Raw genomic sequence first — 45,038 nt, 5'->3', positions numbered from 1 at the left:
GAAAATCCATATCCAATAAACCAACGATAAGCCACATTGGTTTCAATTTCTTTAATGGTTTGACGCATAGAGCGAATACCAAATAGATATTGGATTAAGACCATCTTAATGAGAACAACAGGATCAACACTTGGTCTGCCATTGTCGGAACTATAATGATCTTTGACAAGATCATAAATGAAGTCAAAATCGATTGCTTGATCTATTTTTCGTACAAGATGATCTTGAGGCACTAATTCATCTAAAGCCACTACTTCTAATTGATTTCTTCTTTCTTCTTCACGTTTCGATAACATGTTCATCCCCCACAGAATTGTGTTATTACCCTTATTATACAAAAAAGCTTGTAGACTTTGTCTACAAGCTGAAAACCCCGCAGATGCGGGGTTTTTTGTTTTCTGATGTAAGAATTGCATACCTTCTTTCTCCTTCAGCTTCCATCAACCCCAATCTCTCACTCTCCAACTTTTCCAATTTTCAAGGCAAGTTTATGGGCGACCATGCATACACTGAAACAGAAATGAATTTAATTGAACATGAGACTCAAAATCGTGACACACTAGACGAATGCCCAGCATAAGATAAAACGATCAAGAACAAGGAGGCATGCCGGAATGTCTGAATACAGAGAAATTATTACAAAAGCGGTGGTTGCAAAAGGGAGGAAATTTACCCAAAGCACACACACCATTTCTCCATCGCAAAAACCAACCAGCATCCTAGGCGGTTGGATCATTAATCATAAGTATGATGCCGAAAAGGTCGGTAAAACAGTTGAGATTGAAGGTACATTTGATATTAACGTGTGGTATTCTTACGCAGACAACACGAAAACCGAAGTGGTCACAGAACGTGTAAAATATGTAGATATCATCAAACTGAGATATAAAGATAAAAACTTCCTTGATGATGAGCACGAAGTGATTGCGAAAGTCTTACAGCAGCCCAACTGCTTAGAAGTCACCATTTCTCCAAATGGCAATAAAATTGTCGTTCAAGCAGAGCGTGAATTCATTGCTGAAGTAGTAGGGGAAACCAAAATTGTTGTAGAAGTCAATTCAAGCTGGAAAGAAAAAGATGATCACGAATGGGAAGAAGAAGTGGATGAGGAATTAGAAGATATTCATCCAGAATTCCTCGCGGGTGATCCAGAAGAGTAATTGATGACTAGGGCGCATATCCCCCTAGTTTTTTTGTGCCTTGATCTAGGGAAAAAAGGTGAATTTTTATGCTATAATGAAAGATGGTATGAATTCGAAAGTAATATAGTGAGGGATTAGAAATATGGCAAGTTATACGCCCATGATACAGCAATATTTAAAGATCAAGGCAGATTACCAAGATGCCTTTTTATTTTTTCGCTTAGGCGATTTTTATGAAATGTTTTTTGATGATGCAAAAGAAGCAGCACAAGAATTAGAAATTACGTTAACAAGCAGGGATGGCGGCACGATTCCAATGTGTGGTGTTCCATATCATTCTGCGTCTGCATACATAGAACAACTGATAGAAAAAGGCTATAAAGTCGCCATTTGTGAGCAGGTGGAAGACCCTAAAACAGCAAAAGGTGTGGTCAAAAGAGAGGTCGTTCAACTGATTACACCAGGTACGGTCATGGATGGCAAAGGACTGAATGAAAACGAAAATAACTTTATCGCGTCTGTTTCCAGCTTTCAAAATGGCTACGGTCTTGCGCTTTCCGATTTATCAACAGGTGAAAACATGGCGGCTTTCATTGAACGGTTAGATGAAGTTGTGTCTGAAATTTATTCTGTCGGTGCAAAAGAGATTGTGGTATCAAAGCAGCTCGATGAAGAAACGGTGAAAACCCTGAAGGAACGCTGCCAAGCGACCATTTCATACGAAGATAGCGATGAATTAATAGATGAAGCTGAACGACTCGTTGCTCATCTTGACGAACATCTGAAAATGGCATTTTTAACACTCTATGCATACTTAAGAAGAACGCAAAAAAGGAGTCTTGATCATCTTCAGCAAGTTCAAGTATTTGAGCTTGAACAAACGATGAAAATTGATCTTTACTCAAAAAGAAACCTTGAATTAACAGAAACCATCCGTTCAAAAAGCAAGAAGGGTTCTTTATTATGGCTCTTAGATGAAACAAAAACGGCAATGGGCGGAAGATTGCTGAAGCAATGGGTCGATCGTCCGCTCATCCGCCTTTCACAAATCAAAGAACGCCAGGAAATGGTGCAAATTTTGATGGAACATTTCTTTGAGCGAGAGGATCTGCGAGAACGTTTAAAGCAAGTGTATGATCTTGAACGTCTAGCAGGCCGTGTGGCATTTGGAAATGTGAATGCCCGTGATCTTATTCAATTGAAAGAATCTCTCAAGCAAGTGCCGGCTATTAAAGAGCTTGTCCATTCTCTCCCGGAGGGTATGGCGAAATCTAGAGCAAATGACATTGATCCATGCGTTGATTTACTTGATTTATTAGAAGATGCTCTTTATGAGAATCCGCCGATGACGTTAAAAGAAGGCAATTTGATTAAAGATGGCTACAATGCAAAATTAGATGAATATCGTGATGCGAGCCGAAACGGGAAAGATTGGATCGCTCGTCTTGAACAGCAAGAAAGAGAATATACAGGCATTCGATCGTTGAAAGTCGGCTTTAATAAAGTGTTTGGCTACTATATCGAAGTGACCCGTGCAAATACGCATTTATTAGAAGAAGGCCGTTATGAAAGAAAACAAACCCTTGCCAATGCAGAGCGGTATATTACACCTGAATTGAAAGAAAAAGAAGCCCTTATTCTTGAGGCGGAATCAAATATTAGTGAATTGGAATATGAACTATTTTCTGCGCTTCGGGAACAAGTAAAAGCCTATATTCCTAGATTACAGTTGCTTGCAAAACAAATGAGTGAGCTTGATGCGCTGCAATGCTTTGCCACTGTGAGTGAAAAACGGCGTTATGTTCGCCCTGAATTTTCATCAGATGAAGTGGAAGTCATTGATGGTCGTCATCCTGTTGTTGAAAAAGTGATGGATCATCAAGAGTATGTGCCGAATGACTGCCAAATGGGCAAAGGGAGACAAACCTTGCTCATTACTGGTCCGAATATGTCAGGGAAAAGCACATATATGAGACAAATGGCATTGATCTCGATTCTTGCGCAAATCGGCTGTTTTGTGCCAGCATCAAAGGCAACCCTTCCGATTTTTGATCAAATCTTTACACGCATTGGGGCGGCAGATGATTTGATTTCTGGTCAAAGTACTTTTATGGTAGAGATGCTTGAAGCAAAAAATGCGATGGTACATGCGACAAAGAACAGTTTGATTTTATTTGATGAAATTGGACGCGGGACAAGCACTTATGATGGAATGGCTCTTGCACAGGCAATCATTGAATTTGTGCATGATCATATTGGTGCCAAAACCCTTTTCTCCACTCATTATCATGAACTGACGGTACTTGAATCCCAATTAAGCGAACTGAAAAATGTACACGTACGAGCTGAAGAGCATGAAGGGACAGTTGTTTTCTTACATCAAATCAAAGAAGGAGCAGCGGATAAAAGCTACGGCATCCATGTAGCGCAGCTTGCTGAACTGCCTGATGCGATCATTGATCGAGCTCAGACCATCTTAACGGAGCTTGAGAGCGGATCACATGAAGTGATTCCGCGCGTCTCTAAAGCCCCGAAAAAAGAACTGGCTGAGGAAAAACAGCAGCTTTCTTTCTTTGAAGTGGAAGAAAAACCGCAAACAAAACCTTTGCTGAAAAACAAAGATCAAGCAGTGATCGAAGAATTGAAGTCATTTAATTTAATGGATATGACACCGCTTGAAGCGATGACAAAGCTATATGAATTGCAAAAGAAATTATAATGTAAGGTGAGGTGAGCAAGAAATGGCAAAGATTATTCAGTTATCCGATGACCTATCAAATAAAATTGCAGCTGGTGAAGTGGTCGAACGTCCGGCTTCTGTTGTGAAGGAGCTCGTGGAAAATGCGATCGATGCTAGTAGTACTGTCATTGAAATCGATGTAGAAGAAGCAGGACTTTCTTCTATTAGAATTATTGATAATGGGGTGGGAATCGATGCTGAAGATTGTAAGCTCGCCTTTCAGCGTCATGCGACGAGTAAAATCAAAGATGAAAATGATCTGTTTCGTGTCAGGACGCTCGGTTTCAGGGGGGAGGCGCTGCCAAGTATTGCCTCTGTCTCTCACTTAGAAATGAAGACAAGTACCGGTGAAGGTGCTGGAACACACTTAGCTCTCCAAGGCGGGAAGATCATTTCGGAGAAAAAAACCTCTGGCCGTCGCGGCACCGAAATTGTGGTCACCAACTTATTTTATAATACGCCAGCCCGTCTAAAATACATGAAAACTGTTCATACGGAGCTTGGCAACATTTCTGATGTTGTGAACCGAATTGCACTTGCTCATCCAGAAGTGTCGATTCGTTTGCGACATCAAGGAAAAGTGCTGCTTCAAACAAATGGAAACGGAGATGTGCGGCATGTGCTTGCGTCCATTTATGGAACGGCAGTGGCCAAAAAAATGCTGCCACTACATGTACAATCACTTGATTTTGAAGTAAAAGGCTATATTTCCTTACCAGAAGTGACAAGGGCATCACGTAATTATATGTCTTCTGTTGTCAACGGCAGATATGTCAAGCATTTCCCGCTGGTGAAAGCCATTCATGAAGGATACCATACACTGCTCCCGATCGGACGCCATCCGATTACATTTATTGAGATGAAGATGGACCCAATTTTAGTCGATGTGAACGTACATCCTTCTAAACTTGAAGTAAGACTAAGTAAAGAGCAGGAACTTCATGAGTTGATCAAACAAGGGATTAAGGACGTCTTTCAAAAGCAGCAGCTCATTCCAAGTGCTTCAGTGCCAAAAAAAGCACCAATGCCAGCAGTGAAAAATGAGCAGCAGTCTTTATCTTTTGATTCTAAACAAGCAATGAAAAGCCGAATGGAAACACCGGTTTCCTATGAGCCGGACTCGCTCGAATCGGCTGTATACGAGACCAGTCAGAACGACACATACGGGATGCGTGAACCGGAAAGTACGGAAGCGACTTTACCAGCATCGTCTGAAGAAACGTTTGACCATGTATATGTAGAGGAATCTGCAGCTTCGCATGAACAACATGACGAAGTGATACTGGAAGACAGTGCAGCCCAGCATCAGGCTGAAAGTGAACGTGTCCCTGTGATGTATCCGATTGGACAAATGCACGGAACGTATATTTTGGCTCAAAATGAACGCGGTCTTTATATCATCGATCAGCACGCTGCCCAAGAGCGAATCAAGTATGAGTACTTTCGTGAAAAGGTAGGAGACATTGAACAGGAAGTGCAAGAAATGCTTGTTCCATTAACCTTTCACTACTCAAAAAACGATATGTTGATTATTGAAGAGCATATCGATATTTTAGCAAAAGTAGGGGTCTTCTTAGAGCCATTCGGATCAGGCAGCTATATCGTTCGATCGCATCCGCAGTGGTTTCCTAAAGGAGAAGAGGCTGAACTCATCGAAGAAATCATTCAGCAAGTACTTGATGAAAAGCGTGTGGATATCAAGAAACTGAGAGAAGAAGCGGCGATCATGATGAGCTGTAAAGGCTCGATTAAAGCAAATCGTCATTTGCGTCACGATGAAATCAAAGCCTTATTAGATGAACTTCGCCAAACACAAGACCCATTTACATGTCCGCATGGCCGGCCGATTATGATTCATCATTCCACTTACGAAATGGAAAAAATGTTTAAACGGGTGATGTAGCAGGATTTTAGCTGGTGGGTGAATCGGTTTGCCCACCAATTAATTTTTCAATCCGATAGTTTGGTTCGTGTTTTTGTGATGTGAAGATAAACATCTGCTGTCATGTTGTAAGGATAACCCCTTTCCTCAAATGGATAGGGGTTTTTGTTATTTGGTTATACGATTAGGTGTAGCGTGATATGATTGTAAAAAGGAGGGAATATGATGACATTCAAAAAAGCGTTCAATATAGGTTACTTTGTTTTGCTCTTATCTTTTTTTGTCGTATATTTTTTGCTTCCAGTCGACCAACTATTTACCGCAATGATGATTCTAACCTTACTATTTGGCGTATATCAATTTGTGATTTTTAAAAAACTAAAAGAGCAAAAATAATAATAAAAAACGCCATATATGAGTTTGCCAACTAAATGATGACAGACCATAATGAGATATGGTGTAACAATTATATAAAATGCAGTAAGCACAGCGGCAAGGGTTGTGATGAATGAGAAAAAGCGCTCTAAGAGCGCTTTTTCGTTTAGCATCCGCAAGGATTTGGCGGTGTGACGACAACTGGTCGTTTATTAATATCAATCGTATCCTCTGCATAAAATGTGGAACCAATGCTGATCGCACGATTTTCTGCGCGGAACGTATATGTACCTGCAGCAGGAAGTACTTTATGAGAAAGTTGTAATGTATATTGGGAACTTCCGAATAAATCGAAACGAGCTGGAATGCGGACAGTTTTTCCGTTGTTCAAAATGTAACTGTCTTTTAATGCTTTTCCGTTGATAATATCCTTTGTTGTGGCTTGAAAACCTGCTGGTAAAGTAAATTCAACTGCACCAATACTAAGAACAGAATTTGGACGGTAAGTCAGGTCAATGTCAGAAAAAGACCATTCCTGTTTACTTGCTCCTGTGATTTTTGCATAAAGTGCAGCTGGTCGTGCATTTGTTGAAGCTTTGCCTTCCTCTGTTTTAGCCCCTTCAGCTGATGCGGCTAGCGGTACTGAGAGTGCCATGACCAATGTAAGCATCCCCATCATAATGATTGTCCATGTTTTCTTCATTTCTTCCTTCCCCCTTGGTTGATTATAGGTAAATAATAGATGATTACATCCATTATTTACCTATAAGGTTACCATATTCCTATATGTCATTAAATGGTATTTTATACCCTTATTTTGCTTGTTTTTTAGTAATAACGGGGTAGGAATGCATTTGGTTGGTTCATTCCGTAAGCATTTCCTGTCATATGATGATTTGCCGGCATCATCATCTGCATATCATGATAGCCATATGGCTGGTAGGGAGCCATACCATAACCGCCGTAGTGACCGAAGTGATGGTGATCGTTCATCTGTACATTTGAATAGGGTTCATACTGCTTCATAAAAGGGGAATAGGCTGAATGATGATGCGGATGGTGTCCGCTATAAGCATCTTTTTTACCGGTATGATAATGATTTGGCATATTCATAGGGTCATGCATGTTTGGTGCGATCATATGCTCATGATTGGCTGTATACACATTTTCAAACGTGTGATAGGGATTTCCTTGATGGTAATGGTTGGTTTGGTTATTCATATTGTTCATTTTGTATCTCATCCTTTTTTTCAGGTTGCCATATCTTATGAACTGCACCTGTTTCATGAGCCTATCCATATGAAAGAAAAGAACAACATGCAACAAAAAAACCGGCTTTTCAGCCGGGAAAACAAAAGCAGGTGCAGCGTCAAGCACTAAAATGAGAAGCTATGTCTTTTTCTGCGACGCTTCTTACATCTGCTACAGACACTTTTAGGAAAATAATGGGGATCGTAGCTTCTTGACGTATCCCAAAAATCGCTCTCAAACCAATCATCTTTTTTATGATAAGACATCTTTTTTTCACACGGCTCAATATGGTGATGATCGTCATGCTTTTTATAGCATTTTGAGTGGGAATGTTTGCTCTTGCATTTGCACATTGTCATCCCTCCTAAATGTGACTCAATGCTAGTATATGCAAGAAAGGTGTACGAGGACTGGATGGTGGCGCTCCTTTTGTAAAAAAAGGCTAATTCTTTAAAAACTCAAATAAAAAGAATTGACTAGTGCTAAATTAACATGATAAAATATAAATTTTTATCCTCTGCTGAAATGTGTTATAATGATATTGTGAATACTTTCGGAGGTGGCGGATTTGTTTCAAATAGGTGATAAAATTGTTTATCCAATGCATGGAGCCGGTGTGATTGAAGGAATGGAAGAAAAAGAGATTTTAGGTAAGACGCAGGAATATTTTCTGATTCAAATGCCGAATATGCAGATGATGGTCCCAAAAGGCAGAATCAATCAACTAGGTATACGTCCGGTAGCTGATCAAGCTACGCTGAAAGTTGTGATGAACAATTTTGCAGAAGAAACAAACGACGACACGCTTACTTGGAAGCAAAGATATGATGAAAATCTGAAAAAGCTAAAAACGGGTTCGATTGAAGATGGCGCAGACGTTGTCAAAGATCTGATGAGACGTAATCAGAAAAAAGCCTTAAATTCTAGTGAAAAGAAGATGCTTGAAGATGCACGGGGCATGTTAGTGAGCGAAATTTCACTTGCACAAGGCATGTCGCAAGATGAAGTGCTGACAGCATTAGAGAATGAATTAAGAGTTTGATGCTGGATATACAGAGACTGGCTGTAAACAGAAGGAGATATTCCTTTTGTTTACAGCTTTTTTATTTGAAAAAAGATGAAAATTCCCAATTTTGTAGGTGTTTTTGACTAAAACTAAAATGAGGTCATAGGATTTAGTTTTTACTTACACATGAACCGTTTTAAAGAAGCCGAAAATACCTAGGGCAACATAAAAAAACAGGTAACTTCTCCTGATTCATGAAAAGGAGCCGGACATTCTTTGAATTCTTTTAGCGATTGATAGTAAAATAATGCGATAAGATGACATCGAAGAGAATGAAAAGGAGCGGTGAAATGAAAAGACTACTCATAAGTGGATTCATCTTTCTCATCCTGTGTGCTCTTTTAATGGTGAAATGCAGCCATTCTATCCAAGAAAATAAAGAGCAAAAACAACATCATGAAGAAGTAGAAAAGTATAAGAAAGAGCGAAAAAAAGGGGATCAATATGAAAGTTTTAAACAGCTTATACGGCATGAAAGAGACGGCTATGAGATAGAGTTTCATGAAAAAGGGGGAAGTGAATTACTTGTCTTTTCTCCTCACGGCGGCGAAATTGAACCAGGAACAAGTGAAATTGTAGAAGCATTTGAAAAGAAGTACTCTACGTATTTATTTGAAGGAACAAAACAAGATAACAATCGTGACTTGCATATCACTAGTACAAAATTCGATGAACCGATTTTGGTTCAAATGATTAAAACATATCCCTTTTCTATATCAATCCACGGCTATAAAAGTGATAGAAGACATACACTTGTGGGCGGGACAAACGAAAAAATGCAAGAAGCGGTTGTGCGAGAACTAAAAGACCGGGGCTTCTCCGCAGAGCTCGTGCAAAAAGGCGAGCGCCTCTCTGGAACGGATCCAAACAACATTAATAATCAAAATGCCAGTGGCGAAAGTGTCCAGTTAGAAATTAGTACGGCGCAGAGAAAAGCCTTTTTTGACAACTTTGATACGAGAAAAGGAAAGAAAAAAGCATTTAGTCGCTATGTCAGTGGTTTAAAAGAAGTGCTTAGAGAATTCGACCCTTCTTCGTAGAAAAAAGGTTTTGATGGGCAAAAGTACTCTCTTTAAACTTGGTAAAAAAGATAGAAATGTGCAAAATCAACATAAAATATGAAATAAATGACAATTTGCCTTAAAATCATAAATTATGTAAAATAATAGTTATCAGTTTGATATGATAGAATGGGGCTGAAGTGGATGGCACACAAAATACCATCTTCCGAAGTAGGTGTAAAAATCAATCAATGGTACACACATATTTGCAAATTTGAAGTTGATCAGGCAAACGATATGAAGCGCCTTGTTGAAGAAGACATTCATGAGATGGAAGAAGATCAAGATTTATTACTCTATTATTCTCTCATGGATTTTCGCCATCAAATGATGCTTCAGCACTTAACGCCAGTCCATGCAGGGAATGAATCGCTTCAAGCGGTTTCTTTTCCAAAAGAAATTGAAGAGGCAGAAGATGAGATGACGGGTTTATTGGGTTATTACTTTCATTTTTTTCATGGAATGTATGCATTTACCCAGCACCGGTATATCGAAGCCATTTCCTATTATAAGCATGCGGAACATCAGCTGATCTTAGTGACAGATGAGATCGAAAAAGCGGAATTTTATTATAAAATTGCTGAAGTATACTATCATATGAAACAAACCTATTTTTCTATGCATTATGCGAAAAAAGCGAGAGACATCTATAAGAAACATCAGCTTTATGGAAAAAGAAGCATTCAATGCGATTTTGTGATGGCAGGTAATTGGATTGATGTAAGTCAGCATCAAAAAGCGCTCCCTTATTTAGAAAAAGCTTTAAAAGTGTGTGAAGCAATGGAAAGAAAAGAATGCACATCTTATTTTAAGGCGATGGCCCTCAATAACTTAGGAACTTGTCATTATAGTATGGGAACCTACCATACAGCGACTGTCTTCTTTGAACAAGCCATTTCACTTTATCAAAAAGATCAAGCTGCAACGATGATCAAATCATTGTTTTCACTGGCTCTTACTTGTTTTAAACTCGAAGATATGGAGCGAGCGAGTGAGGCTATAAAGGAAGGCATGAATCAGGCCTCTATATTGGGAGATGAAATTTATCAATTGAAATTCCAATTTTTACAGGCACTCTATATAGAAACAGACAGCTGGGAACAATTGAGGTCAGCCCTTTTGGGACTACGAAACAAAAAAATGTTTGCTGATTTAGAGGAATTGGCACTTGATGCGGCTAATTATTATAAGGAACGCGACATGTACAAGGAATCTTCCACTTTTTTTGAAATTGTGATCGAAGCGCGTACGCACATTCAAAAAGGAGATGAGATGTATGAGAACGAAGCATAACATGTCAGCTGCTCAAGTAGAAGAAAGACTTCACACATAAAAACAGATAAAACAACACCCTTTACGAAAAACGTAAAGGGCTTTTTTATTTATTCTTGGATTGCTTTTTCTGCGTCGATGGCACCTGCTCCGTAAATCATTGGATCCTCTCCAGACCACTTGCTTGTATTTTCTTTTAATAAAGTTTTGACTTCATCAGGAGTTAAATCTGATGAATGCTCTAATAATAGTGCGCAGATACCGGCACAAATGGGTGTCGCCATCGAAGTGCCAGATAATGTCGTATAAACATCATCGACTCTGCTTGATTTATCTAGTTTATCTAGGAATGATCTTGGTGATCTAAGAGAGACGATATTGACTCCTGGTGCGAGGAGGTCGGGCTTTGTTTCACCATAGACCGTTGGACCTCTGCTCGAAAATGGTGCCACGACATCGTCACTTGATTCGGGCGTATTTCGATCATCGTATGCTCCGACTGTAATGACTTTTTGACTCACGGCAGGGCTGGCGATCGTTTGACTGTTAGGGCCGGAGTTCCCAGCAGCAACGCATACGACAATCCCTTGATCCCAAGCCGCATTGACAGCGCGCACCATCGGATCGTCTTGTTCGTCATCATAACGCTGCGCATCGCCGCCAAGTGACATACTGATAATGTGAATTGGGTCGTCAGGATGGTCTTCGTTGAACTGTATGCACCATTCAACACCTTCTATAATAGTAGAAAGTGATCCAGCTCCTTGTTTATTTAACACTTTTACCCCAATGATATTGGCTTTTGGAGCAGGACCTTTGTATAAGCCACCTGAAGCAGCTCCGTCTCCAGCCACATCCCCAGCGCAATGCGTTCCATGACCGTTATCATCATAAGGTTTCGTTTTTTGTTTGACTAAATCTACAAAGTCGCGAATTCTTCCATCTAAGTCCTCATGTGGGTATACGCCTGTGTCAACGACCGCAACCGTAATGCCTTCGCCAGTTAAGGTCGTGCCATTTCGAACGACTTCATCCGCATGACTTGATTGTGTCGCCACATCCAGCAGTGCATGTACCTGTCTGTCTAAATATATTTTGCGAATATGCTCCCCATTCGCTAAGAGTTCCTCTAAAGCAGCAGGGGTAAGATCAGCTGCGCAGCAGTCAATGTGTGAAAAATGTTTTTTGATGTTTGTTTTTCTGCTTTTTTTCAATAGCTGCTTTGTGCTTTGAATACCTGCTTCGACTGCATCTTCTTTAAATTCAATGATGACCCGAAGCTTCTTGCTCTTCTTTAACCTACCTTCAAAAAAACGATGAAGAAAACAAGGTGTCCACTTAAAAGGTTTATAGAGGTGAAGGACGGTCTCTCTTAAAGGTTGATCCAATTTACTAGCATGTGTTCTGACCATTTGTACCATGGAAAATCCAAACATGTGATGCCCTCCATTCTAGCTATCAATTCTCGTACACTCTTACGTTATGAACATGACAGCATCTTCGTTCGGATTCTTGTCCCTTCTTTTGTTCATATTGGCGTCTGACTCATTTCATCCAAAAAGAAAAAGCGTTTACATTTTGTAAAATAATAGAAAAAGGTGGAAATCATATCAAAACTGCCGATGATAGGTGGGAGAGTTCTTCTTAGAGAACCAGTAAAACAGAGGATTCTGCAGAAAAAAGGGGGTTCTAGACAGGGTCAATGCTCATACAAATGTGATTCATTCCAGATGAAAAAAACCAAATCAGCATAAAAAAAAGACGAATTAAAGAAAACAGACTGGGTAGGACTAGGTCATTTTAAACATAACTTCATTTGTTTGTCATACTATTCTAACTCTGTTTTCAATCAGGAGAGGCGTTTCTGTGTATATAAATGCAATTATCTTATTTTTGAGGAATCTCATGATCTAGAGTGTTATGATCAAATTTGAAGAGAAAATGTGGAAAAAATGAAAAGAAATGATGATTCAATATTAATCATAGAAACGGCTTAGAAATCTGTTAAAGGAGAACGGGAATGAAGAAGTTTTTTGCTTTGCTTCTCCTGCTTGTCATCGGATGGGGCGTCTATTATACCATGCAAGCACAGGAACATGATGAGCCAGTGTCATCAGGTGGAGAAGACGAAAGCGGTTCAAATGATATGTATCGCAATTTTAAAGAACTGGAAGAGAATGAATCAACAGATCATTATCAAATCACATCCAATCCAGTGCCCGGCAGCCGTCTTCTAGTGATGTCGCCTCATGGCGGGAGAATCGAAGGCGGCGTTAGTGAGATTGTCCATTTTTTTGATAACGATTTTTCTACGTACTTATTTGAAGGTTTTAGAGAAAATGCATCAGAACTTCATATTACAAGTACAAACTTCGATGAACCAATCGGAGTCGCACAGGCAAAAGCACATGATTATGTATTAGCTGTTCATGGATATAAAGGGGAGCCGGGAATTGACCACACCCTTGTTGGCGGAACAGACTATGACCGTGCTGAAAAAATTGTGAACTCATTAGAGCGCAACGGTTTTTCTGCTGAACTTGCAGTTGCACACGCAACCCTAAGCGGAACGAGCAATCATAATATTAATAATCTTACAAAAACAGGGCAAAGTGTACAGCTTGAGATTAGTAGAAGTCAACGGGAAGCGTTATTTGACAGTTTCGATTTTCGGTATCGATCGAGTACAAAAAACGAGACGTTCTACCGGTATGTCAGGGCGATTCGCACGGTGCTGGATGAAGAATATACGTAAGGATGGTGCACATCTTAAGACAGCAAGGTGAATTCTTGTTACACTATAAAAAGTGATAACAAAAGGAGAGACAGATATGGCGCGTCATCATTTTCATCTTCAGGCAAGCTGGCCTGGTCTGCGTAACGATGTGGGGACAATCGAATGTGCACAGTTAAAGACGGAGATTTCCATTCCAAAAGAAATGGATGGACCGGGTATTGGAACAAATCCAGATGAGATGCTCCTAGGTGCAGCGGCCACATGTTATATCATTACACTTGCAGCCATGATGGAGCGGAGTCAATTAGAGAAAGAGGATCTATCGATGAGCTCTGAGGCAGTTGTCGATGTGACAAACGGTGTGTTTACATATGAGAAAATCATTCACCGTCCTGTCATCATTCTCAAAGAGTCTGCTACTGCACAGGACATAGAACGAGCTCGTAAGCTTGCACATAAAGCTGAAAGCTCATGTATGATCTCTAGAGCTGTGCAAGGGAATGTCCATATTTCCTTAGAAGAAACCATCAAAGCTGGTTATTAAGATAAAAAAGTCATTTTCTCTTGATTAATGGAGAAAATGACTTTTTTTATGACGTCCATTCGGTTTGATCGAAGGGTTCTTTCTTTTGTTTTTTGGATTGATTTAAGACAATGACGCCGCATATGACAAGTGCAAGACCAATGAATCCTTTCATATGAATGGTTTCGTTAAATAGTACGAGGCCCACAAGAGCAGTAAGTGCTGTACCGACCCCAGACCATGTGGCATATGCAGATGACAGCTCAATTGTTTTGAGTGCCAAACTGAGAAAGGTAAAGGCGCACCCAAATCCGATCAGCACCCCCATACTCGGCAGCACCTGTGTAAAACCTTGCGAAAGCTTCAGCATCGTACTGCCAAACACCTCTGTCAAAATGGCTCCTGTTAAATAAAGCATTCCTTTCATATCACTTCACATCCTTTAAGACATATTTAATAGTACGACCCCTGAAACAAGCATTGCCATTCCAATAAGTGCTTGACGGTTCAAGGTTTCTTTGAAAAAGAGCACGCCAAAAAAAGCCGTGAGGACGGTACCTACCCCAGACCATGTGGCGTAAGACATGCTAAGTGGAATGATATTTAGGGTCAATGACAGCATGTAAAAAGCAAGTGTATAGCCAGCGACAACGACAGCGCTAGGTTTAAAGCGTGTGAAACCATTTGATAGTTTCAGCATCGCTGCCCCAATCGCTTCTGAAAAAATGGCGATAGCCAAAAAAAGATATCCGAGGATCATCATCATCCCTCCTCTAAAATGTGTAAAATCCGATGAAGTAAAAGGGTTTTTTCCTCTCGATTCAATGGTTCAAGCTGAAACATTTCTGAAAACCATATGCCATCACAGGCAAGACGGATCAATTGGCTAAGTGCAGGGTCATTGATTTCCTCGGCTGCTTTTTCTTTAAATTCCGCATAAAAATGACGCCAAGGATTTAATAACGCTTCATCAAATGACATGGTTGCCAGCATACTTGTACATAGCTGTGTGGTGTTTTGCCTATCAAGATCATTTAATGTGGCCAATATATAGGCACGTACATAAGGCGCCTTTTCGTTTTTGTATGTTTCCTGATACGTGTCAAGCTGCTGACGAAAAGAGGCAACCGCATGCTCATTCATTTGCTGGATCAGGTCTTCCTTGCTCGAAAAATGATACAGTAGCCCGGCTTTGGTCATATTTGCATGTTCTGCCACCTGCTGAAGGGTGAGCTGACTCAATCCTTCTTTTAGAATGGTGTGAGCTGCTGCCTCAAAAATTTGTTCTTTTTTCGTTTTAGACATAAAAAAAACACCTACTTTACTGAACGGTCGGTAAAGTAAATGTTAACCTATGAAAAACAAATGTGTCAATCGATTCATTTTATAAGAGGATGTTTTCACTAAATCGTCATATTTAATAATAAGGGTATGGTCCATATGGCGGGTATGGCGGTGGATAAGGATAACCATAGCCATATCCTGGAGCAAGAAGCGACCCAGCTAGAAGCCCTCCAGCAAAACCACCTAAAAATGGCGGTCCAAAAAATCCAGGTCTCCCATAGCCAAAACCAGGGCGCCCAAAACCAAACCCAGGTCTTCCAAAACCAAATCCAGGGCGTCCAAATCCAAAAGGTCTTCTCATCTCATCTTGAACAAACGGTGCGTCAAAATAATTCATAAAAAAAGACTCCTTTCACATAAAATCACTGTAACTGACATCAGTGTATTCGAGTGGCCCACTTGTGTTTGGGTGAATGCCTAAAATAAGGAGGAATGTAAAAAATGGGCCTGTATCCGTCTGATTGGGCTAAATGTCCACCTCATGCACATGCTTATAAAGCGCGAACGGATGTAACAGAAGAACATTATCATTTAATAGAAGGTATTTCTCAGCCTGTGAATGGAAGCAGTACCGACAGACATACTCATTATTACCGGGGGATCACGTCATTTGAAAGAGGGCATTTTCATAGATATTATGGCGTCACTGGACCTGCTATCCCAAGAGTGGACGGGACGCACTACCATGAAATTGAGGAAGTCACGTTTTCTGCCTATACCGACTCTGTCCCGATTCCATACGGGGGAGTCGTTTACAGTCCAGATGAAGAAAGGCCAACGCATAAGCACCGTTTAAAAGGAAAGACATATGAAGTGGTCGGGAATGAACCACTTGGCTGGTGACAAGGAGTATATAGGAGAGAAAGAGAAGTTATGCTATACTGTAGGCAGTTTGTAAAAGAGAGTGATGTTATGAAAAAACAACCAGTGATTGTATTAGTAGGTCCGACAGCTGTCGGAAAAACAAAGCTGAGCATTGAGATAGCGAAAGCATTTAATGGAGAAATTATCAGCGGGGATTCCATGCAGATCTATAAAGGGATGGATATTGGCACAGCGAAAATCACCCCTGAAGAAATGAATGGCGTATCGCACCATTTAATCGATATTAAACAACCGGATGAATCGTTTTCTACAGCTGAATTTCAGCAGCTTGTCCGCTTAAAAATCAAAGAGATTGCTGCGAGAGGGAAAACACCCATGATTGTTGGTGGAACTGGGCTATATATTCAGTCTGTTTTATATGATTACACGTTTACTGATGAGAAAAGTGATCCTGCTTTTAGAGAAGAGATGACGCTGTTTAAGCAGCAGCATGGACCGATCAAGCTGTATGAAAAGCTAAAAGAAGCCGATCCTGACGCTGCAAAAGCGATTCATCCGAATAACGTCCGCCGCGTGATCAGGGCGCTTGAAATCATCCATACAACAGGTCAGAAAATGTCTGATATGCAAAACGGGCATCAAGAAGTTCCTCTTTATGACACTGCCTTCATTGGGCTGAAAATGGACCGAGAGCTTTTGTACGAGCGCATTCATCAAAGAATTGATATGATGTTAGATGAAGGCTTAATTGAAGAAGTGAGCGCACTTTATCAATCTGGTTTGAAAGATTGTCAGTCTGTTCAAGCGATTGGTTATAAAGAGTTGTATGCCTATTTTCAAGGCGATTGCTCACTTGATGAAGCCATCCAGCAATTAAAACAAAATTCCCGCAGATATGCGAAGCGTCAGTTTACGTGGTTCCGTAATAAAATGGATGTCACCTGGTTTGATATGACACCACCTTGCCACTTTTCGGACAAAAAAGAGGAAATTTTCGCATATATAGCAGGAAAGCTTGGACTTAAAGCGAAACTGTAGTTATCAGAATCAAGGAGGACGAAACATGAAACCGATTAATATTCAGGACCAATTTTTGAATCAGATCCGCAAAGACAATACATTTGTCACAGTATTTTTACTGAATGGCTTTCAGCTTCGCGGTCAAGTAAAGGGATTTGACAATTTCACGGTGCTGCTTGAGACAGAAGGGAAGCAGCAGCTTATTTATAAACATGCGATTTCAACATTTGCTCCTCAAAAAAATGTAAATCTTGAATTAGAATAAACACCCGTTTTCACCAATAGCCCCATGCAGCTGCGAATAAACCGGCCGAAACCCGCTACGTTTTTTGTCAGTGCAGAGGGGCTATTTTGTATGCCATGAAACTTTTCTGTCCAAGTTGCGTATAAATCCTTATTGGACATTTAAAAGGTGAGGGGATTTATATGGAAAATGCAGAGCTTGAATTGAGAAGGATTCGAGTGATCCTTCTTTTGATTGGAATCGTTGTCTTATTTGGATCATGCGCCATCTCGAACATCGAAACGAGACAAGAAAGTTGGCATAACCATTCTAGTGAGCATGATGGGAGCCATGTTGATGGTCTTTTACCATCATCTGTTGCGCTAAAAAATAATCACATTGCTGTTGTGAAAGATGATGAAGTACATGTATACCGGTTTGATGAAAAAGAAGGAGAGCTGACGCTCATTACGACAAAGTACATAGATGAATGGGATGAAGATGATGGTGATAGTGAAGACTTTGATGAAGAGTAAGCACGTAAATTTACAAATGAATGTGAAGTCGCTACACTATAAACATGCATCAGACATCTAGACAGAAAAGGATGAGTTCATGACACACAAAATTATAATTAATCATTGGGAACAAACTTGTGAAGATGACTCCTGTTTCGAATATGGAACAAGCGTTTCTGTAAACGGGAAAGAGTTAGTAAGAGAAGCCTCGATCGTCTCTGCGCTTGAAGCGGTGCTCAAAGAATTAGGTGTTGAAGTGGAAATAACAGAAGTGTCAGAAGATTTACAGTGCGATGCCTACAAAAAATAAAACAAAAAGTCTAGTCTACTAAGCGATTTTTTTTCGTGTTATGATAGATTTCGGTTTCAGTTGAATAGGGAGTAGGGCAGTCTATTTTTAGAACCTGCTCTGCTCTATTTATTTGAACGTACGAGTTCGGCTATGAATGTTCGGCCGGGTTGGTTGATTTTTTTCGTTTCGAGCATCTATATATTGTGTTTTGAAAAAACATAGTATACTATATATAGTGAATAACGAAATGATCAACAATACTAAAAACTAGGTCGTGATGGAATTGATTCAAATCGTATTTGATTCAAAAACAGGAAATGTTCAACGCTTTTTGGACAAGACCCCTTTTACAGACAAACGAAAATTGACTGGAGAAGAGTTTTTGGATACGCCGTTTATTCTCGTCACCTTTACGACAGGATTTGGACAAGTCCCTGGTACCACTCAGTCATTTTTAGAGAAAAATGCGCACCTTTTACTAGGTGTAGCGGTGAGTGGGAACAAAGTGTGGGGAGATAACTTTGCCAAAAGCGCCGATACGATTTCTAAACAATATCAAGTTCCTATTTTGCACACCTTTGAACTAAGCGGAACAAAAAGGGATGTTGAATTGTTTACACAGGAGGTAGAAAGAATTGTCACAAAATCAGGTTCCAAAGTGGATACAATTAAATAACGAGATTATGATTCAAAAAGAAGGAAAGTTTCAGTTCGACAAGGACAAAGAAGCTGTACATAGTTATTTCGTAGATTATATTAATCAAAACACGGTCTTCTTTCATAATCTAGAAGAGAAGATTGATTACTTAATAGAAAACGACTACTATGAGGAAGAATTTTTAAGACAATACAGCATGTCAGATATTAAAGAAGTATTTGAAGCTGCATATGCCAAGAAATTTAGATTCCCATCATTTATGAGTGCGTTTAAGTTTTACAATGACTATGCACTGAAAACAAATGACAAAAAGAAAATCCTTGAACGCTATGAAGACCGCATTTCAGTTGTGGCTCTTTTCTTTGCGGGCGGAGACAAAAAGAAAGCACTTGAGTTTGTGGAACTGATGATCAACCAAGAGTATCAGCCAAGTACACCAACATTCTTAAACGCAGGCCGTAAAAGACGTGGTGAGCTGGTGAGCTGCTTCTTGCTTGAAGTGAATGACTCATTAAACGATATCTCAAGAGCCATTGATATTTCCATGCAGCTGTCTAAATTAGGCGGCGGCGTTAGCTTGAACCTTTCAAAGCTTCGTGCGAAAGGTGAAGCGATCAAAGATGTTGAAAATGCGACCAAAGGTGTCGTAGGCGTCATGAAACTTCTTGATAATGCATTCCGATATGCAGATCAAATGGGACAAAGACAAGGTTCAGGCAGTGCCTACCTGAATATTTTCCACAGAGATATTAATGATTTTTTAGATACGAAAAAAATCTCTGCGGATGAAGATGTTCGTGTGAAAACACTTTCGATCGGTGTCGTCATCCCAGATAAATTTATCGAGCTTGCTAGAGAAGATAAAACAGCTTATACATTCTATCCTCATACAGTTTATAAAACTTATGGACAGCATCTTGATGAGATGGATATGGAAGAAATGTATGACGAGCTTGTAGAAAACCCGAAAGTCAAAAAAGAAAAAGTCAATCCAAGAAAACTTCTTGAAAAATTAGCTGTTCTGCGCTCAGAATCAGGCTATCCATATATCATGTTCCAAGATAATGTGAATAGAGAGCACGCTCTGAACCATATTTCACGTGTGAAATTCTCAAACCTTTGCTCAGAAGTACTTCAAGCTTCAGAAGTCTCTTCTTACACGGACTATGATCAAGATGATGAGATCGGACTTGATATTTCTTGTAACCTTGGTTCTTTAAATATCATGAACGTGATGAAAAACAAATCCATTGAAAAAACAGTCAAGCTTGCAACGGACTCACTTACACTTGTGTCTGAAACAACAGATATCCGCAATGCACCAGCTGTTAGAAAAGCGAACAAAGCGATGAAGTCAATTGGACTTGGTGCGATGAACCTTCATGGGTATTTAGCTCAAAACCAAATCGCTTATGAAAGTGAAGAAGCAAGAGATTTCGCTAATACGTTCTTTATGATGGTGAACTATTACTCCATTAAGCGTTCAAGTGAGCTTGCAAAAGAAAAAGGGGAAACATTCCATCGTTATGAGGGCTCTGGTTATGCAACAGGTGAGTACTTCAATAAATACGTAGAAAATGATTTCACTCCAAAAACAGAAAAAGCGGCTGCGCTATTTGAAGGCATGCACATTCCAACAAAAGAAGATTGGGCAGCACTCAAAGACTTTGTAGCGGAAAATGGCATGTACCATAGCTATCGATTATGTATTGCGCCAACAGGTTCTATTTCGTATGTTCAATCGGCAACAGCTTCTGTAATGCCAATTATGGAACGTATCGAAGAAAGAACATACGGAAACAGCAAAACGTATTATCCAATGCCAGGACTTTCAGCACAAAACTGGTTCTTCTATAAAGAAGCATACGATATGGACATGTTTAAAGTAGTCGATATGATCGCAACCATTCAGCAGCACGTCGATCAAGGAATTAGCTTTACATTATTCCTAAAAGATACGATGACAACGCGTGACTTAAACCGCATCGATCTTTATGCACACCATAAAGGCATTAAGACACTTTATTATGCAAGAACGAAGGATACAGGGCAGGAAGGCTGTCTTTCTTGTGTTGTTTGATTAAAGGAGAGTTTAACGTGACAAAAATTTATGATGCAGCCAACTGGTCAAAACACGAAGATGATTTTACACAAATGTTTTACAACCAAAACGTCAAGCAATTCTGGCTTCCAGAAGAGATTTCCTTAAATGGGGATCTCTTGACATGGAAATATTTAGGTGAAGAAGAGCGAGATACGTACATGAAGGTACTGGCTGGACTGACGTTACTTGATACAGAACAAGGAAATACAGGAATGCCGATAGTGGCTGAACATGTGGACGGTCATCAACGTAAAGCCGTGTTAAACTTTATGGCCATGATGGAAAATGCCGTGCATGCAAAATCATACTCAAATATCTTCATGACGCTTGCACCGACTGAAACGATTAGTGAAGTATTTGAATGGGTCAAGAAAAATAAATTCTTGCAAAAGAAAGCAGATATGATTGTAGGTCTGTACCGTTCCATTCAAAAGGATGACCCGATTTCCTTATTTAAAGCAATGGTTGCTTCAGTGTATTTAGAAAGCTTCCTATTCTATAGCGGCTTTTACTACCCGCTATATTTCTACGGGCAAGGAAAGCTCATGCAAAGTGGTGAAATCATTAACTTGATTTTGCGCGATGAAGCGATTCACGGTGTGTATGTTGGATTGTTAGCACAAGAAATTTACAACAAACAAACACCTGACGTGCAAAAAGAGCTTTATGATTTCTCTATCGATCTGCTTAATGAGCTTTATGAAAATGAACTTCATTACACTGAGGATATTTATGACCAAGTCAATTTATCGCATGATGTGAAAAAGTTCATTCGTTACAATGCCAATAAAGCGTTAATGAACCTTGGATTTGCCCCTTACTTTGAAGAAGAAGAGATCAACCCAATTGTATTGAACGGACTCAATACAAAAACAAAGTCACATGACTTCTTCTCAATGAAAGGGAATGGCTACAAAAAGGCAACAGTTGAGCCGTTAAAAGATGACGATTTCTTCTTTGGAGATGAATCATAAGGAAAGCGTAAAAGTCAAAACGCATCACTCGTTTTGGCTTTTTGCCATTTCTAACAATGTGTTACATACTGGAGGTTACCGAACATGGGAAAAATGGACGAAATGATTTTAGTTGCACCGCGCGCACGCGTGTTCCAAAACGAAACACTTGCGTTTAATGGTGTGAATAGTGAAGAGAAAACAATCAACACCATTATGAAAGAAATCGAAGAGCACTTCGAGCAAATGCGAAGAGGCGATGCAGAAGAAAATCCTGACTTTAAGCAGCCAATTCCATATGTTGTCATTAAGCGTGAGGACGAAGTGTATGTATATGAAAGACTTCAAGGTGGGGGAGAGACTCGCTTACATCATAAGTTATCTCTTGGCTTTGGGGGTCATATGAATTTCATTGAAGGAAAAAAATTTGCTGAGATTCTAAAAGAAAATACCGATCGTGAACTGGACGAGGAACTTTCGATTCAAGGAGAAGACAAACTTGAGATGAAAACCCTTGGACTCATTAATGATGATGACAATAGTGTCGGCCGTGTGCACATCGGACTGTTATCAGCCCTTGAATTATCGCCGGGTGCTCATGTAGAAGTAAAAGAAACAGATCAAATCTCAGGCAAATGGATGAAAGTAACAGATTTGAAAAAGCCTGAGTACTTCGATCGTCTTGAAACATGGTCTCAATTTGTCGTGAACATTTTAGCATAATTGGATAGACAACAAACCGGCTCTAAAGATGACTTGAGCCGGTTTGTTTTTTAGATTATTGAAAAACGAATGCGTCGTGACCGGCTTGCTTTAATCGAGCGACGAGGTCATCTGCATTTTGCTTTGAACGGAAAGCGCCAGCTTGGACTCGGTACATGCCGCTATCCAGTACGACCAGCGCTTCAAATCCTTTGGATCTGAGTGTAGCTGCTAGTTCATCCGCATTGGCTTTGACCTTGAAAGCCCCTGCTTGCACTTTATATAGGTTACTTGCTTTTTTTTTCAATTGAAGGGCTTTTTCTAATCCAGTGGCATGAGCACGAGCGATCCCTTGAAGGAAAGTAGCGTTACGGAGCTTATTTGCATCAGCTACCGTATCAATGAAACCGTTTTCAGTTAAAATGGCAGACATAGAAGTTTCCCGCAGAACGTGGAAGTTCGCCGTTTTCTTGCCGCGGTCGGCAAAATCAACGGAGCGGACAATCTCATCATGAAGGGCATTGCGATACGTGGTGGTTGGTGCTGAAACGCCAGGGTACACATAACTTTCAAAACCTGTGCCTCCGCCAGCATTAATATGAATAGACACGAAATAGTCAGCTCCCCAGCTGTTTGCCGCATTCGTACGCTGGGATAACGTGACGGATTGGTCAATTGAACGACTTAAGCGGACGGAAACCCCATCATATTCACTAATCAACATATCTCTCAGAAAAAGCGCAATTTGCAGTGTGATATTTTTCTCCAAAAGTCCATTAGCAGCAGCTCCAGAATCTGTTCCTCCGTGGCCAGGATCAATAAAAATTTTCACCATCTATTCATCACCTCGTCTTTATTTTATGAGGAAATAGAAAAATTGCCTGTACAAAATGCGGAAATCATCGAGACTCTTTTCTGCACAATTTGGGAAGAAAAGGCGCTATTTTTCTAAGAAAAAACAAATTGTTGGTTTGTCCGCCCGAAATGGATGAATACAATGGAAATAGCACATCATTTCCTGGGAAACCGCACAATCCCCTACAATAACCGGTATCTCGGGTCATTTTGACAGTAAACCGATGCTAGTGCGGGCGATTGTCACGATTACAGCTCCACCCGAATAGATTAAAGAGAGAAGAGCGAGAGGTGAATACGTTGGAGCGAGCTGTCACATATAAAAATAACGGCCAAATCAACATTATACTTAATGGACAGAAGCAAGTATTGGTTGATGCAGATTCAGAGGCAGAATACCTAGAGGCTTTGCAAAAAAATGAGGCCAAACACAGCATCTTACGAGAAATAGAACGAGAAATGAACAGCCTTGTCGGGATGGATGAAATGAAACGAAACATAAAAGAAATTTATGCTTGGATTTTTGTCAATCAAAAAAGACAAGAACAAGGATTAAAGGTAGGAAAACAAGCGCTTCATATGATGTTTAAAGGAAATCCTGGCACAGGGAAAACAACGGTTGCACGGCTTGTCGGGAAGCTTTTCTTTGAAATGAATGTTCTTTCAAAGGGGCACTTAATTGAAGCAGAACGAGGAGATCTTGTTGGAGAGTACATTGGACATACAGCTCAAAAAACAAGAGATTTGATTAAAAAATCACTAGGCGGCATTTTGTTCATCGATGAAGCCTATTCTCTTGCCCGCGGAGGAGAGAAGGATTTCGGGAAAGAAGCCATTGATACCCTTGTAAAACATATGGAGGATAAGCAGCATGAATTCATCCTCATCTTAGCTGGATACTCCAAGGAAATGGATCATTTTCTTTCTCTAAATCCTGGTCTGCAATCGAGATTTCCGATCAATATCAATTTCCCAGATTATACGGTCGATCAGCTGATGGATATTGCAAAACGAATGATGGCCGATCGGGAATATGTCTTTACCCAAGAGGCAGAATGGAAACTGCGAGACTATTTAATGCACATCAAGAGCACAACGAGTCCTGCCAAATTCAGCAACGGCCGTTTTGTGCGAAACACCATTGAAAAAGCGATCCGAACTCAGGCGATGAGGCTGCTTCTTGTGGATCATTATGATAAAAAAGATTTACTTACGATTAAAAGCCATGATCTGCAAATGAAAGAGGATACGCCTTCTTGAAATGGCGTATCCTTTTTGTAAAGAGACAAGAAATTAAACCTTCCGAATGGTGGTATACGTGTGGTGTGTTTGGTATGATGGTACTACTGAAACTTAAGTACAGAAAGGAAACAACTGACGTTGAATGAACATGAAATGATCGAAAAAGCGATCCTTGTCGGCTGTCAACTGCCGCATATAACGGATGAACGCTTTCAATATTCTATGGAAGAATTAGCTTCCTTAACCAAAACAGCTGGCGGTGAAGCTGTCAGCATCATGACGCAAAAAAGAAATAGACAGGACAGCGCGACTTACATCGGAAAAGGGAAAGTGGAAGAGCTTGAAGTGCTTTGCGAGGAGTTAGACTGTGACGTTATTATTTTTAACGACGAGCTTTCGCCTAGCCAGTTAAAAGCTTTAGCGACTGCCTTAGATGTGAAAATCATTGACCGTACGCAATTGATTCTAGACATCTTTGCCAAAAGAGCCCGTACAAGAGAGGGGAAGCTGCAAATAGAGCTTGCCCAGCTTCAGTATGCCTTGCCGAGACTGAGTGGACAAGGGATCAGCCTTTCAAGACAAGGTGGCGGAATTGGCGCAAGAGGTCCAGGTGAAACAAAACTTGAAACAGACAGACGTCATATTCGAAACCGCATACACGAAATTCACGGACAACTGTCTGCAGTCAAAGAACATCGCACGAGATACCGGGAACGACGGAAGAAAAATGGCGTATTCCAAATCGCTATTGTCGGGTACACAAATGCCGGGAAATCTACATTGTTTAACCAGTTAACAGAAGCGGATAGCCATGAAGAAGATTTGCTGTTTGCTACACTTGACCCAATGACACGTAAAATGACATTGGCATCTGGCTACAGTGTGCTGATTTCCGATACAGTTGGTTTTATTCAAGACCTTCCAACCACACTGATTGCAGCATTTCGTTCCACTCTTGAAGAAGTAAAAGAAGCAGACTATTTGCTTCATGTGATTGATTCTTCGAATGAGGATTATGAAGGGCACGAACGAACGGTTCATAAGCTTTTAGAAGAATTAGAAGCTGACCGTATTCCGATGCTGACTGTCTATAACAAAAAAGACCAAATCCGGCCGGATTTTATCCCTTCCTCAAAGCAGCGCCACATTTTAATCAGTGCTAGGCGCGAGGAAGATGTGAAGCGGTTAAAAGCGGATATCATGGCTGAACTGAAAAAAGATTTTTTAAAGCCATATCATGTAAGGATTCCGGCATATGAAGGGAAACTCATATCTGCCTTAAAGTCAGAAACCTTGGTGGAATCACTGGAATTTCAAAAGGAAGCAGAGCTTTATGACATCACTGGATTTAGTGGTGAGGAGCAAACCATATTAGGACAAATCAAGAAGTATATGTTGTAGGAAAGGAATTAAATCACGATGTTTCACACTTTAAAACATGGCACCATTTTAGAAAAAATAGCAGCAGAAGCAGAACAAGACATTTCACAAATACATCAGCAAATTGATCGAAAGAGCGAACAAAATGAGTGGCGGGTTCTTGAAAGCTACCGGAAACATAAAGTCAGCGACTCTCATTTTAACCCGACAACTGGTTATGGCTACGATGATATGGGAAGAGACACATTAGAAAAGATCTATGCGGATGTATTTGGAGGGGAAAGCGGTCTTGTACGCCCGCAGATCATTTCTGGAACACATGCCATTTCCATCGCCTTATTCGGTGTGCTAAGACCTGGCGATGAATTGATCTACATGACGGGGAAACCTTACGATACTCTAGAAGAGATTGTCGGGATTCGCGGCAAAGAAGGGACAGGCTCATTAAAAGATTTTCAGATCGATTACAAAGCCATTGATTTGCGTCAAGATGGATCTGTCGATTTCGACAAAGTCAAAGAATCTATTTCCCCAAAAACAAAAGTCATCGGGATTCAGCGTTCTAAAGGGTATGCTTCAAGACCATCCTTTACAATAGAAGAAATTGAACAAATGATTTCATTTGTGAAAGACATCAATGAGGACATCATAGTGTTTGTTGACAACTGTTATGGTGAATTTACTGAATTACAAGAGCCGTGTCATGTGGGCGCAGACCTTATAGCAGGTTCTCTCATTAAAAACCCAGGCGGCGGCCTTGCCAAAACGGGCGGCTACATCGTCGGAAAAGAAAAATGGGTAGAAGCTTGCTCTTATCGAATGACATCTCCAGGCATCGGCAGTGAAGCGGGTGCATCGCTGTATGCGCTCCAGGAAATGTATCAAGGATTTTTCTTAGCACCGCATGTTGTTGCACAAAGTTTAAAAGGCGCCGTTTTTACAGCGCGTTTTCTTGAAAAACTCGGGTTCCAAACAAACCCGTCGTGGAATGCGAAAAGAACCGACTTGATTCAATCTGTAGAATTTGGAGACCCTAAAAAAATGATTGCATTTTGTCAGGCCATTCAATATGCATCACCGATTAACAGTCATGTCACACCGCATGCGAGCTATATGCCGGGATACGAGGACGATGTGATTATGGCAGCGGGCACATTTGTCCAAGGAGCCAGCATTGAATTATCAGCTGATGGTCCGATTAGACCGCCATACACAGCCTATGTTCAGGGTGGTCTCACGTATGCCCATGTGAAAAATGCCATTTGCAGTGCTGTAGATGCCTTATTAGAGCAAGGTTTTATTGAAGTGCCTGCTCGATAAAAAAATCCATGTTAATATTCCTAACATTTCGTTGACACATAATATAACATGACATATAATAAATTTAAGCAAAGAGGAGGAGACAGTTGAGATGAGTGATAACATTCGCCGCTCAATGCCTTTATTCCCAATTGGGATTGTCATGCAGCTAACAGAATTATCTGCAAGACAAATTCGCTATTATGAGGAAAATGGTTTAGTATTTCCAGCTAGAAGTGATGGGAATCGCCGATTATTTTCTTTCCATGATGTTGATAAATTACTAGAAATCAAAAACCTCATCGAACAAGGTGTAAACATGGCAGGAATCAAAAAACTTTTTGCCAAAGCTGAGGCAGAAAATCCATCGTCTGAAACAAAGACAGAGGAGAAAAACACAGCGAAGCACAACTTGACAGATGATGAACTCAGGAAGCTACTGAAGAAGGAACTCATTCAGGCTGGACGTTTCCAACAAGGAACGACCTTTAGGCAGGGGGATATGTCAAGGTTCTTCCGTTAACCAATTAGCAAAAGCATTGCTATACACATTTTACCTTTTGTAGGGGAGGAGTTTTACGAAATGGCAAAGTACACAAGAGAAGATATCGTAAAATTAGTAAATGAGGAAAACGTAAAGTACATCCGTCTGCAATTTACAGACATTCTCGGAACAATTAAAAATGTTGAGATTCCTGTGAGCCAGTTAGAAAAAGCTCTCGATAACAAATGTATGTTTGATGGTTCATCTATTGAAGGGTTTGTACGTATCGAAGAATCAGATATGTACCTATATCCAGATCTAAACACGTTTGTTATTTTCCCTTGGACAGCAGAAAAAGGTAAAGTTGCACGCTTTATTTGTGACATTTATAAGCCAGACGGAACACCATTTGATGGAGACCCTCGTAACAACTTAAAGCGTATCTTAAAGGAAATGGAAGAACTAGGATTTAGTGATTTCAACCTTGGACCTGAGCCAGAATTCTTCTTATTTAAATTAGACGAAAAAGGCGAGCCAACGCTCGAACTAAACGATAAAGGTGGATACTTTGACCTTGCACCAACAGATCTAGGCGAAAACTGCCGCCGTGACATCGTGCTTGAGCTTGAAGAAATGGGCTTTGAAATTGAAGCTTCTCACCACGAAGTAGCACCTGGTCAGCATGAAATTGATTTCAAATATGCAGGCGCCATCCGTTCTTGTGATGACATTCAAACGTTCAAGCTTGTTGTGAAAACAATCGCTAGAAAGCACGGTCTTCATGCGACATTCATGCCAAAACCATTGTTCGGTGTAAACGGATCTGGTATGCACTGTAACCTATCATTATTTAAAAATGGTAAAAACGCATTCTTTGATGAGAAAGCAGACTTACAATTAAGCGAGACGGCTAGACACTTTATCGCAGGTATTGTGAAGCACGCAACAAGCTTCACAGCGGTCACAAACCCGACGGTGAACTCTTACAAACGTCTTGTTCCTGGATATGAAGCACCTTGCTACGTAGCATGGAGTGCACAAAACCGCAGCCCATTGATTCGTATTCCAGCATCACGCGGCATTAGCACACGTGTAGAAGTACGCAGTGTAGACCCATCTGCAAACCCATACCTTGCACTAAGCGTATTACTTGCAGCAGGTCTAGACGGAATCAAAAACAAACTAGACGCACCAGCGCCAATCGACAGAAACATCTATGTCATGGATAAAGAAGAGCGCCTTGAAAACGGCATCGCTGACTTACCTGCAACACTTGCAGAAGCACTTGAGCTGCTCAAGTCAAACGAAGTCATGATCAACGCACTAGGCGATCACTTATTCGAGCACTTCATCGAATCAAAAGAAATCGAATGGGATATGTTTAGAACCCAAGTACACCCATGGGAACGCGATCAGTATATGTCTCAGTATTAATAAAGAAAACCCCTTGGAGCCATTGGCTTCAGGGGGATTTTATTTTTGTGGGTGTTTCTCATATTTCAAAATGAAGAAGCTGCCACCACAATTCACCCACAAAAAATGATGAAAAAATCACTCCATTATCTTGGAGATATACTCTTCATAATTATTCATTGAATCTGTGTCTATTTTTTCTAGTATGAGGTCCAAGCCAACGAAGCTGTACCTATGCAGAAAGATGAGAAGCAGCTACTAATGATTAGATTGCCCTCAAAGTGTGCAAGACGATTCTGACGAGAATGATTAAAAAGAAGAGGAAGACGGGGCTGCCTAAGATGGCACGCAAACGATCAAAACGGTGGTTCCTACTTTATCGCTTAGAGGATGGACATCGTGTTCATCTATATGAACTGCTTAGTCGGATCAGGAAAAGGTGGAGGATTATCAGATGAAAAACAAATTCTTAGAAGGAGACTGGATTAAAGCATCTAAGAAAGGAAAAAGAGAACAACTTAATAAAGCAGGTTATGTACTTAAAGTAGCCGAGGATGATATTTTAGTAAGGTTCCTTAGTGGTAATACCTTGGTTGTTCCAAAGTCTTGGGCTGAAAATTTGGATGAGGCACTTATTGTTGTAATATCATCGGTTGGGAATTATGGGTTACAAGAAAAGAGTGATATACTCTACCCTGCTAAATTTGAAGGTGTTATCGCTGTAGGAGCATTAAATATGAACGGTGATATATGGAAAGGGACAACTGTAGGTAATGGATTAAATGTGTTACTTCCGGGGCATTATATAAAAAGTTATTCAAAAGATGGTTCTTTTTTATATAGTAGTGGTACTTCAATGGCGGCTGCCTACATGGCAGGTCTTGCTGCTCTCTTTTTTGAAGAATATTCTTCTTATAATAAATCCACAATCTCTAAAAAATCATGGGAAAAAATCAAAAATTCAGATAAAATAAATGGGTATTCAGTTATGGATACAGTTAAATTTTTTTGAGAAACTAGGGTTTATATGAAGAATAAGCTTATTTTAGTAGTACTGTCTTTTATTCTATGTTTTCCGCGGTGACTCCAGCATATTCTTAGAGCGTAACTTCACTGAATAGTGAACTTGTGGTTAGTGATCAATTGATTGAACAAGATACGAGGATACCAGTATAGATGTTTCAAACTTTAATAAAGAATTTGACTTTCTTTTGAATGATCCAGTATTTATTGAAATAGAAGAAACTTTAGCGTTACAGAGTCAGAATGCTGAATTGAAAGAAGACAGTGTAACTGGTCAGTGGATACCGGTGGTGGCTGCTGCTTTAAGATTATTAATTTCTCAAGTTGGAAAAAAGGGAATGCAAAAAGGATGGAAAGTAGCTAGACCATATGTGCAGAAAGCATTAAAGGCGCCTCAAAATCGTATTATTGATGGCCCTGGATCAGGAGGGCGCATTATACAGGTACGTAGCAAAAAAACCACTATTCAGACTAGATTATGCACCTATAAAACATGGAAGACCTGCTGTTCTGCATTATCATGTTCCACCAAATCTAAAAGATCATCATGTTATTTTCTAAAGGGGAGATCAACGTTGCTTAACTTAGACGATACAATGCATTTGCATGTAGGCTATTATGAAAATGATTTAGATTATGAAGGAGTGTTTTTAAAAAGTTTAGATTCAGGGAAATGGTTATTGTTTTTTTATCAAGAAAGCTATGGTATAAAACTTGAACAAAAATATGAAAAATATGATGATTTTGTTTTGTTGGTTGGAGAGTATAATATTGATGATGAAGATATTGAGGATAAAGGTGATGCATTGTTCGAACAATTTCTAAAAGAAAATGGTTTAATAAAAGCATAACGTTTTTGTGTGATACGTCACAATAAATAAAATGATATAGAAGAAGATATCTTTATCTGTTTAAAGACTGTTATGTAGACTTTAAAACTTTTCTAGAAGTATATTGATTCTGAAGGCGATGCATTTTGGGAATAATAGAACCAAAGTGTCCATTTTTATGGGCACTTTTTTTATTTGCATTGCCGAGAAAAAGCGAACATGAATATTTTGTCCAGAAAGAAGAACCTGTGGACGCTGATCATTGGGCAATTTAAGTGCCACAATGGGTGCCCGCTTTTATGTTGTGTTTTTTGTATCTTTATTCCTATTTAATGACAAGTTTTGTGTTAGTAGAATTGACCTTGTCAATGAATAGGAGGGAGTGACTTCTTCTGGGGAAGATACTTGATGCAAAAGCACTAACAAGTGCCATGGATACAAGGGCGAAATCCTATCAGGAACTCCGCGAACAAATGATTGATTTAAAAAAGGCACTACAAGGCGTAGCAAATCTCAGTGACGATTTCACTGTGAAAGGTGCGGATAACATTAAAAGTTTCTACAAAGAGCTCGCCGGAAATGTAGATATGTTTATCAGCTTCATCGATAAGCAGAAAGCCTTTCATGATGGTGTATCTGGTACGCTTGATGATACGAGCTTTGGCGGGGACACCTTTGTAGAAGAACACTTTTTAGACAATGCAGTACATATGGTCATGAAAAACGCCAAAAGCATTGTGAAGGATCAAAAAAATGCTCTTAAAACGATTTTTGAAGATATCGATGACCTCATTTCACTGGAGGTATTCGATAGCAAAACCTTTGATGAAAAAATAGAAGATGCTGAAGATGTTCGAAAAAAGACAGTAAAAGACTTAATAAAACTAGATCAAAATTTAAAAGATGAATATGCTTTGTCAGAAACGGAGCAGCAAGCTACAATGGCATTGTATGCAGAAATGATCAATGCCACGAATGACGGTAAATCCATTTCACCTCTGAATTTTGACAAAAAAGCATCTCAAGATAGTGAAATCTACAAGGCAAAAAGCGATATTGAGAAGCAAACTGCTGAATATCTCAAAATTTAAAAAGAACAAGAAGAAGCCCACGAGATCGCAAAGGAACAAAAAGCGCTAGCCAACCGTCCTTGGTATGAAAAAGCCCTTGATTATGGGGGAAACATTGTCAATGAGTTAACCGGTGTGAATGATGCAAAACGTGCAGCTACGGGCGTCGATCCAATTACAGGCGAAGAGCTTACGGCAGGCCAACGAGTCGCTGCAGGTGGCATGGCGGCAACTGGCTACATCCCAATTGTCGGCTGGGTAGGGCGCATTTTTAAAGGTGGAAAAGCGGTCTATAAAACCACCCAAGCCACATCAACCGCAGTCAGAGCGGTCGATATCTACAAGACGTCACAAAAATCTTTTGATGCCCTAAAGACATCCCAAAAAGGTTTATACGGCCTCATTGCGACCAACGGCTTCAGCGAAGCGATTACTGGTAGAGATATGTTTGGGAAAAAGATCTCGAAAGAACAGCAGGAGGCGAGTATGAATGCGGCGCTTGGAATGCTTTTGCCGTTTGGGGCGAAAGGGTTTCATGGAAAGATGGATCAAATCAGGTATGTAATAAACCAATAGAATGGCATGCAAATCATTTGTTGGCTACTACTGCGAATTCACCAGTAAAATTAGTTCTTCAAGATTTTTTTTCAAAAATGAATTCAAATTAGAATCTCACTAGAAATCAAACACCCTCTCTTATCAATGGCGTAATCTGGATACGGAACAAAGGTGCTGAGGAATGTGGCCATATGCATATTTTAGGGAAGGATATGGTCGTTCGTGTTGCTGTCAAAAATGACAATGACTATATAGCAGAACCAAGCCTTATTCCGCAGCGTAAGGAAGGTGGGAAGAGGGTAACACTTAAGCATTTCCTCCAATTATTGAAAGGGTCGAAGCACTTTTAAAAGCATGTCCGTTATCTTTGAGTACCCTGAAGATTAAAAAGTACGCAACTTCTGAATGGGAAGTTGCTCTATGTTATTTACTCCTAAAATAACTCAAGATGGCATTTATAATTAAAGTGATCACAGATGCAATCAGTAAAGATATACTGATTGCACCCAGTCCTAAACCTTCCCACTTTCCTACGAAAAAACTTATTAATAATAAGATAATACTCATGAGAATAAGAATCGATGGTATTCCATACTGTAAAGGTGCATTCTTTCTTTTAAAGACCAAAGAAACACCCAATATAACAATCGTAAGGATAACTGTTAGCAGCCAAAATGATGACATTTATTGACCTTCCTTCTTTTGGAAATATATGAAATTATTTTATTTCCTCATCCATTACTTTCTTATACTTTTCAAATTCAGAATCTTTCATTTCACCGTTCATTTGTAATAAAAAGTTTCCTTTTGAATAGGTGTGAGAGAAGAACAAAGATCCAGCATTGCCTAACTCATCATAATAGGATTTCGCCTGCTGTAAATCAGTTTCATTTCCAAATTTAAAAATCCTTCCACCAGCATTTTCACCTAAGGAAGGAACGAGAATCCTTTTTCCTTCTTCTCTTATATTTCCAAACTCTTTTTGTTTAAGATCAGATGGTTTTTCTGCTTCAAGCCCAGCACTTTTAAAAGCTTCAATAATATTGGCTGTCGTGAGCTGTTTTTCATTTGATGCTGCGCTACTGCAAGCTGTTAGCATCATTAAACAAATAAAAATGAATATAGATAATTTCTTCATATTGGATCCTCCTGATTTTTAGGTGCAAAGGAAATTTTACATGAAGTACCTTCTTTTTACTATCGTTTCGACAAAAATAGACAGCGTGAATGACTAAGTAACAAATATTCTTCTTTTATTTTGACTAAATTGTAAAATATACTCAGCAAGATGGTATACTTATGTGCATATTTTACTAGGAGGCATCACCTTGAAATCATTTTGGGAAATAGACGAGGAAGGTTACTATACGTTAAAAAAGATCAACGCAGAAGAAATAGCTAAGGCTGAAAAGAAACTTGGTATCACTTTGCCAGATACATATAAAAAGCTCATATTAGAACAGAATGGTGGTTATACCATTCATAATGCTTTTCCAACCACTCACTCTAATTCATGGGCCGAGGATCATATTCAATTTAATCATCTTTTGGGAATTGCTGAAGATGAAGGAATTATGGATAGTGCCTATTTGATAAAAGAGTGGGAGCTGCCAGAAGGGCTTGTCTTAATTAACGGGGATGGTCACACTTGGGTAACGATGGATTATCGAAAAACGAAAGAGAATCCTGCAATTCATTATTTTGATGTTGAGATGGAAGAAGACTTTAAGTTAGCAGATTCCTTTGATGAATTCATTGAGGGGCTTTATACAGTTGAGTACAGTGTTGACGAGGAAGTAGCAGAGGGTGAATACGAAGAAGAAGAAGAGGAATATATAACTAAAGCAGAACTTGAAGCGATCTTAGAGAAAGAAGCACCTGATCCAGCCGATATTCATCAAATTACTAAATATCCGTTACAAGATTTAGAAGAAGTAGAGTGGTTCTTTAAAAGAATAAAAAGCTATATTGAATCTGTTAAAGATGAAGACGTTCTTTATGAAGTAGCTGCAAGCATTGACACAATCCTTATATTAAGAGTAGATACAATGCCAAGTAACGATATTATAAAAAAGACATTATTTGAAATTGTAGACATTTTTGAAAAAACTGAAATTCCTCAGATAACTGTAACAGCTGGAAATTTCGCTGTTAATATTGATTTTTTAGATTAAGGCAAAATTAGAGCATGTAGAGTGTACTGTATAGGGTGAATTTTCAAAGAGTGAATGAGAACGGATGTTTAATTATCTGTTTTGAATTCATTATAATATAATTTAGATTGACCCCTTCGTGAACCTGGCTGAAACTCAGTCAGGTCTTTTTATATCAATTTCAAAACAATATTTTGTGAATTTCTTTTTAAAAAATGAAGGTGTTCAATCTAAAAGAAATAAGTATCAAGTCCTTTCTGGCTACTCTCTTTTAACCAACTCTTATAATTGCATACCATTCAATTATTATCATATTTGCGGGATACCGAAAATTTCTATTATGAGCAGATTCACTTTACATATGTTGTAAAATGCGTGTTAGAATTATACTAGGGATTTGTTTAGAAGGGGGTAAAGGAATGTCAGGATTAATTGCCTCTCAGGAGGTAGGAAACATGTTAAACACTTGGAATCTTGCGATACAAAAAGGGGATTTGTCGGCAGCTATAGAAATGCAAGATGACATAGACAGGGCAATTGATTTAATGGAAGAAAATCAAGATATTCTTTTGTACTATCAACTGTTGAGCTTTAGGCTTAAGCTGAAACTTCAGAATATTAGCAGAAATTTAGATAAGCCATTCTTTCAGCGGAATGCTCCAGACGAAAAAGAAGAAAAAACAAATAAACTCATGTCATATTACTTCTACTTTTATAATGGGATCTATCATGACTACTTACAAGATTATGATAAGGCATTAAGTTACTTCAGAATAGCTGAAAAAAAGTTGGCTTATGTTGATGATGAAATAGAAAAAGCTGAATTTCATTATAAAATCGCAGTTCTATTTTATGATTTGAAAATGACCTTTTTATCAAAATATCATGCACAAATTGCGTGTGATACATTTAATGCGCATGAAACATATATCAAAAGACAGATTAACTGTAGGATGCTACATGCGTTAAACTTAATTGATCAATTTGAATATGATAAAGCAAGAGCTCTTTTTAGTGAAGCTGAGAATATGATCGAAAGTATTAATGACAATCATTTAATCATTCATCTATATTACAATATGGGTTTTCTAGAAAGCAAAAAAGAAAATTTAGAAGAAGCATCAGCACTATTTAGGCGCACGTTGAGTTATAAAGAGATCGAAAATCAAGATTTATTGAAGATGAGATGTTTATATGAACTTTCTAGAATAGAAATCTCCAGTAAAAGTAATGACGCGATTGAATGGATAGATCTAGGCATTTCTTTATCAGAACAAGTCAACCATAACGTTTTTCAAATAAAATTTAAATTGTTAAAAGAACGATTGTATGAAAAAAATCAATCTCAATTGAACAATATAAACAATCTGTGTTTAGAGCTTGAAGAGAAAAGAATATGGGTTGATTTAGAGGAAATTCTGGTTGATGTGGCGAAATATTTAGAGGGGAGAGGCTTGCTGAAACAATCATTAAATTACTATAAAAGAGCCTTACTCGCAAGCCAGTATGTAGGAAAAGGAGTGAATTAATTGAAGAAGTCGGTTTTTATTACATTGTCACTAGCTGTGGTAGCTCTAGGTACACTTTTCTTTACAAACGGTTTGACTCAACCTCTACATGAAGATGTCCAAACAGTTGCATCAAGAGGTAGCTCTGGAGGTTAATTGGTTAAAAAACGATAAAGTGGATTAAAGCGTCAGGCTTCTTATGGTATTCTGGTAAAAGAATATGCCATAAAGGAGTCTTTTTTATATTTAGATGCTCCATTTGCTTTGATGGCAGCGTATAGAGATACTAAAAAAACAAATGAATTTATGAAGCTTTTTGAAGAGGAAACTTTTAATGTCAGTTAGAGGAACTCTAGGTATTACCCAAATTCACTGTATATATTTATGCGAGAGCTGTATAAAGCATGGATTCTGAAAAGATGAAAAAATGTATGAAGAATTTCAAGATGTTTTTATGAAGAAAGAGAAGAAAACAATTTGAGGTAAAAACAAATATAGTACATACTTTCAATTTCTTTCAATTTTGTTACTTAAATCCTAAATATGGAACTGACTGTAGAATGTTGAAACTGATTGTTTTATAATTTCACGGTAACATAACTTTCTCTGGATTGTAATTAAAAGTATAAAACGTAAGTGAAAGTATATCGGAGGATTTGGATGATAAAAAAAGAAGTTTTTCAAATAATTTTGTTTACAGTCCTTTTAGCAATTTTTCTTTATCAAGGTGTACAAAGAGATTTTCCTTTTGAATATCTGATTACCTTAGTTGTGTGCTATGTTGCTGTAATAGTTTATAGAATTATAAAAGTAATGAAATATAAAAAGGAGCAAAGTACAGTTAAGTAGTTTGAGCTATTTTTGTTTGCGGTATCCGCAATCACTATTGGGATCAGACGTTTGAGGTCATGGCTCTTTGGCATGTTGACATTTAACTTCGGAGGTGCTTTTATATGTCTATTCAAGTAGACGATGATGATGTTTTAGAGATGTGTAATATATATGCTCAAGAAACTCATCACAGAGAAGCATTGATTTTAGGAAACAGGAAGGGTCTATTGGAATTAAAAAATGCGATAGATCAGGCTTTAAAAACCGGTAGTGCTGTTGCAAATTTATACCCATCTGATTTTGAAGGGTATGAAACTTGTATTGCTCTAGTGGATGATGAAAAGCAGTTTGAGAAATTAATTACTCCTTATGTAGAGGCATATACACAAGATGATGATGCGATTGATCCAATTGATATTATTAAAGAGTACGATTCCAAAAAAGAAAAACCCTTATAATAGAGTTTTTCTTTTATTATTTAGTGGAGTATAGTTTCACCTTTTTTAGCTTTGTGTTTACTTGGTATTGATGCTCTAAGAACATGGGGTATATGGATTGGTAGTCTTGTATAATATAGTTCAAATAGAGTTTAATATTTAATAATTGTTCTTCCTAAATGTTGGCCATTTTTAATGGCTTCAATTGTTTCAGGTAACGTATCGAGAGTAATCTCATTGACTAGAGTCGTTTGGGCGATATTCCATTCGTTTGCTATCTCGTTCCAAATGACTTTGCGTTTATTGATTGGTACATTTACAGAATCGATCCCTAGAAGGTTGATCCCTCTTAAAATAAAAGGTAACACAGTTGTTGTTAATTTAATTCCACCTGCATTCCCGCACATGCTCATGCTTCCACCATAAGAAATTTGAGGTATTATGACAGAAGCCACATCTCCTCCTACGGTATCTAAGACGAAGTCAAATTTTTGCTTGTTTAATGGTTTTTTGAGCTCTCCTAACTCGTTTGCAAAAATGACATCAGTTGCTCCTAAAGATTTTGCAATGTCGACTTGATGATCTTTACGCACTAAAGCATGAATATTTTTGTACCCAATTTTAGATAATAATTGTATCGCGATGCTACCAACTCCACCAGTTGAACCTGTAACGAGTATATGAGGTTGATTTTTTGTATTCATCCCATTTTCCTGTAAAGCCATGATCGAAAGAGCGGCTGTAAAGCCTGCTGTTCCAAAAATCATTGCTTCTTTTAAAGTCAAGTTATTTGGCAAAGGAACAATCCAATCCGCAGGTACTCTAGCATATTCAGAAAAACCTCCAGTGTGGCTCATGCCCATAGCGAAACCTGTGACAATAACATGTTGACCCTCTACGAAACGATGATCTGTTGTATGAACGATAGTCCCACTTAGATCAATTCCAGGAATCATTGGATAGTTACGAATAACACCTCCATTTTTTTGAACAGCCAGCATATCTTTATAATTGATTGAAGAATATGCTACTTTAATTAATACTTCTCCTTCAGATAGATCATTCACACTTACATTTTGAAGATCATAACAAATTTGATCATTTTTTTCTGTCACTAGAATCGCTTTAAATGAATCCACTATTTATCTTCCTCTCTAAAAATATGTTATGACAAAACATTTCTGGTGCAAAAGTATTTCAATTAAAAAACTACCATGATATTATAGGTAAAGTCAATGTGGGGGAGATAAAATGGAATTATCAGAGTGCATAAATTTTTTACTAAGTGTTAGTCAAAATAAAGTGTTTAAGTACTTTAGTAAGCTTTTAGAGGAATGTGATTTGACACCCGCTCAATATGGTGTGTTGAACTGTTTGTGGAGAGAGGGCCAGCTATCTCCCAAACAAATTGGAGAACTTGTGTATTTAGAAGCCTCAACAGTTTCTGGAATTTTAGATAAAATGCAAAAAGCTGACTTAATTGAACGCACAATAGATCCAAAAAATCGAAGAAATATTTTAGTAGAGGCGACTCAAAAATCTTTAGCCATTAGAGAAAAAGTTGAAGCAGCAACAATTGAGCTGAACAATACAGCGCTCCAAAACTTGTCAAATGATGATAAGGTTGTGCTAAAGAAAGCATTGTATACAATTATCAATAACTTTCAATGATGTATTTTTATAAACAAGTTACTTATGTATCAAGAGGTAGCTCTGATAGATAATTGGTTAAAAAACGATAAAGTGGATTAAAGTGTCAGACTCCTTATGGTATTCTAGTAAAAGAATATGCCATAAAAGGAGTCCTTTTTATATGAAAATATTAGATGCTCCATCTTTACTATCAGCTGTAGAACAGAGATCAAAGGCTTATCATGAGCTTCAAGAAGAAATGAAACTTGTGAAAAAAGCATTAAAAAGTGTGTCGGGCTTAGGTGATGAATTTACTGGAAAAGGTGCAGACAATATCAAATCTTTTTATGAGGATCTTGCGCTGTACACAGACACATATCTTGATTTTATCGATATGCAGAAAGCTTTTTTAGATGGGGTGAAAGGAAAGCTTGATGATGAATCATTAGGCGGGAGTACTTTTATTGATGAGCACTTTTTAGACACTCAATTGAAACAAGGGATTCAGAACAATAAAGATATGGTCAAAGAACAAAAAGAGGCACTTTCCACTATTTTTGACGATATCAGTGATTTAATTGAATTACATACTTTTTCAAGTAAAGAGGTCAATGAACATTTAGACGATGCGAACAAAAAAAGAAAAGAGACCATTGAAGTTTTACATCAAATAGACAATGATTTGAAAACGGAATACGCAAATTCAGAAGCGGTTGAGAATCACCTCAACACTTTTTATGCAAAGATGATGGCTGCTACTGGAAAAGGAAAAAATGCGCAGCCAATGTATTATGATGCAAAAGCATTCCATGAGACAGACGTGTACAAGAACCATGATCAGATTGATGCTCAAGTGAAAGCCTATTTAAAGGTGAAAAAAGAAGAAAAAGAAAAACGAAGAATCAAAGAATTGAAAGAAAAGCTCAATGATCCTTCGTGTCTATCAGAAGCGAAGTACTTTGAGATTGTAGATGAGATCGGTTATGAGAATCTCACATATGATCAAAAAATGTATTACAGCCAGCTTCTCCAAATCAAAGCACAGGAAGAAGCATCGGAGGTGTTCATTGATAGTGTAAAAGGTGCTGCAGTGGGTCTATATGATGTGGCAAAAGATACAGTAGTTGGTATCTACGATCTTGTGACAGATCCTGGAGGTGCCGTTGAATCGGTCGTAACGGCTGTTTCTCATCCAATTGAAACGTCGAAAGCGATTGGAAAGTCGATTTCAGACTCATTCCAAAAAGAGGTCATAGATGGTGATGCGTATTCTCGGTCACACTGGTTCGCCTATGCGACTGGTTCTCTTGCAGAAATTGTCTTTGGTTCTAAAGGGGCAGGAGCCATCACAAAAACAGGGACAACAGCGGCCAAAACAACAGTGAAGAAAGGCCTTGAACAAGGAGCAAAATCATTAGATAGAGTCTCTATTCCGAATCTATTGCCATACTCACCAAAGTTTCAAATGGCTGGTGGAGGGAAACTCCCTTATAACGTGTTTGACGGAGAAAATCTCAAAAATAAACTCCTCTCCATGGCAAAGCGTCTAGACAACAACTCAGGATACGGAATCTCTAAGACAGGCAGACGCTTACCGGCACCAAAATCACCACCGACTGTTGTCAGTTACGGAGAGCACTATGTGCGATGGAAACGCAAAAAGGTATTAAAACCGAATGTCGTTTATTCAACAAAGCAAGGTTACACCTACACAACAGATCACTATGGCCGCATTGTCAAAGTCGAAGCAAGTGATTTAAAATACGGAGAAGTCAAAAGAAATCAATATGCTCAATCCAATTCAGGTAAGCCGGATCGATTGCTGGATGATGATGGAGGGCATTTAATTGCATCTATTTTTAAAGGGTCTGGGGATATTGATAACCTACTTCCGATGAATTCACAGATTAATCGAAGCGGCGGGAAATGGTACACCATGGAACAACGGTGGTTGAAAGCTTTGAATTCAAACCCACCTAAACAAGTAGCAGTGAACATTGAACCTATCTATAAGGGAGATTCATTACGACCTGTTAGTTTCTCTGTGGAGTATAAAATTGGAGAACGTTATTCTCAAGTATTTATTAAGAATCAACCTGGAGGTTAAAACCCAATGGAAGAATTAGAAAAAAATTATAAACAAATAGCAGAATCAATTAATGAATTAATACCATGTGATTGGGATAAAGTTTGGATGTATGCAGAAATACTTGATGATTCGGCTGAGATAGTGTTTTATTTTAAAGAACAAAATGGAAATGAATATGTTAATGGACATCAAATTCCTCATAAATATAGTGTAAATAAGTCAACATACATCCACTTATTATACGAACTTAGTGAAATTTTTGAAGCATTGAAAAAGGCATATATACAAAATGATTTAGGTGCTTGGACAACAGCTACCCTCCAATTAGATCATAAAGGGGAATTCTCTATTGAGTATGGATACGATGATGTTTATTCATTAGGCATAGACAATGTACAAAGAATAGCCGTTTGGGAATACGAAACGTTCGGATTTCTACCTGAAGATGAGGAAGATAAAGAAGCTGTGCTAAATTATTTGAAAAATAACAAATAGCAATTAGCAAATGACCCTCCAATAAATGAAGGAGGGTTTTTGTAATATTTGTTTTCATCAGAATTTCTCATTTCATCTATTTAAACCGATAAACCGTCACTTCACAATCGCCAAGAACCTCTTCCATCATCTCTCGAACAATCGTCCAATCGCCGCCTGCCAAGCCGCAGCCGATCCCATAAGGAATGGCGATAGAATGAAGGGGGTTCTTTTCATTTGGATTTGTCACTGTCTGTTTTAGATGTTCAAAGCAGCTGCGTAATGCGTCGTCATCTGTTTGTTTTGTTTTTCTTCCGTATCCAACTTGGGCGAATAAGTTGGCAATGGTTTTTCCGTCGCTCGTTGTGATGAGCTGAACGGAGCTTAATAAATCATCTCCTTGTTCTGCACATAACCGTTTATAATCTTTATACACATTGGGATATTTGCTTTTGATCTGCTTTGCTAATCCTGCTCCCATGACACCCTTACAATTCACTTGGTGACAGATGATGTCTTCTTCTGCGTCTAAGATATTGCCTTCTACCGTTTTGATCATTTCAAGTCATCCCTTTTCAATAAAATGCAAACTTATGTTCTATTATAGCAGTTTTGATGACATTATGTTTAAAAAAATGGATACGTTCATACAATCAAATTGGCAAAAATAGTCCATGACATCTAAAATAGTGAAAGATAAAGAAAAAGTAGTAAGGAGAGTCTTATGGATAAAATAGAAACAAATCGGTTAATTCTTAGACCATTTCGTGATGAAGATGCACCCGGAATGCTTGCATACTTGTCTCAACCAAGAGTGAATTGTTTTCTGGATGATCAAATCTCTACATTAGAAGAAGCGGTAGCTAAGGTGCAAAAAAGAAAAGCAGATCACTCTTATATGGCGGTTTGTTTAAAAGAAAGTCAGTTGATTATCGGTGAACTGTTTTATCTAAAAGATGAGCCGGATACGTATTCGATTGGCTGGAATTTTCATGCGTCATATGAAGGAAAGGGATATGCCCGTGAAAGTGCTGAAGCGCTCTTGTCATATCTATTTGTCAATAAAGGAGCAAGGCGCTTATATGCATATGTAGAGGATGACAATGATCGATCTCAAACATTATGTGAGCGTTTAGGCATGAGGAAGGAAGGCCTCTTTCTTGAGTTTGTTTCATTTACTACAAATGAAGATGGCACACCTAAATATGAAAATACCTATCAATATGCTTTGCTGAAAAAAGAATGGGAGCAGTATCATTCTAAATAGTGCTTTGTTTCTTGGTATCCGGATGACAATGAAGTGACAAAAATGTGAGATGATCCCTTTGTTTTGTTCGCTCGATCGATGTCACGGTCTTCTTTTTTCATTTATCCTTTTCCTAAACGAAGCAAAAGGAATGAAATGAGATGCAGGAGTTTAATGAACGGGTTTTTCGGTCGATTAATCAGCTTAGTATGAATCACGATGTCTTAAATCCAGTTCTTATTGGATTGGCTGAATATTCAGTGATGTTCATTGCAATCATGTTTTTGATCATGTGGTTTCAAAACCGAAGCAGAAAAAACCGAAGCAGAAAAAACAGATGCATGATGATATCTGCTGGGTTGACCTTTATCTTGGCAGAGATGCTAGGGAAAGTCGCTGGGCTCTTTTATTCCAATCAGCAGCCCTTTGCAGAATTGAATCATGTTAATCTTTTAATCGAAAAGGAAGTGAACAACTCTTTTCCGAGTGATCACACCATTTTTATTTTTTCCATTTGTATAGTCTTTTGGCTTTTCCACAAGCGTCGTATTTACTGGCTTTTCATTGCCTGCGCTGTAGGATTTTCAAGGATTTGGGTAGGTGTTCATTATCCATTTGATGTGTTGGCAGGTGCTGTGATCGCTTGTTTAACGGCAGTAACGGTTGTTTATTTGCTGCTATTCCAAAAGGGCGTTAATGTACTTCTGTCGTGCTTTGAATGGGTGGAGCAGAAATGGGCAGGAGAGAGAACCAAATAAAATGTAAGTCCACGAAAAAACACCCCAATCTGTTATGAAATCAGATCGGGGTGTTTATTATTTTCGCCAAAATGTGGAACAATCTGCTTTGTCTTCAATGTTAAATTCAATGATTTTTTTAAGTAGAGGATAGTCAATCGGTAAGCTTTCCTTCATCCGAAACATCTTTTTTCCATGGTCATAACCAGCTTGTACAATATCTGTTGAAAAGTGATCAATCCCTTTTCCTTCTGGTGCGACAGAAATGTGATGTTTTGCGACGCTAAATCCGATAATAAATGTGCCATGATCTGTGAACATGGGCTGATTCCAAGCAATTCTTGGCTCTAATTGAGGGAATGTGTCTGAAATCCATTGTAAGATGTCTTGCGTGCGCTGTTTCAGCTCTGGATGACCGATATTGCTTACATATTCTTCAAAAACCTGCATTGTTTTCATCCTCCATATTCATCAAGCCTCAGACGGGATTCGAACCCGCACTCCTTTCGTAAGCATAGGCTAGGGGGCAACACGCTTCCCTACGGAATTTCACCGACAGGAGTTTCACCTGTCTCAGCTCATTTGCTTTTCGGTGCTTCTGAAACCCTTGCCTTGCGACCCGCTAGCTACAATTGTTTTACGGTGCTCTTCCCTTCTAGAGCTACTGAGGCACGGAAGTTCTTGTTCATATTATATAGAGAAACTTGAAAAATGAAAAGCTGTGCTCATCATCTAATCCAATCGCACAAAATAGTCAAAGGCACATATGATAAAAGACCATATAGTTATGTATACAGCATGGAATTGGGCTGATTGAAAGTGACAAACCTATTGATGAGTAAACTAAAAGAGATAAACAATCAAACAAAATTAGAAGGCTTTACTCACAAACGTTCGATGAGTTCTCCCTTTTTGCTCACCATGGAAGATGGGGAACCTTTTTACTCATGGGTGTTTTTTGAAAGAAGTGTGTTTAAGACTTGCTATTTTTCTTTGAGCTCTATCAATGAAAAGCAGAATTGTGTGCTGTTGGAACTTCTTGTACCGTGCTGCAATAGATCAACATGCTGTCAAAAAGTTTTGTATCGA

General features: G+C 38.8%; 50 protein-coding genes and 1 pseudogene (1 of these 51 only partly in view). 37 read left to right on the top strand and 14 right to left on the bottom strand.

Going from position 1 to position 45,038, the window contains the following annotated elements; all coding sequences use genetic code 11:
• Positions 1-296: transposase (locus ES896_RS16940; RefSeq protein WP_135227074.1), on the bottom strand; the 296-nt coding region annotated here is incomplete at its 3' end.
• Positions 297-614: 318 nt separating this feature from the next.
• Here ES896_RS16940 and cotE point away from each other — a divergent pair.
• The 4 genes from cotE (at position 615) to ES896_RS20185 (ending at position 6,160) form a co-directional block, all read left to right on the top strand.
• Positions 615-1,160 (top strand): outer spore coat protein CotE, encoded by a 546-nt coding sequence (gene cotE, locus ES896_RS16935; RefSeq protein ID WP_007499466.1) that lies wholly within the window; start codon positions 615-617, stop codon positions 1,158-1,160.
• 124 nt (positions 1,161-1,284) lie between these two features.
• Positions 1,285-3,861: a DNA mismatch repair protein MutS gene (gene mutS, locus ES896_RS16930; RefSeq protein WP_135227073.1), complete on the top strand. Its 2,577-nt coding sequence runs from the start codon at positions 1,285-1,287 to the stop codon at positions 3,859-3,861.
• A gap of 22 nt (positions 3,862-3,883) precedes the next feature.
• A complete protein-coding gene (gene mutL / locus ES896_RS16925; protein ID WP_135227072.1) occupies positions 3,884-5,785 on the top strand; it encodes a DNA mismatch repair endonuclease MutL in 1,902 nt (633 codons plus the stop codon).
• A gap of 204 nt (positions 5,786-5,989) precedes the next feature.
• Positions 5,990-6,160 (top strand): hypothetical protein, encoded by a 171-nt coding sequence (locus tag ES896_RS20185; RefSeq protein WP_017359046.1) that lies wholly within the window; start codon positions 5,990-5,992, stop codon positions 6,158-6,160.
• Between the two features lie 145 nt (positions 6,161-6,305).
• On the opposite strand, the gene bslA is transcribed toward ES896_RS20185, so the two are convergent.
• Both bslA and ES896_RS16915 read right to left on the bottom strand, forming a co-directional pair.
• On the bottom strand, positions 6,306-6,842 hold the full coding sequence (gene bslA, locus ES896_RS16920) for a biofilm surface layer hydrophobin BslA (protein ID WP_017359045.1): 537 nt from the start codon (positions 6,840-6,842) through the stop codon (positions 6,306-6,308).
• A 125-nt stretch (positions 6,843-6,967) separates the two neighbouring features.
• On the bottom strand, positions 6,968-7,369 hold the full coding sequence (locus tag ES896_RS16915; RefSeq protein WP_135227071.1) for a hypothetical protein: 402 nt from the start codon (positions 7,367-7,369) through the stop codon (positions 6,968-6,970).
• Between the two features lie 589 nt (positions 7,370-7,958).
• Here ES896_RS16915 and ES896_RS16905 point away from each other — a divergent pair.
• The 3 genes from ES896_RS16905 (at position 7,959) to ES896_RS16895 (ending at position 10,810) form a co-directional block, all read left to right on the top strand.
• A complete protein-coding gene (locus ES896_RS16905; protein WP_007499456.1) occupies positions 7,959-8,432 on the top strand; it encodes a CarD family transcriptional regulator in 474 nt (157 codons plus the stop codon).
• Between the two features lie 314 nt (positions 8,433-8,746).
• A complete protein-coding gene (locus ES896_RS16900; RefSeq protein WP_135227069.1) occupies positions 8,747-9,496 on the top strand; it encodes a poly-gamma-glutamate hydrolase family protein in 750 nt (249 codons plus the stop codon).
• A gap of 165 nt (positions 9,497-9,661) precedes the next feature.
• Complete coding sequence (locus ES896_RS16895; RefSeq protein ID WP_017359041.1) at positions 9,662-10,810, top strand: Rap family tetratricopeptide repeat protein; 1,149 nt, start codon at positions 9,662-9,664, stop codon at positions 10,808-10,810.
• Positions 10,811-10,899: 89 nt separating this feature from the next.
• Here the strand turns inward: ES896_RS16895 and ES896_RS16890 are convergent, their stop codons facing one another.
• Complete coding sequence (locus tag ES896_RS16890) at positions 10,900-12,225, bottom strand: S8 family peptidase (protein ID WP_046343570.1); 1,326 nt, start codon at positions 12,223-12,225, stop codon at positions 10,900-10,902.
• Between the two features lie 584 nt (positions 12,226-12,809).
• On the opposite strand from ES896_RS16890, the gene ES896_RS16885 reads away from it, so the two are divergent.
• Positions 12,810-13,544 carry a poly-gamma-glutamate hydrolase family protein gene (locus tag ES896_RS16885; protein ID WP_017359039.1) on the top strand — a complete coding sequence of 245 codons (735 nt, stop codon included), beginning with the start codon at positions 12,810-12,812 and terminating at the stop codon, positions 13,542-13,544.
• 76 nt (positions 13,545-13,620) lie between these two features.
• A complete protein-coding gene (locus ES896_RS16880; RefSeq protein WP_017359038.1) occupies positions 13,621-14,070 on the top strand; it encodes an OsmC family protein in 450 nt (149 codons plus the stop codon).
• Between the two features lie 46 nt (positions 14,071-14,116).
• Here the strand turns inward: ES896_RS16880 and erbB are convergent, their stop codons facing one another.
• The 4 genes from erbB to ES896_RS16860 all read right to left on the bottom strand — a co-directional run bounded on the left by erbB (position 14,117) and on the right by ES896_RS16860 (position 15,730).
• Positions 14,117-14,476 carry an SMR family multidrug efflux transporter EbrB gene (erbB, locus tag ES896_RS16875; protein WP_017359037.1) on the bottom strand — a complete coding sequence of 120 codons (360 nt, stop codon included), beginning with the start codon at positions 14,474-14,476 and terminating at the stop codon, positions 14,117-14,119.
• Between the two features lie 15 nt (positions 14,477-14,491).
• Positions 14,492-14,809 carry an SMR family multidrug efflux transporter EbrA gene (gene erbA / locus ES896_RS16870; protein ID WP_017367286.1) on the bottom strand — a complete coding sequence of 106 codons (318 nt, stop codon included), beginning with the start codon at positions 14,807-14,809 and terminating at the stop codon, positions 14,492-14,494.
• A 2-nt stretch (positions 14,810-14,811) separates the two neighbouring features.
• Entirely contained in the window at positions 14,812-15,354 is a 543-nt protein-coding gene (locus ES896_RS16865; RefSeq protein WP_008344015.1) for a TetR/AcrR family transcriptional regulator, read from the bottom strand.
• A gap of 112 nt (positions 15,355-15,466) precedes the next feature.
• A complete protein-coding gene (locus ES896_RS16860; RefSeq protein ID WP_017359036.1) occupies positions 15,467-15,730 on the bottom strand; it encodes a hypothetical protein in 264 nt (87 codons plus the stop codon).
• A gap of 104 nt (positions 15,731-15,834) precedes the next feature.
• On the opposite strand from ES896_RS16860, the gene ES896_RS16855 reads away from it, so the two are divergent.
• From ES896_RS16855 to ES896_RS16815, 9 genes are all read left to right on the top strand, one after another.
• Entirely contained in the window at positions 15,835-16,236 is a 402-nt protein-coding gene (locus ES896_RS16855) for a YmaF family protein (RefSeq protein WP_007499437.1), read from the top strand.
• 69 nt (positions 16,237-16,305) lie between these two features.
• Entirely contained in the window at positions 16,306-17,256 is a 951-nt protein-coding gene (miaA, locus tag ES896_RS16850) for a tRNA (adenosine(37)-N6)-dimethylallyltransferase MiaA (RefSeq protein ID WP_008344013.1), read from the top strand.
• Between the two features lie 25 nt (positions 17,257-17,281).
• Positions 17,282-17,503, top strand: a complete 222-nt coding sequence (gene hfq, locus ES896_RS16845; RefSeq protein WP_003211269.1) for an RNA chaperone Hfq — start codon at positions 17,282-17,284, stop codon at positions 17,501-17,503.
• Between the two features lie 161 nt (positions 17,504-17,664).
• On the top strand, positions 17,665-17,997 hold the full coding sequence (locus ES896_RS16840) for a YmzC family protein (RefSeq protein WP_035391989.1): 333 nt from the start codon (positions 17,665-17,667) through the stop codon (positions 17,995-17,997).
• A gap of 79 nt (positions 17,998-18,076) precedes the next feature.
• Complete coding sequence (locus ES896_RS16835; RefSeq protein ID WP_099496523.1) at positions 18,077-18,289, top strand: hypothetical protein; 213 nt, start codon at positions 18,077-18,079, stop codon at positions 18,287-18,289.
• A gap of 265 nt (positions 18,290-18,554) precedes the next feature.
• The gene (gene nrdI / locus ES896_RS16830; RefSeq protein WP_017359034.1) at positions 18,555-18,947 is read left to right on the top strand and encodes a class Ib ribonucleoside-diphosphate reductase assembly flavoprotein NrdI; all 393 of its coding nucleotides are present in this window, start codon (positions 18,555-18,557) and stop codon (positions 18,945-18,947) included.
• On the top strand, positions 18,907-21,009 hold the full coding sequence (gene nrdE, locus ES896_RS16825; protein ID WP_019743850.1) for a class 1b ribonucleoside-diphosphate reductase subunit alpha: 2,103 nt from the start codon (positions 18,907-18,909) through the stop codon (positions 21,007-21,009). Before nrdI ends, nrdE begins: the two co-directional genes overlap by 41 nt.
• Positions 21,010-21,026: 17 nt before the next feature.
• Positions 21,027-22,007 carry a class 1b ribonucleoside-diphosphate reductase subunit beta gene (gene nrdF / locus ES896_RS16820; RefSeq protein ID WP_008344010.1) on the top strand — a complete coding sequence of 327 codons (981 nt, stop codon included), beginning with the start codon at positions 21,027-21,029 and terminating at the stop codon, positions 22,005-22,007.
• Between the two features lie 84 nt (positions 22,008-22,091).
• The gene (locus ES896_RS16815) at positions 22,092-22,709 is read left to right on the top strand and encodes a hypothetical protein (protein WP_135227068.1); all 618 of its coding nucleotides are present in this window, start codon (positions 22,092-22,094) and stop codon (positions 22,707-22,709) included.
• Positions 22,710-22,764: 55 nt separating this feature from the next.
• Here ES896_RS16815 and ES896_RS16810 read toward each other — a convergent pair whose 3' ends face one another.
• The gene (locus ES896_RS16810) at positions 22,765-23,523 is read right to left on the bottom strand and encodes an N-acetylmuramoyl-L-alanine amidase (RefSeq protein WP_008344009.1); all 759 of its coding nucleotides are present in this window, start codon (positions 23,521-23,523) and stop codon (positions 22,765-22,767) included.
• 320 nt (positions 23,524-23,843) lie between these two features.
• Here ES896_RS16810 and spoVK point away from each other — a divergent pair, with 320 nt between their 5' ends.
• The 8 genes and pseudogenes from spoVK to ES896_RS16770 all read left to right on the top strand — a co-directional run.
• Positions 23,844-24,803: a stage V sporulation protein K gene (gene spoVK, locus ES896_RS16805; protein WP_008344008.1), complete on the top strand. Its 960-nt coding sequence runs from the start codon at positions 23,844-23,846 to the stop codon at positions 24,801-24,803.
• Positions 24,804-24,923: 120 nt separating this feature from the next.
• Positions 24,924-26,186 (top strand): GTPase HflX, encoded by a 1,263-nt coding sequence (gene hflX, locus ES896_RS16800; RefSeq protein WP_045035118.1) that lies wholly within the window; start codon positions 24,924-24,926, stop codon positions 26,184-26,186.
• A gap of 18 nt (positions 26,187-26,204) precedes the next feature.
• A complete protein-coding gene (locus ES896_RS16795) occupies positions 26,205-27,485 on the top strand; it encodes a methionine gamma-lyase family protein (RefSeq protein ID WP_135227067.1) in 1,281 nt (426 codons plus the stop codon).
• A 91-nt stretch (positions 27,486-27,576) separates the two neighbouring features.
• On the top strand, positions 27,577-27,987 hold the full coding sequence (locus ES896_RS16790) for a MerR family transcriptional regulator (RefSeq protein WP_135227066.1): 411 nt from the start codon (positions 27,577-27,579) through the stop codon (positions 27,985-27,987).
• A gap of 60 nt (positions 27,988-28,047) precedes the next feature.
• The gene (gene glnA / locus ES896_RS16785) at positions 28,048-29,382 is read left to right on the top strand and encodes a type I glutamate--ammonia ligase (protein WP_007499421.1); all 1,335 of its coding nucleotides are present in this window, start codon (positions 28,048-28,050) and stop codon (positions 29,380-29,382) included.
• Between the two features lie 433 nt (positions 29,383-29,815).
• Positions 29,816-30,373, top strand: a complete 558-nt coding sequence (locus ES896_RS16780; protein ID WP_046343583.1) for a S8 family serine peptidase — start codon at positions 29,816-29,818, stop codon at positions 30,371-30,373.
• A 199-nt stretch (positions 30,374-30,572) separates the two neighbouring features.
• On the top strand, positions 30,573-31,235 hold the full coding sequence (locus ES896_RS20340) for a DUF3986 family protein (protein WP_235690794.1): 663 nt from the start codon (positions 30,573-30,575) through the stop codon (positions 31,233-31,235).
• 371 nt (positions 31,236-31,606) lie between these two features.
• A pseudogene (locus ES896_RS16770) lies at positions 31,607-32,830 on the top strand (ribonuclease YeeF family protein); the annotation flags it as partial.
• Positions 32,831-33,265: 435 nt separating this feature from the next.
• Here ES896_RS16770 and ES896_RS16760 read toward each other — a convergent pair.
• Together ES896_RS16760 and ES896_RS16755 are read right to left on the bottom strand one after the other, a co-directional pair.
• Positions 33,266-33,526 (bottom strand): YesK family protein, encoded by a 261-nt coding sequence (locus ES896_RS16760; RefSeq protein ID WP_135227065.1) that lies wholly within the window; start codon positions 33,524-33,526, stop codon positions 33,266-33,268.
• A 34-nt stretch (positions 33,527-33,560) separates the two neighbouring features.
• Entirely contained in the window at positions 33,561-33,980 is a 420-nt protein-coding gene (locus ES896_RS16755; protein ID WP_135227064.1) for a stress protein, read from the bottom strand.
• A gap of 190 nt (positions 33,981-34,170) precedes the next feature.
• On the opposite strand from ES896_RS16755, the gene ES896_RS16750 reads away from it, so the two are divergent.
• The 5 genes from ES896_RS16750 to ES896_RS16735 all read left to right on the top strand — a co-directional run bounded on the left by ES896_RS16750 (position 34,171) and on the right by ES896_RS16735 (position 37,792).
• Positions 34,171-35,016 (top strand): SMI1/KNR4 family protein, encoded by an 846-nt coding sequence (locus ES896_RS16750; protein ID WP_135227063.1) that lies wholly within the window; start codon positions 34,171-34,173, stop codon positions 35,014-35,016.
• A gap of 398 nt (positions 35,017-35,414) precedes the next feature.
• The gene (locus tag ES896_RS16745; protein ID WP_135227062.1) at positions 35,415-36,524 is read left to right on the top strand and encodes a response regulator aspartate phosphatase; all 1,110 of its coding nucleotides are present in this window, start codon (positions 35,415-35,417) and stop codon (positions 36,522-36,524) included.
• Positions 36,525-36,659, top strand: coding sequence for a hypothetical protein (locus ES896_RS20440; protein WP_265153863.1), 135 nt, complete (start codon positions 36,525-36,527; stop codon positions 36,657-36,659).
• Between the two features lie 504 nt (positions 36,660-37,163).
• Entirely contained in the window at positions 37,164-37,352 is a 189-nt protein-coding gene (locus tag ES896_RS16740; protein ID WP_017357918.1) for a hypothetical protein, read from the top strand.
• Positions 37,353-37,456: 104 nt separating this feature from the next.
• The gene (locus tag ES896_RS16735) at positions 37,457-37,792 is read left to right on the top strand and encodes a hypothetical protein (RefSeq protein WP_135227061.1); all 336 of its coding nucleotides are present in this window, start codon (positions 37,457-37,459) and stop codon (positions 37,790-37,792) included.
• Positions 37,793-37,923: 131 nt separating this feature from the next.
• On the opposite strand, the gene ES896_RS16730 is transcribed toward ES896_RS16735, so the two are convergent.
• The gene (locus ES896_RS16730; RefSeq protein WP_135227060.1) at positions 37,924-38,910 is read right to left on the bottom strand and encodes a YhdH/YhfP family quinone oxidoreductase; all 987 of its coding nucleotides are present in this window, start codon (positions 38,908-38,910) and stop codon (positions 37,924-37,926) included.
• A gap of 112 nt (positions 38,911-39,022) precedes the next feature.
• On the opposite strand from ES896_RS16730, the gene ES896_RS16725 reads away from it, so the two are divergent.
• From ES896_RS16725 to ES896_RS16715, 3 genes are all read left to right on the top strand, one after another.
• The gene (locus ES896_RS16725) at positions 39,023-39,442 is read left to right on the top strand and encodes a MarR family winged helix-turn-helix transcriptional regulator (protein WP_048003264.1); all 420 of its coding nucleotides are present in this window, start codon (positions 39,023-39,025) and stop codon (positions 39,440-39,442) included.
• Positions 39,443-39,584: 142 nt separating this feature from the next.
• Positions 39,585-41,510 (top strand): T7SS effector LXG polymorphic toxin, encoded by a 1,926-nt coding sequence (locus ES896_RS16720; protein ID WP_135227059.1) that lies wholly within the window; start codon positions 39,585-39,587, stop codon positions 41,508-41,510.
• Between the two features lie 6 nt (positions 41,511-41,516).
• Complete coding sequence (locus ES896_RS16715; RefSeq protein WP_074042019.1) at positions 41,517-41,987, top strand: TIGR01741 family protein; 471 nt, start codon at positions 41,517-41,519, stop codon at positions 41,985-41,987.
• 76 nt (positions 41,988-42,063) lie between these two features.
• Here ES896_RS16715 and ES896_RS16710 read toward each other — a convergent pair whose 3' ends face one another.
• On the bottom strand, positions 42,064-42,525 hold the full coding sequence (locus tag ES896_RS16710; RefSeq protein WP_135227058.1) for a macro domain-containing protein: 462 nt from the start codon (positions 42,523-42,525) through the stop codon (positions 42,064-42,066).
• A 165-nt stretch (positions 42,526-42,690) separates the two neighbouring features.
• Here ES896_RS16710 and ES896_RS16705 point away from each other — a divergent pair, with 165 nt between their 5' ends.
• Complete coding sequence (locus ES896_RS16705; protein WP_052320859.1) at positions 42,691-43,233, top strand: GNAT family N-acetyltransferase; 543 nt, start codon at positions 42,691-42,693, stop codon at positions 43,231-43,233.
• A gap of 140 nt (positions 43,234-43,373) precedes the next feature.
• Complete coding sequence (locus tag ES896_RS16700; protein ID WP_135227057.1) at positions 43,374-43,970, top strand: undecaprenyl-diphosphatase; 597 nt, start codon at positions 43,374-43,376, stop codon at positions 43,968-43,970.
• A 57-nt stretch (positions 43,971-44,027) separates the two neighbouring features.
• Here the strand turns inward: ES896_RS16700 and ES896_RS16695 are convergent, their stop codons facing one another.
• A complete protein-coding gene (locus ES896_RS16695; RefSeq protein WP_035700892.1) occupies positions 44,028-44,399 on the bottom strand; it encodes an iron chaperone in 372 nt (123 codons plus the stop codon).
• 384 nt (positions 44,400-44,783) lie between these two features.
• Between ES896_RS16695 and ES896_RS20435 the strand changes: the two genes are divergently transcribed.
• Positions 44,784-45,038, top strand: partial view of a CotZ-related putative spore coat protein gene (locus tag ES896_RS20435; protein WP_035392640.1) — the 5' portion only. The gene runs 399 nt beyond the window's last position; 255 of the gene's 654 nt are visible here — the first part of the coding sequence; it begins with the start codon at positions 44,784-44,786; its stop codon lies beyond the right edge, outside the window.

This window comes from Bacillus sp. 005/A4HT-01/001, assembly GCF_004634445.1.
In the GTDB taxonomy this organism is placed as follows: Bacteria; Bacillota; Bacilli; order Bacillales; family Bacillaceae; genus Bacillus; species Bacillus altitudinis.
This window is presented reverse-complemented; position numbering and strand designations above follow the sequence as displayed.

What these genes read in the sequence shown, in the direction of transcription:
- ES896_RS16735 (WP_135227061.1), top strand. Translation starts at nt 37,457, where the DNA reads ATGTCTATTCAAGTAGACGATGATGATGTTTTAGAGATGTGTAATATA.
- ES896_RS16755 (WP_135227064.1), bottom strand. Translation starts at nt 33,980, where the DNA reads ATGAAGAAATTATCTATATTCATTTTTATTTGTTTAATGATGCTAACA.
- erbA (WP_017367286.1), bottom strand. Translation starts at nt 14,809, where the DNA reads ATGATCCTCGGATATCTTTTTTTGGCTATCGCCATTTTTTCAGAAGCG.
- ES896_RS16790 (WP_135227066.1), top strand. Translation starts at nt 27,577, where the DNA reads ATGAGTGATAACATTCGCCGCTCAATGCCTTTATTCCCAATTGGGATT.
- ES896_RS16835 (WP_099496523.1), top strand. Translation starts at nt 18,077, where the DNA reads ATGACACACAAAATTATAATTAATCATTGGGAACAAACTTGTGAAGAT.
- glnA (WP_007499421.1), top strand. Translation starts at nt 28,048, where the DNA reads ATGGCAAAGTACACAAGAGAAGATATCGTAAAATTAGTAAATGAGGAA.
- hfq (WP_003211269.1), top strand. Translation starts at nt 17,282, where the DNA reads ATGAAACCGATTAATATTCAGGACCAATTTTTGAATCAGATCCGCAAA.
- mutS (WP_135227073.1), top strand. Translation starts at nt 1,285, where the DNA reads ATGGCAAGTTATACGCCCATGATACAGCAATATTTAAAGATCAAGGCA.
- ES896_RS16895 (WP_017359041.1), top strand. Translation starts at nt 9,662, where the DNA reads ATGGCACACAAAATACCATCTTCCGAAGTAGGTGTAAAAATCAATCAA.
- ES896_RS16810 (WP_008344009.1), bottom strand. Translation starts at nt 23,523, where the DNA reads ATGGTGAAAATTTTTATTGATCCTGGCCACGGAGGAACAGATTCTGGA.
- ES896_RS16915 (WP_135227071.1), bottom strand. Translation starts at nt 7,369, where the DNA reads ATGAACAATATGAATAACCAAACCAACCATTACCATCAAGGAAATCCC.
- ES896_RS16900 (WP_135227069.1), top strand. Translation starts at nt 8,747, where the DNA reads ATGAAAAGACTACTCATAAGTGGATTCATCTTTCTCATCCTGTGTGCT.
- ES896_RS16840 (WP_035391989.1), top strand. Translation starts at nt 17,665, where the DNA reads ATGGAAAATGCAGAGCTTGAATTGAGAAGGATTCGAGTGATCCTTCTT.
- ES896_RS16865 (WP_008344015.1), bottom strand. Translation starts at nt 15,354, where the DNA reads ATGTCTAAAACGAAAAAAGAACAAATTTTTGAGGCAGCAGCTCACACC.
- ES896_RS16860 (WP_017359036.1), bottom strand. Translation starts at nt 15,730, where the DNA reads ATGAATTATTTTGACGCACCGTTTGTTCAAGATGAGATGAGAAGACCT.
- ES896_RS16700 (WP_135227057.1), top strand. Translation starts at nt 43,374, where the DNA reads ATGCAGGAGTTTAATGAACGGGTTTTTCGGTCGATTAATCAGCTTAGT.
- ES896_RS16715 (WP_074042019.1), top strand. Translation starts at nt 41,517, where the DNA reads ATGGAAGAATTAGAAAAAAATTATAAACAAATAGCAGAATCAATTAAT.
- ES896_RS16745 (WP_135227062.1), top strand. Translation starts at nt 35,415, where the DNA reads ATGTCAGGATTAATTGCCTCTCAGGAGGTAGGAAACATGTTAAACACT.
- ES896_RS16720 (WP_135227059.1), top strand. Translation starts at nt 39,585, where the DNA reads ATGAAAATATTAGATGCTCCATCTTTACTATCAGCTGTAGAACAGAGA.
- ES896_RS16890 (WP_046343570.1), bottom strand. Translation starts at nt 12,225, where the DNA reads ATGTTTGGATTTTCCATGGTACAAATGGTCAGAACACATGCTAGTAAA.
- ES896_RS16815 (WP_135227068.1), top strand. Translation starts at nt 22,092, where the DNA reads ATGGGAAAAATGGACGAAATGATTTTAGTTGCACCGCGCGCACGCGTG.
- ES896_RS16855 (WP_007499437.1), top strand. Translation starts at nt 15,835, where the DNA reads ATGGGCCTGTATCCGTCTGATTGGGCTAAATGTCCACCTCATGCACAT.
- ES896_RS16760 (WP_135227065.1), bottom strand. Translation starts at nt 33,526, where the DNA reads ATGTCATCATTTTGGCTGCTAACAGTTATCCTTACGATTGTTATATTG.
- cotE (WP_007499466.1), top strand. Translation starts at nt 615, where the DNA reads ATGTCTGAATACAGAGAAATTATTACAAAAGCGGTGGTTGCAAAAGGG.
- ES896_RS16710 (WP_135227058.1), bottom strand. Translation starts at nt 42,525, where the DNA reads ATGATCAAAACGGTAGAAGGCAATATCTTAGACGCAGAAGAAGACATC.
- ES896_RS16880 (WP_017359038.1), top strand. Translation starts at nt 13,621, where the DNA reads ATGGCGCGTCATCATTTTCATCTTCAGGCAAGCTGGCCTGGTCTGCGT.
- bslA (WP_017359045.1), bottom strand. Translation starts at nt 6,842, where the DNA reads ATGAAGAAAACATGGACAATCATTATGATGGGGATGCTTACATTGGTC.
- ES896_RS16780 (WP_046343583.1), top strand. Translation starts at nt 29,816, where the DNA reads ATGAAAAACAAATTCTTAGAAGGAGACTGGATTAAAGCATCTAAGAAA.
- ES896_RS16885 (WP_017359039.1), top strand. Translation starts at nt 12,810, where the DNA reads ATGAAGAAGTTTTTTGCTTTGCTTCTCCTGCTTGTCATCGGATGGGGC.
- ES896_RS16740 (WP_017357918.1), top strand. Translation starts at nt 37,164, where the DNA reads ATGATAAAAAAAGAAGTTTTTCAAATAATTTTGTTTACAGTCCTTTTA.
- ES896_RS16695 (WP_035700892.1), bottom strand. Translation starts at nt 44,399, where the DNA reads ATGCAGGTTTTTGAAGAATATGTAAGCAATATCGGTCATCCAGAGCTG.
- ES896_RS16705 (WP_052320859.1), top strand. Translation starts at nt 42,691, where the DNA reads ATGGATAAAATAGAAACAAATCGGTTAATTCTTAGACCATTTCGTGAT.
- miaA (WP_008344013.1), top strand. Translation starts at nt 16,306, where the DNA reads ATGAAAAAACAACCAGTGATTGTATTAGTAGGTCCGACAGCTGTCGGA.
- ES896_RS16795 (WP_135227067.1), top strand. Translation starts at nt 26,205, where the DNA reads ATGTTTCACACTTTAAAACATGGCACCATTTTAGAAAAAATAGCAGCA.
- ES896_RS16725 (WP_048003264.1), top strand. Translation starts at nt 39,023, where the DNA reads ATGGAATTATCAGAGTGCATAAATTTTTTACTAAGTGTTAGTCAAAAT.
- erbB (WP_017359037.1), bottom strand. Translation starts at nt 14,476, where the DNA reads ATGAAAGGAATGCTTTATTTAACAGGAGCCATTTTGACAGAGGTGTTT.
- ES896_RS20185 (WP_017359046.1), top strand. Translation starts at nt 5,990, where the DNA reads ATGACATTCAAAAAAGCGTTCAATATAGGTTACTTTGTTTTGCTCTTA.
- mutL (WP_135227072.1), top strand. Translation starts at nt 3,884, where the DNA reads ATGGCAAAGATTATTCAGTTATCCGATGACCTATCAAATAAAATTGCA.